Here is a 57,271-nt window from a genome sequence, read left to right as displayed (position 1 = left end):
AGCGCGTGCTCCTGCGGCACGGTGTAGTAGCCCCAGTCGACCGGCTTCTTGATCTGCGGCACCGAGTGCATCGGGCCGATCATCCCGGGCTTGGTGACGATGAACTGGGTGTCGCGCTTCCCGGCCTCGATCAACACCACCGAGGCGCCGGAGGCGGCCAGACGGGCGGCCACGGCGCACCCGGCGCTACCGGCTCCCGCCACCACGTAGTCGGCTTCGTTCACCAGCTGCTGCTTGGCCATGGATGTCCTCGCTCGGGGCACGTCGTACTGTCGGTATGTGATCGCGAGCACAATGTAACAAGTTCTAGTTTTGTCGTACAGGGGTGTCCGCGGATGCGTCGCGTTCCTGGCTCGTTGACCCACAGGAGAGGATGGGGCCGTGAAGATCCTGTCGATCCAGTCCTCGGTCGCCTACGGCCACGTCGGCAACTCCGCCGCCGTCTTCCCTCTCCAGCGCCTCGGCCACGAGGTGTGGCCGGTGTTCACCGTGCACTTCTCCAACCACACCGGGTACGGCGCGTGGCGCGGGCCGCTGCTGCCGGCGGAGGACGTGCGCGAGGTCATCACCGGGATCGAGGAGCGCGGCGTGCTCGGGCAGGTCGACGCGGTCCTGTCGGGCTACCAGGGCGGCGAGGACATCGGCGACGTGATCATCGACGCCGTCGCCCGCGTCAAGGCGGCCAACCCGCGCGCGACGTACACCTGCGACCCGGTGATGGGCAACGCCAAGTCGGGCTGCTTCGTCAACCCGGCGATCCCCGTGCTGCTGCGCGAGCGGGTCGTGCCGGTGGCCGACGTGATCACGCCCAACCAGTTCGAGCTCGGCTACCTCACCAACACCGACCCGAGGACGCTCGACGACGTACTCGCCTCGGCCGACCTGGCGCGGGCGATGGGGCCCTCGACGATCCTGGTCACCAGCGTCGAGCGGGAGGGCCGGCCCGAGGGGACCATCGAGATGATGGTCGTCACCGGCGACGGGGCATGGATCGTGCGGACCCCGCTGCTGCCGATGAAGGCCAACGGCTCGGGCGACGTCACCGCCGCGCTCTTCACCGCGCACCTCGGCGAGACCGGGGACCCGGCGCTCGCGCTGGCGCGGACGGCCTCGTCGGTCTTCGACCTGCTGCAGAACACCCTGGACTCCGGCGAGCGCGAGCTGCAGCTGATCCAGTCGCAGGAGACCTTCGCGACGCCGCGGATGCAGTTCGAGGTCAGCCGGGTGCGCTGACGCCCCTCTCCCCGGCATTGAAGGGAGCCGCGTGACGGGATCGAACCGACGACCTTCCGTTTACAAGACGGATGCTCTACCAGCTGAGCTAACGCGGCGCGGCCGCCGTGGCGGCGCGGGCTCATCGTAGTCGGCGGAGGCCTACCGTCCGTCGACGGGCAGGCCGCGGGCCTGGCGGAGGAGCCGGCCCCAGACCTCCAGGTCGGCGTGCTCGCGGACATAGTCCGCGTCCTCCGCGGCGAGGGCGCGCTCCTTGTCCCGCACCTGGGCGAAGCGCGCGTGCGCCGACCGGAAGCCGGCGCCGGTCTCGGCCGTCCCCTCGAGGCCGAGCCAGTCGAGCAGCTCCGCCCACCGGCCCCCCTCCGGGTCGCCGAAGAACGACGCGTGCTCGACGACCGTCACCTGGGCGGGGTCTCGGCGCAGCGCCCGCAGCAGCTGCTGGTTCGACCGGTTCCACCGGCGTACGGCGGCCTGGGCGTCCTGGGCCACGGGCCAGTTCGGGTCGCGGGGGTTCTTGGCCCGGGCGTCCCAGGAGGCCGCGACCTCGGACACCTCCCGGACGATGGCGACGACACGCGCCCCGGGCACGGCCTCCAGCAGCGCCTGGACGCGGGTGTGGGTCTGCTTGTCGCCCACGTAGCGCGCGTGGTCGAACTTGGCGGCCATCTCGTCGTAGTGCGCCCGCCAGGTCGCCCCCGCCTGCGGCGTCAGGTTGGTCAGGCCGTCGTCGAAGTCGAAGAACCGCTCGCGCGAGAACAGCGCCGGGCTCATCTCGTGGATCCGGTCGCGCCTCCCGAGCAGCTTGAAGCGCTCGATGCCCAGCACGATGCTCGGGTGAGCGGACAGCAGGCTTCCGAGGGCGGTGGTGCCGGAGCGGCCCAGCCCGAGCAGGAACAGCGGCTCAGCTGTGGTCACAGGCGTCCCTTCGTCGTCATGCGGCCGCGCTCGCGGCGCAGCCAGCCTAGTGCGCCTCCGGCCCGGTCGGCCGCAGCCACCGAACGCAGGGTCTAGTGTGCTGAACCATGGCCCTGCGCATCGTGGCCGGGCGCCCGGACCCGGCGCTGCTGAGACTCCCCTGGTCCACTCCGCTCGAGGAGTGGACCGACGACTACGTCGTCCCGCTGCCCCGCGGCCTCTCCCGGCACGTCGTACGCATCATCCGGCTCGGCTCCAGCACCTATGCCCTCAAGGAGACCGTGGAGCCGATCGCCTTCAAGGAGTACCGGCTGCTGCGCGACCTGCAGCACCTGGAGCTCCCCGCGGTCGCGCCGCGCGGCGTCGTCACGGGCCGCGTCGACGAGAACGGCGAGGAGCTGCCGGCGGTCCTGATCACCGACCACCTGCGCTTCTCGCTGCCCTACCGCAGCCTCTTCGCCCACGGCACGACCGCCGACAGCCTGCCCTCGCTGGTCGACGCCCTCGTGGTGCTGCTGGTCCGGCTGCACCTGACCGACTTCTACTGGGGCGACGTGTCGCTGTCCAACGTGCTCTTCCGTCGCGACGCCGGCGCGTTCGCGGCCTACCTCGTCGATGCGGAGACCGGCGAGCTGCGCACCAGTCTGTCGGACCAGATGCGGGCCTACGACGTGACCGTGGGCTGCGAGAACGTCTTCGCCGAGCTCCTCGACCTGCAGGCCAGCCAGGCCGTCGACGAGGTCGAGCCGCACGAGATCATCGAGCGCATCGAGCGGCGCTACCAGGAGCTGTGGACCGAGCTCACCAGCGCCGAGGAGTTCACCGCCCACGAGATGTGGCGCATCGAGCAGCGCATCGAGCGCCTCAACGACCTCGGCTTCGACGTGGACGAGCTCGACATCGTCACCGACTGGGACGGCGACAAGGTGGTCATCCAGCCCAAGGTCGTCGAGCTGGGCCACCACCGCCGGGAGCTGCAGTCCCTCACCGGTCTCGACGTCCAGGACAACCAGGCCCGCCGACTGCTCAACGACATCGCCGCCTTCACCGCCTACCACGACCTCGGCGGCGAGGACCGCGCCCTGGTGGCCAACCGCTGGCTGACCAAGGTCTACGAGCCGATCACCCGGATGGTCCCGCCGCAGGCGCGCGGCAAGCTCGAGCCGGCCGAGGTCTTCCACGAGATCCTCGTGCACCGCTGGTATCTCTCCGAGCAGGCCGGCCACGAGATCGACATCTTCGAGACCGCCCGCGACTACATCGCCCGCTATCTCACCCAGCGCCCCGATGAGGACCTCACCACCCCGCCGGAGGACTGAGGGCGGGGGCCCCAGGAGCCTCCCGTTTCACGAGTTAACTCGTGAAACGGGCACTTCCCACGTGAAGGTTCACGTGGGAAGTGCCCGTTTCATGTGGTCAGTACGCCGCGTGTGCCGGCGCGCCCGAGTCCTTCGGGGAGCGCGCCGCCGACCCCAGGACCGACCTCAGGGCCGGCAGACCCGGCACTCGGTCAGGTGGCCGTTGTCCTCGCCGACCGGCTTCAGGTCGGTGCGGTGCGCGACCAGCGAGCAGTCCCGGCGGTGCAGCGTCGTGCCGTTGCCGGCGACGACCGGCAGCGCGGAGACGTCGACGCCGTCGCCGCGGATGTCGACCGAGCGCGAGGTGACGTCGGCCAGGACGAGCAGCGTGTCGGCGAGCCGCTTGGCGGAGTCGCGCTGGTCGGCGGTGATCCGGGCCAGCCACGCACCGAAGTAGAGGAACCCGCCGCAGAACGTCAGCCCCAGGCCGAGCAGCCCGCCCGAGACGAGGTAGGACAGCTGGTCGTACTGGTACGGCGTGTGTGCCGCGCCGTACCAGCCCAGCACGATGACGACGAGCCCGAGCGGCAGCAGGATGGCGCCGGCGAAGAACAGCACGACCTGGAGGATGCGATAGCCGTTGTCGCGCAGCGGCGCCGCGCCGTTGGTCCCGCCGCGGGCGCCGGCCTTGGGCAGCAGGGAGAGCTGGGGCTCGGGTCGGACGCCGGCTCCGGAGCTGATGGGTGCAGTGGTCATGGTCATGCCTTTCGCAGGTCGGGAAGACCGGTCTCGAAGCCGTGGGTGCAGGCGCCGCCCCCACCGAGGACGATCGCGCCGATCCGGCGCAGCCAGGTGCCGGCGGCGATGGCGCCGAGGATCCCGCCGAGCGTCAGCGCCCCGGGGATCGTGGTCAGGTCGGGAAGCCCCGCCGACGTGAGCTGGGTGTCGGCCGGCAGGTCGCCGTCGGCGCCGGCGGCCGACCCCTCCGTGCCCTCGGTCCCGGGGGTGCCCGGGGTGCCGGCCGTGCCCGTCGTACCGCTGCCGGCTCCGCCGCCGGAGGCCGCGGCGCCGGTCCCGGTGCCGGCGTCCGGGGCGTCCGCTCCGGGCACATCGCCCGGGTCGACCTCGGGCATCGGGACGCCCTGGACGGTCTCGGTCTCGGTCTCGGCGTTGCCGAGGGTGAGGACCACCTTGGGCGCGAGCCCGGTGAGCAGGCTCAGCGCGTTCTTCAGCTCGCCGGCCGAGGCCGGGATCGCGTCGACCAGCGCCTGCAGCGGCAGGTCCTTGAGCAGGCCCTTGAGCACCGGGACGTCCAGGACGACCCGCAGCCCCTCCGCCTTGGCGGTGCCGCTCTCACCCTTGACGGTCTTGGTGGCCTTCGGCATCACGATGCGTACGCCGAGTGCGGCCAGCGCCTCGGCCGGGTCGTCGGGCAGGCCCGGGATGTCGGTGGGAGCGCCGGGGAACTCCAACCCCTTGTCACCGAACGCGAGCCGCTGGCCGGCGATCGTGATCGCGCCCACCTCGGAGCTGCTGCGCGCGGTCGCCTTCTTGCCGTTGCTCGTCGACTCCGAGCTGGCGACGACGCCCTCGAGGGTGATCACGCCGCCGAGCAGCGAGACCTCCCCCAGCGTCGAGCGGGCGGTGGTCCGCACCAGATCGCCGCTGGTGAGCGTGCGGCTCATCGAGCTGAGGCCCGCGACGTCGACGAGTGCGGTCAGCTCCGGAGGCAGCCCGGGGAAGGCGTTGGGGGGCGTGCCGCCCTGGTCCTTCGGCGCTGCTGCTGCGGACCCGCCCGGGAGCAGTCCCGCGATCGGCAGTCCGGCCCCGGAGAGGACCCCCGTCAGCTGGGCCAGCGGGCTCTCGGAGCCCCCGCCACCGCCGGGGAGCCCCGGAAGACCGGGCAGCCCGGGCAGACCCGGCGCCCCAGGAGTGGCCCCCTCCCCCGGCTCGACGTCACCGTCCGGGGAGAAGCCCACCCGGGCCACGGTCTCCTTGTCGCTGCTGCTGGTGCGCATGACGAGACCGGGGAACGGCTCGTCCACGTGGCTGCTCTCGCCGCCGGGGGCGGTGGAGTTCACCTGCACGGGATAGCCGTTCTCACCGAGCTGCGGTGGAAGGCCCAGCTGCTCGACGAACGTCTTGAGCCCCTCCCCCACCGGGTCACCGGGCCACAGCCAGCTGCCGCGACCCATGCTGGTCCCGCTCGAGGCCTCGATCACGCTGTAGCCCAGCATCAGCTCGAGCTGAGGCGTGGCCGGGATCGGGATCATCGGCTCATAGATCTCGATCCGGATCGGGGTGGCCCAGGCCTGGGTGCTGTAGCCGGAGAACGCCGGGGCCTTGCCCTTGTCCCCGGTGCTGACTCCCGCCGCCTGGGCTCCCCCGAGGGGGAGGGACGCCGCGAGCAGGCCGGTGGCGAGGAGGAACGGAGCCGTTCTGGCGAGCGTGCGCCCGCCACGGGCGAGGCGGGCTGACTGGGGGCGCTTCATGCGGCTCCTCCGAGGATGACGTCGGACATGGTTTCGAGGATCTCGGCGGGCTCGCCGGAGGCCACCACACGACCACCCGACATCACCGCCGCATAGTCGGAGACGCGCAGGGCGGTCCGAGCGAACTGCTCGATGCACAGGATCGAGACACCACCGGCGGCGATCTCCGCGACGGTGTCGTAGAGCTCCTCCACGATCAACGGGGCGAGCCCCATCGAGAGCTCGTCGAGCAGCAGCAGCGCCGGGTCGCTGGCCAGGGCCCGCGACATGGCGAGCATCTGCTGCTCGCCGCCCGACATCGTGCCGGCGAGCTGGTGGCGGCGCTGGTGCAGCTTGGGGAAGTAGGAGTAGGCGGTGTCGAGGACGGCGGACGACGACACCCCGGCGTACGACATCAGCACGAGGTTCTCCTCGACCGTCAGGTTCGGGAAGACCGAGCGCCCCTCCGGGACCGTGCACAGGCCGAGCCGGGCCAGGTCCTCCGGCTGCACGTCGCGCACGTGGACGCCGCCAAGGTGGACGTCGCCGCTGGTGGGCGCCTTCTGGCCGCTGATCACCTTGAGCAGCGTGCTCTTGCCGGCACCGTTGGGACCGAGCAGCGCCATCACGGCCCCCTTGGGGACCTTCAGGTCGACGCCGCGCAGCACCTCGATCCGACCGTACGACGCGTGGATGTCCACGACGTCGAGGATGGGGACGCTCATGCCACTCCTCCTCCGACGCGGACCGCCGGCAGCTCCTGGGTCAGCTCGGACGCGCTGAGCTCGTCGAGGTCCGCGCGGTGCTGGCCCGCGACGTCCTCGTCGGACCCCTCGTCGGACCCCTCGTCGGACCCCTCGTCGGCATAGCCGAGGTAGGCCTCCTGGACCCGCTTGTCGCTCCGGATCAGTGCGGGCGGCCCGGAGGCGATGATCGAGCCGAAGTCGAGCACGTGGATGTCGTCGCACACCGACATCACCAGGTCCATGTCGTGCTCGACCATCAGGATCGCGCGGCCCTCGTCGGCGAGGTCGCGCAGCAGCTCGCCGAACGCGTCGGTCTCGGTCTCGTCGAGCCCCGACGACGGCTCGTCGAGGAGCAGCAGCTTGGGCTCGGAGGCCAGGCACCGGGCCAGCTCGAGGAGCCGGGCGGTGCCGGTGGGGATCGAGTCGGCCCGCTCCGCGGCGTACGACGCGATGCCGACGCGCTCGAGCAGTGCGTCGATGTCGACCGACGACGGCCGGATCAGGCCGAGCAGGCCGCGGTGGATGTCGAAGGCGACGCGCACGTTCTCCCGCACCGAGAGCGACCCGAAGGCCTCCAGACGCTGGAAGGTGCGCGCCATCCCCCGCTTGGCGCGACGGTGCACCGGAGCTCCGGTCACGTCGCGCCCGTCGAAGCGGACCCGACCGCGGGTCGGCTTCTGCAGGCCGGTGATCACGTTGAAGCAGGTGGTCTTGCCGGCGCCGTTGGGGCCGATCAGACCGGTGATGCGGCCGGGGTCGACGCTGAACCGCGCCTCGTTGACCGCGGTCACCCCACCGAACTGGACGACGACGTCCTCAACCTCGAGTAGCGGCATGCGCGGGCACCTCCTCGGTGAGCTTGGTGAACCTGTCTTGGACGGGCAGGTCGAAGGAGCCGTCGCTGGGTGGCGGAGCCCCGGTGCCGCCGGGGAGGTCGCTGCCGGCGTCGTCGCCGTCCGCGACGACGGCGCTCCCCGAACCCCGGAGGCCCGAGCCCCGGGGGCCCGAGCCCCGAGCACCCGGGACCAGCAGCCCGGCCAGCGGCTCCGGGAGCCGTCCGGCGAGCAGCCGGCCGAGCTTGAAGGCGAGGTTGGCCAGGCCGTTGGGATCGCGACCCAGCGCGACGGCACCGAAGCCGATGACGGCGAAGGCGAGGCCGGCGTACTGCGGGTGGTCGCTCTGGATCACCGGCAGCAGCATCAGGAAGATGCCCCCCACACCCGCTCCGGTGATCGAGGTGACGCCGCAGACCACCGCGAGCAACAGCAGCGGCAGGCTGGCCAGCAACTGGAAGTCGGTGGCGCCGATGGTGCCGCGCAGTCCCGCGAAGAGCGCGCCGGCGAGACCGGCCATGCCGGCCGACATCGCGAACAGCGCCACCCGGAACCAGCGCAGGTCCAGTCCGAGCGTGCCGCAGGCCGCCGGACTGTCGCGCATCGCGATGAGGACCCGCCCCAGCACTCCGCGGCGCAGCTGGAGCAGGACCATCCCCATCAGCAGGAACGCGGTAACCATCACCAGCACATAGCTGCTGGCCCGGGTGATCTCGATCCCGAGCACCGACATCCGCGCCGCTTGGAGCGTGCCGTTGAAGCCGAAGGCGAACGAGGCCTGGAAGACCAGCTTGTCCATCAGGACGCCGAAGGCCAGGGTGCTCAGCGCCAGGTAGAGCCCGGTCAGGCGCAGCACCGGCAGCGCCACGAGGGCGCCCACTCCGGCCGCGATCAGGGCGGCGAGGAAGAGGCCGTAGAGGTTGGGCTCGTCGAGCTTGGCGTAGGCCAGCGCGCCCACCCCGGCGAAGGTGAACTGAGCCAGCGAGACGTGCCCGCCATAGCCGGTGATCAGCACCAGCGACAGCATCACCATCGCGTAGGTCGCCGCCGTGCCGACCAGCAGCAGGTTGGCCCCCGACATGGGGAAGGTGATCGCGGCGGCCAGGAGGAAGACGACGAGGGCCCAGGCTCCGGACCGGGTCGCGGAGGGCACGGCGGCAGAGACGACGCCCTTGACCTGGCCGATGCGCAGCTGGGCCTGGGGCATCGCGATGATCACGGCGAAGAGGAAGAGCGCGGGCACCACCGAGCGGAGGCCGGCCAGGTCGCCCTCGCTGGGCAGGTAGGCCACGGCGTACGACTGCAGGATGCCCAGCCCCATCGCCCCCGCGAAGGTCAGCGGCAGGCTCTTGAGCTTGCCGAGCATCGCGGCGGCGTAGGCGTTGATGACCAGCAGCGTCAGCTCGTAGTACTCCAGGCCCACGAAGGGGCTCAGCAGGATGCCCGCGAGCGCGGCCAGCGAGATCCCGATCGCCCACGACAGGGCCGCCACGCGGTCCGGCTTCCCGCCGTACAGGCGCAGCAGCTCGGGGTTGTCGACCGAGGCCCGCATCGCGAAGCCGATCCGGGTGCGGGTGAGCAGCACGTAGAGCGCGAGCGCCACGATCGCGGAGACGACGATCGTGATCAGCTGGTGTGCCAGGACGTAGGCGCCGCCGATCTGGATGCCGCTGTCGGGCAGGAACATCGGGACCATCCGCGGCTCCGGCGGCCAGATCTGCTGGGCCACGCCGATCAGCCCGACGAAGAGGCCGACGGTGACCACGAGCGACACGCTGACCGGCGCGTCACCCAGGCCGCGGGCGACGAAGCGCTGGATGCCGAAGCCGATCAGCGGGGCGACCACGAAGAGCACCAGCACGAGCGAGAGCCACACCGGCAGACCCTGGCGCTGGCTGAAGTCCCAGAAGGTGAAGGCCAGGACCATGCCGAAGGCGCCGTGGGCGATGTTGAAGACGCGGGTGGTGGTGTAGGTGAGGACGAGCCCGCTGGCCGCGATGGCGTAGGCGGCGCCCGTGAAGAGGCCCAGGATCGTGAAGGACAGCAGCGAGCTCACCGGTTCACCCCCCGATGCCGGAGTTGCTCAGCGGCCCGCACAGGAAGTCGCCCGAGGAGACCTGGCTCCACTTGCCACCCTTGAGCTCGATGAACTTGGTGCACTCGGCCGTCATCTTGGCGCCGACGTCCATCGGCGCGTGCAGGCCGTTGCCGGTCCAGTCCTTGATCTTGGCGAGCTCGGCGACGAGGCTCTGCCGGGTGAGCTTGCCGCCCAGGGCGATCGAGCGCTCGACGAAGAGACGGGCGGCCGACCAGGCGTAGAGGCCGTAGAAGTTGGGCACCGCGCCGGGCTTCACCTGCTGCAGCCAGGAGCGGTAGAGCGCCATCTCCTTGATCGAGGTGTCCTCGAACATCTGGTTGTTCATGTAGACCAACGTGCCGTCGCCGTCGCCGCCGGCCTGCTCGACGTATCGCGCGTCGTACCCGGTGGCGTCGAGGAGGAAGACCTTCGGCGAGAACCCCTGCTGCTTCATCGCCTGCTTGAGGCGTACGGCGTTCTGGTAGTTGCCCATGTACTGCACGACCTCGACGCCCTTGTCCTTCATCTGCTGGACGTAGGGGGCGTAGTTGAACTCGGCGACGTCGATGCCCTGCTCGTAGACGACGTCCCAGCCGTTCATCTCGTAGCCCTTGGCGAAGCTCTTCGCGTTGATCGGCGCGGCGCCGGCGTTGATCCACAGCATCGCGGCCTTCTTGCTCGCGTCGCCGTACTTGGTGTTGATGTACTTCGGGATCGCCGCCGGGATCATGTTCGGGGCCACCGACTGGGCCGAGAAGCAGGTGCTGCAGGCCCGGCGCTCGGGGTTGACCGAGGTGGAGCGCATGTCCGGCAGCCCGCAGCCCTCGGCGACCTTGGCACCGCCCGAGTCGAAGGCCGACATCGAGCCGACCGCGGCGAAGGCCGACTCGCAGGCCTTGGTGTAGGCCTGCTGGTCGGCGCCGGCGTCGGCGCGGCTGTCGAGGAGCGTGACGTCGATCTTGCGACCGCAGACGTCGCCGGTGGAGTTGAAGAACGCCGCGTAGGCGCGGGTGGCCTCCTGGGCCGACTCGAAGATGCCGGGGACCGGGCCGGAGATGTCGGCGATGTTGGCCACGGTGATCTTGCTGTCCGTGATCCCCGTCGTGTTCTTGAAGCCGTCGCAGCTGCCGGCCTTGGTGCCGCCGTCGGCGGCGTTCTCGCCGCTCGCGGGAGCCGCCTCGCCGGGGGCTCCCCCGCCCGAGTCGCCGCCGGCGCCGCCGCCCGTCGTACCGGACGTGCCGTCGGTGCCCGCGGTGCCGCCGGTCCCGTCGGTGCCCGTCCCGGTCCCGTCGGTGCCCGTCCCCGTGCCGGCGACCGCACCGCCCTCGACGCCGGCGCCGGTGCCGGCGCCCATCGAGACCACCTGGTCGGGATCGAGCGTCGAGCCGCACGCGGCGAGGACGATGCACAGCGCCCCGCCGACGACCGCCGTGGCGAGGCTTCTGTTCGGGCCGAGAGGCCTGTGGCCGCTGGGGCCGCTTCGTCGAGATGTCCGCACGAGTCCTGCTCTCCGCCCCCGACAGGGCTGTTTCTGCAACATGTTCCAGTTCGTCAACGAGGCACTGGGACGAAGGTCACACGAGCGGAGCGCATCTTTTTCCGGCGGTCGGTCCTACGCCGCAGCCCCCATGTAACGCGGGGTTACGACAACTGCCACAGCGGTATTTCGCTGTGGCAGAGGACATAACCCCGCGTTACATGGGGGTGGGGCCGCGCGAGATGGCGGCGCGGGGCGGACGGGTGCGGGCCGTCAGCGGGCGGGCGCGGCCTCGACGGCGGGCTCGGTGAAGGTGAGCTCGACGAAGTCGGCGACGTCGAAGCGGCCGTTGGTCTGCAGCAGGACGGCCTGGATGCCGACGGGGCGGCCGTCGCGGTAGGTGATCAGGCTGACCTCCGCGGGGCGGCGGGGCTTGCTGCCGACGGCGATGGCGTACGCCGCCCCGCCGGTGGTTCCGTTGGTGTAGGTGTAGCCGCGCTCCCCCTCGGGGCCGAGCACGAGCTCGGGGCCGGAGCGCACGTGGGTGTGTCCCCCGATGACCAGGTCGGCGCAGCCCGCGTCGAGCACGTCGCTGGCGAGGTTGGCGTCGTGGACGAGGACCGTGGCGACCCGCTCCTCGGCGGCGCACACCTCCTCGGTGAGCTTCTCCTCCACCTCGGCGAAGGTCAGCCCGGTCTCGTCGCGCCAGGCGCCGAGCCCGCTGGAGCGGGGGTCCGGCACGCCGATCAGGGGCGAGCCGCCGGGCCCCTCGACGACCTCGCCGCCGAGCATGTTCCAGCCCCGTTCGGCCAGGTAGTCGCCGACGAAGTCGCCGGAGTCGTGGTTGCCGGTGACCCCGAAGCGGTCGAGGTCGTCGAACGCCTCGTCGAGGGAGTCCAGGCTGAACGCCTCCCAGGGCTTGCCGGTGGAGGTGTCGTCACCGGCGTCGAGGATCACGGTGGCCCCGGCGTTGTCGGCGATCGCCCGCGCCACCGGGTCCATGCCGATGTTGTCGTGGCGGTCGGTGACCAGGATCGCCACCGTCTCGTCCTCGGCCGGCTCGCGCAGCTCGAGGGTCTCGGCCGTCTCGGCCGCCTCCGCATAGAACGACTTGGACTTGTCGAACGTCGACACCGCGCTCTCGAGGAGGCGTCGGGTCTGCTGGGTCGTCACGTCGGCGCGGATCTGTACGTCGGTGGCCTCGGGGGGCAGCGGTACGGCCTCCCCCAGGAACTCCTGCAGCCCGACCCACCGGGCGTCGGACTCGAAGGTCTCGTCGTGCTTCTCCCACGGCTGCCAGCTCAAGGTGAGCGCCACCAGCGACCCGGCGACCACGGCCACCCCGGTCGGGGTCGCCGCCCGGCGCAGCAGGCCGCGGCGCCGGTCGGCGCCCAGCAGCAGCCACAGGCCCACCGGCAGCGCGCCCATCGCGGCCCCGCGCAGCAGTGCGAGCTCGGCCATGTCGACGAGGGTGTCCTCGACCTTCGCGATCTGGCCCTCGGGCTGGCTGGCGATGAACGCGTAGCGACTGATCAGCTCACCGGTCGACTCCGACTGCGTCTTGCCGAGCGTCACGTCGACCCCGATCGGGGCCCCCGAGGGGATCCGGGCGTCCGGCAGGACCGGCCCGGTGCGCAGCACCACGAACGACTCGCGGGTGGGCCGCACCACCGACTCGTGACCGGCGACCACGGTCGTCCGGCTGCTGTTGACGAAGATCAGCCAGGCGGCCCCCAGGGAGCAGACCAGCCAGATGCCGAGAAGGACCGCGGCGCGAAGCCAGCGGCCCTTCATCGTTGCCCGTACCCGGATCAGGCGCGCGCCTGCGCGATGGCGTAGAGGGTGACCGACGCGGCCACACCGGCGTTCAGGGACTCGAGCTCGCGGGCCATCGGGATCGACACCAGCTGGTCGCAGGTCTCGGCGACCAGGCGCCCCAGGCCCTTGCCCTCCGAGCCCACCACGACCACGAGCGGGCCGTCGGCCAGGGCCAGGTCGGGCAGCGACACGTCGCCGTCGGCGGCCAGGCCGATCACCATGCAGCCCGCGTCCTGGTAGGCCTTGAGCTGGCGCACCAGGTTGACGGTCTGCGCGACCGGGACGCGGGCGGCGGCACCCGCGGAGGTCTTCCACGCCGCGGCGGTCATCCCGGCGGCACGCCGCTCGGGGATCAGCACGCCGTGCGCGCCGAAGCCGGCGGCGGAGCGGATGACCGCGCCGAGGTTGCGGGGGTCGGTGACCGAGTCCAGCGCCACGATGAGCGGCTTCTCGCCGAGCTCGGTGGCGCGGTCGAGGAGGTCGTCGGGGTGCGCATACTCGTACGACGGGAGCCGGGCGGCGAGGCCCTGGTGGACCGCCCCCTTCGTGATCCGGTCGAGCTCGCCGCGCGGCACCTCGAGCAGGCTGAGGCCCATCTCGGCGGCCAGGGCGAACGCCTCACGCAGTCGGCCGTCGCGCTCGGCGCCCTCGGCGACGTACACCGCCGTCACCGGGATCTGGGCGCGCAGCACCTCGACCACGGAGTTGCGTCCGGCGACCCACTCGGCCTCGCTGGAGCCGGTCACGCGGCGCTTGGGCGCACGCGGGCCGGTGCGGTCCGCGCGCTTCGCGTCGCGATAGGCCTGGTGGTAGGGCCGGTCCTTCGCCTTCGGCGTCGGGCCCTTGCCCTCGAGGCCGCGCTTGACGCGACCGCCCGAGCCGGCGGTGGGGTTGCCCTTGCCGGTCTTCTTGATCGCGCCCTTGCGCTGGGAGTTGCCTGCCATCAGAGGTTCCACTTCGGTCCGGAGGGGGTGTCCTCGATCTCGATGCCGGCGGCCTTGATCCGGTCCCGGATCGCGTCCGCGGCGGCGAAGTCCTTCGCCGCCCGAGCCGCGGCACGCTGCTCGAGGAGGCCGGCGACGAGGACGTCGACGGCGTGGGTGAGCTTGTCTTCTGTGTCGCCGCCTGCGGCGTTGCCCCAGGCGGGGTCGGTCGGGTCGAGGCCGAGCACGTCGAGCATCGCGCGCACCTGTCCGAGGGCGGTCGCGAGCTCCGGCGAGGCGCCGGCGGTGACCAGCTTGTTGCCGTCGCGGACGGTGTCGTGCAGGACCGCCGTCGCGGCCGGCGTACCGAGGTCGTCGTCCATGGCGGCGACGAACGCGTCGGGGAGCTCGGCCGGTCCGGGTGCGATCGACGCAGCCTCGACCAGCCCCGCGGCCCGCTCGACGAAGCCCTCGATGCGACGGAAGCCGACGGCCGCCTCCTCCAGCGCCTCGAAGCTGAACTCGACGTGGCTGCGGTAGTGCGCGGCGACGAGGTAGTAGCGCAGCTCGACGCCGCGGAAGCGCTCGAGCACCGCCGGGATCGTCAGCGAGTTGCCGAGCGACTTGCTCATCTTCTCGCCGGCGGTGGTGATCCAGGCGTTGTGCATCCAGTACGTCGCGAACGGGTGCCCGGCGGCGCGCGACTGGGCCTGCTCGTTCTCGTGGTGGGGGAAGCGCAGGTCGGTGCCGCCGCCGTGGATGTCGAAGGCGGTGCCGAGGTACTTACCGGCCATCGCCGAGCACTCGATGTGCCAGCCGGGACGCCCCCGGCCCCACGGGCTGGGCCACGACGCGGTGGCGGGCTCGGACTCCTTGCGCGACTTCCACAGGGCGAAGTCGCGCGGGTCGCGCTTGCCCCTCGGGTCCGCGTCCTCCGCGGCCTCCATGTCGTCGATGCCCTGGCGCGTCAGCTCGCCGTACGACGGCCAGGAGCGGACGTCGAAGTAGACGTCGCCGGAGCCGTCGTCGGCGACGTAGGCGTGGTTGCGCTCGATCAGGGAGGAGATCAGCTCGACCATCTCGGGCACGTGGCCGGTGGCGGCCGGCTCGTAGGTCGGCGGCGCGACGTTGAGGGCGGCGTAGGCGGCGCTCAGCTCGCGGTGCATGTCGTAGGCGAGGTTGTACCAGGGGCGGCCCTGCTCGGCGGCCTTCGCCAGGATCTTGTCGTCGATGTCGGTGATGTTGCGGATGAACGTGACGTCGTAGCCGCGCACGCGCAGCCAGCGCTGCAGCACGTCGAAGTTGACGCCCGAGCGGACGTGCCCGACGTGCGGCGCGGACTGCACGGTGAGGCCGCAGACATAGAGGCTGACCTTCCCCTCCTGGAGGGGCACGAAGTCGTGGACAGCGCGGGTCGCGGAGTCGAAGAGCCTGAACGTCACCCGGCCAAGTCTAGGGGTGCGGGCTAGTCGTGCCTGCATCGTCGGAAACCGTGACGCAAGGGACAGCAGTGACCTGAGGAGGTTATCGTCCAACGGTGTCTGTCACCCTCGGTTCTCGCTCCCGCTCCCGTGTCCGCTCCCTCGCGACGGGGCTCGCCGTCGCGGCGCTCGCTCCGATGGCGCTGCTGGCTCCCATCCCGGTCGCAGCGTCGAGCACGGCGTCGTCGGGTCCGGAGGCGACGACCCAGCGCGTCGCACGCACCTCCACCTCCCAGGTCGCCTACCGCGAGTGGTCGACCGACGCCCAGCTCGCCCAGGGCCGCCACCGCGGCGTCAAGGTGAGCGACGGCCGGCTCGTCCTCGACGCGGCGACCACCCGCACCCGCACCCGCGACGGGCGCACCTACCGCGCCGGCGTGTGGCTCTCGCCGTGGACGCGTCCCGGCTTCGGGCTCACCGAGATGGTGGCGTCCTGGAAGGCCACCACCCCCAAGGACTCCTGGATCCAGGTCGAGGCCCGCGGGCGTACGGCGAGCGGGGCCCGGGCGTCCTGGGACACCCTCGCCCGGTGGAACTCCGGGGACCGGTTCCTGCGCCGCGACACCGTGAGCGGCCAGACCGACGACAACGCCAAGGTCAACGTCGACACCTGGCAGGTGACCGCGCCCGAGGGCCTGTCCTCGTGGCAGCTGCGCGTCACGCTGATGCGCCGCGACGGCGCGCGCTCACCCCTCCCGTCGGTCGACACCGTCGGCGCGATGGTCTCCCGGCTCGGGGACCTCTCGCGCGCGGCCACCTCGGCACCCGGGGTCGCGCGCGGGATCACGCTCCCCGTGCCGAGCTACTCCCAGATGGTCCACCGCGGCCACTCCCCCCAGTGGGGCAGCGGCGGCCAGGCCTGGTGCTCGCCGACCTCGACGTCGATGGTGCTCGGCTACTACCGCAAGCTGCCGCCGGCCAAGACCTACCGCTGGGTGGGCAGCGGTCACGTGCACCCGTTCGTGGACCAGGCCGCGCGCCAGACCTACGACTACGCCTACCGCGGCACCGGCAACTGGCCGTTCAACACCGCCTACGCCGCGACCTACACCGGGGCCGCGTTCGTGACCCGGCTGCGCGACCTGTCGGAGGCCGAGCGCTTCATCGCCGCCGGCATCCCCGTCGTGATCTCGGTGTCGTTCTCGTCCGGCCAGCTCACCGGCGCGCCCATCTCCGGGACCAACGGGCACCTACTGGTCGTCGTCGGGTTCACCGAGTCCGGCGACGTCGTGGTCAACGACCCGGCCGCCCCCAACGCCGCCGGTGTGCGACGTACCTATGACCGGGCTCAGGTCGAGCGGGTCTGGCTGGGCGGCTCCAAGGGGCTCGCCTACGTCATCCGTGACGCCGCGCACCCGCTGCCGGCCCGCCCGGCGGGCGTCAACCGCAACTGGTGACGGCCCCGCCGCTTCCTCGGACGCCCCCTCAGACGCCGTAGCCGCCGTCGACGTCCAGCTTCTGCCCGGACACGAACGCCGCGCGATCGGAGGCCAGGAAGCAGACCGCCTCGGCGACGTCGACGGCGTTGCCGAAGCGCCCCAGCGGGATGTTCCTGCGCGTCACCGCCAGGTCCTGCTCGGTGAGCTCGCCGGAGCCGATCAGCCGGGCGGCCATCCCGTCGGTGAGCATGCCGGGGCCGACGGCGTTGACCCGCACGCCGTACCGGCCCTCCTCCACGGCGAGGGCGCGGACCAGCGCCTCCACGGCTCCCTTGGGTACGGCGGAGAGCCCGTCGCGCACGGGGAACCGGGTCGTCGCGGCGGTCGTCACCGCGACGATCGAGCCCTCGGCCGCCCGCAGCGGGGCCAGCGCAGGGTGGACCACGTTGAAGAAGCCGGCGGCGTCGGCGTCGAGCTGGGTGGCGAACTGGGCGGGGTCCACGGTGGAGAGATGGCGCATGGGCACGTGCGGTCCGGCCGCGTGCACCAGCGTGTGGATGCCGCCGTGCCGCTCGACGACCTCGGCGACGACCCGGGCCGCCTCGTCGGCGCAGGAGACGTCGAGCTGGTGGGCCGAGGCACGCACGCCCCACTCCCGGGCCGAGGCGGCGACCTGAGCACCGGCCTCGGCCCGCGCGTTGTATGTCAGCGCGACGTCGGATCCGCGACGGGCGAGCATTCGCGCGACCGCCAGCCCGATGCCGCCGCTGCCACCCACCACGAGGGCGCAGCCGGCGCGGTCGGCGAAGTCGAGGGAGTCGGACATCAGGCCTCCTGAGCGGTGAAGTCGATCGAGTGCCAGCCGGTCGCCCCGTCTGGCTGGGCTTCGGTCTCGACCCCAGTCTGCACGTTGCCGTCCTTGTCTATGCCCCGCACCACGGCGACGTGGTCGCCGGCGGGGACGTCGAAGGAGATCGCCCACTGCACCCAGGTGTCGTCGTTGGGGGCCGGCGCCACCTGGGCGTGGAACCATTCGCTGCCGTCGATGGTGACCTCGACCGCCGCGATGCCGCTGCGCGGCGCCCAGGCGACTCCCCCGAGGCGGACCAGCCCGGCCGGCAGCTCGTCGCCGTTGCCGGGGACGTCGATGCGCGAGGCGATCTTGACCGGCGCCTCGGCGGCCCAGCCCCGGCTCGGCCAGTAGGTCTCCATGTCGTCGAAGCGGGTCACCTCGATGTCGACCACCCACTTGCACGCGGACACGTGGCCGTAGAGACCGGGTACGACGCTGCGCGCCGGCGACCCGTGCTCGACGGGGAGCGGCTCGCCGTTCATCGCCACCGCGAGCATCGCCGCGTCGACGCCGCGGATCGCGGAGAGCGGGGTCTGGCAGGTCCAGCCGTCCTGCGAGGTCTGGACGACGGCGTCGGCCTCGGGGAGCAGGCCCGCCTCGGCCAGCAGGACGTGCAGGGGGATGCCGCTCCACCAGGCGTTGCCGACCAGGTCGCCGCCGACCTCGTTGGTGACGCAGGCCAGCGTCACCCAGGCCTCGGTCATCGGCCGGGCGAGCAGCCGCTCGTAGGTCAGCACGACCTCGCGCTCGACCAGCCCGTGGATGCGCAGCCGCCACTGGTCGGGGTCGATCGAGGGCGGCACCAGCGCCGTCTGGACCGTGAAGAAGTCCTCGTTGCGGGTGCGCCACGGCGTGACGCCGGGAAGGCCGACCCGGACGTCGGGGGGCAGCTGCGGCTTGGAGACCCCCGCGATGCGCAGCAGCTTGCGCTTGCGCTCGACGAGCTGACGCCCCCTGCCCCAGGTGCCGGCGGAGACGCTCAGCACGGTCGACGCCACGGTGACGGCGCCCGCGCGGACGAGGAACCCGCGCCGGTGGTGCTCGGCCCGCAGCAGGCTGCGCGCCTGCTCGGGCGTCGTCTCCGCATCGGGGGCCGTCCCCGCGTCGGGCGGGGTCTCCGCGTCGGACGTCGTCTCCGCGTCGGGCGGGGCCGCCGGCGAGGCCGGGTCGATGCCCGCGCTGCGCAACGCGCGGGCCCAGCGACGCAGGGGGCCGGTGAGCACGAGCTGCAGGAGCAGCCAGGTGACGAGGGCGACGAGGACGGGGAGCTGGTGATACCAGCTGGTGCCCGGCAGGGCGATGACGGCGAGCGCACCCAGGCCGGCCAACGGCACGTGGACGAGCGCGGCCAGCCACCAGTGCCGCGAGGCCAGCCGGCCGGCGTACCCGAAGACCGCGCCGAGCACGAGCGCGACCACCAGCACGATCACCGGGGTGCGCAGCGTGCCGATCAGGGCGTCGAAGCGCCCGTCGAGCTGGGGCGGGGACAGGAAGGAGAGGGCGTCGCCCGCGGCGCCCAGAGGGGACTCGACGCTCAGCTGTCGGGCGGCCGCATAACTCGTCGCCAGACCGGCCAGCCCGGCGACGATGCCGCTGGCGGCCCACAAGCGGCGAGGGGTGCGCACCCGGTGATTCTCGCTCAGGCATGATCGGTGTGTGAACGACACCCCTCGCCTGCCGCGCGTCGGACTCGGCACCGACGTCCACCGCCTGGTCGACGGGGTCGCGATGCACCTCGGCGGCCTGGCCTGGCCCGACGAGCCGCAGGGCCTCGAGGGTCACTCCGACGCGGACGTCGCGGCCCACGCGGCCTGCGATGCCTTGCTGTCGGCAGCGGGACTGGGCGACCTCGGCAGCAACTTCGGTACGGCGGAGCCCGAGTGGGCCGGCGCCCCCGGAGCCACCCTGCTCGCCGAGACCGCCCGTCGGGTGCGTGCGGCCGGCTTCGAGATCGGCAACGTCGCCGTCCAGGTGATCGGCAACCGCCCCCGCATCGGCGCCCGCCGGGCCGAGGCCGAGCGGGCCCTGTCCGCGGCGGCCGGCGCCCCGGTCACGCTGTCGGCCACCACCACCGACGGCCTGGGCCTCACCGGTCGCGGCGAGGGCGTAGCCGCCGTCGCCACGGCCCTCGTCGTCTGATCACGCGGCGCCGACGTTCGAGTCGTGTGCCCGAGCACGCGCCCGGACGCGCCGCGAGGCACACGACCCCACCAGCAAGGCGCGCGCTCGCACCCGGGACCTGGGATCTGGACGTGGGCCTGGAGTCTGGGGGCCACGGCCGGCCGGGCCCGAGCCCGGCCGGCCGTCGATCAGCGGCCCTCGATCAGCGGCGCACGCGCGTCGTGCGCACCACCTGCACCGGCGTGTACGCCGCGTCGCTCGGCGTGAGCCGGACGGTCACCTCGGCCTGCCCCGGCCGGGAGCCGGGGGCGCGGACCTTGAGGACGACCCGCCCCGCCGCCGTCAGCTCGACGCGGTGGACGCGCTGCGTGCCGCCACGGGCGACGACGACCTTGACCGTGCCGGGCTGTGCGGCCCGTACGACGACGGTCCCCGGCCGCCCGACGCGCAGGGCGACCCTGGCGACCCGGAGCCCGGCCCGCTGGACGGCCACGCCCGCCACCTCGGCGGTGACGCTGTCGCTGGAGCCGAGGTGGGAGGCGTCACCGACGTACTCGACGTCGATCACGGTGCTTCCCGCGCGGAGCCCGCCGTCGGTCGCCCGCGGCAGGGTGAAGCTGCTGCGGCCCCGGGCGTCGAGCACCGACTCGCCGACGACGTCACCGGCCACGGAGTAGACGAGGCTGCCGGTCGGGATCTCGTCGCCCGCCAGCGCCACCACGGCCCCGGCGACGGTCGAGCCCGACGCCGTGACTGCCAGCCGGGTCGCCGCGCGGTTCTCCCCCGCGCAGACGTCGCCGGAGGAGGTCGGCTCCTCGGCGAGATCCAGGACGATGCCGTCCACGACCACGGCGTCGTCCTCACGGACCGTCAACCGTGCGTTGTGGTCGGCGGTGACGGCACCCGCCACGACCGAGGCGTTCACGATGTAGCTGGTAGTGGCCGCGGCCGCGGGGTTGCGGTTGCCGTTGACCGGGACCGGCAGGGCGACGCATGTGCGCCCGGCAGGGATCGTGAACTGGCGGGCCACCGGGGTCGCCGACGTGGCTCGCGCGAAGTTCAGCACCTCGAACCAGCCGGTGACATCGGTGCTGGCGGGCGCGGAGAGCTTGATCGCCAGCTCGGTGGTCCCGGGCCCGTCGCCCTCGTCGATGTAGCTATCGCCGACCGTGAGCTTGGGCAGTGCGCGGGCCGACGTCGTCGTACCCGCCTGTGACGCACTGAACGCGAGGTCCGCCAGGTAGGCGCCACCGCTGGCACCGATACCGCCGAGTCGCACCTGCCGCAGGTCGGCGAGATCCACGCCGACGAGGTCCGCGAGCGGCACCCGCACACCGCGCAGGATGACCTTGTTGAGGTAGGGCCCGGTGCCGGGCAGGGCCCGGACGGCCGTGCTGTACGTCGAGGCGGTGACCGTCGCGGTCCGGTTGGCGCCGTCGACGACCGTGATCTCGAGGTCGGCGTCCGCCGCGACCGAGGTGTCGGGCGTCATCCGGAAGGTGAGCGCGTCGAGACCGGTGGTGTCGCGCGCCGAGCGCGGGACGTCGACGACCAGCTGGCTGCCGGCCTCGGTCCAGGAGTAGCGGCGCACGGCCGCACCGGGCGTCGCCGGCGCGAAGCGCATCTCGGCCCAGTGCGGGATGCTGGCCACGTTGGCCCCCGGCAGCCCACACTCCGCCGTCGTGCTGCAGGTCGCGGACGTCGCCGCGCCGGTGGTGCGCACGGCGGTGCTCGGGGCGCCGAGCACCGAGATCGTCCGGGTCCCCGACGCGGGCAGCTGCGCGGTGGCGACCAGCTCGGTGTCACCCAGGGTCTCGGTGGTGCCGCCGGTGCCGTCGAAGAGTGTCAGGAACTGCTCGTCGTCGCCCAGCGTCAGCCGGAACCACCCGGCCATCAAGGCGATGCCGGCGTCGCGCTGCTCCTGGTCGCTGAGCCGGATGTTGGTCTCGGCCGCCGTGCCGCAGACGGGATCGGTCTGCGAACGGTCCAGGATCGCCCAGTCGTCGGAGACGGCGAGGTCGTACTGTCCCGGGGTCCAGACGGTGTTGAAGAAGTTGTGGTTGGCCCCCATCAGCAGCACAGCGGAGCGCAGCGCCTCGTCGGACGAGGCCGCCATCGAGTCGTCGATGATGTGCTGGCCCTGCAGGTCCTCGACGTCGCCGTCGCAGTAGGGCAGGACGGCGAGCGTGTTGACCTGCGGCAGCGTGATCCGGTTGTAGTCGACCGGTGCCAGCGGGAGCACCGAGCGGATCCCGAACGGCTCGCCCTCCGCCTGGTTGAGCTCGGCCGCCCGGACGACGCCCTCACCACCGCGCGAGTGGCCCATGATCCCGACGTTGCTCAGGTCGAGCCGGCCCTTCAGCGCCGCGAGCGCCTCCGGAGCGTCGGTGGCCGTGCCCGCGTCGACCTTCGCCAGGTAGCGCAGGTGGTCCATCACCAGGTGGCCGCGAGCTGCTGACCCGTAGTCGTCGGAGAGCTGGTTGTCGTTGGAGTTGATGGCGTTGGCGCTGACCGACACGACGACGTAGCCGTGCGAGGCGAGGTTCTCCGCAAGGTAGCCATAGCCCTCGAAGCTCGGGATCTCGGTCTGCGCGTCGGTGCAGGGGTAGCGGTTCGGGTTGCTGGGTCGGCCCGAGCACGAGGTGTGCCGGCCGTGCAGCAGCACCACGACGGGCCGCGCACCCGACGCGCCCCGGGGCTCGTAGACCGCCGCGCGGAACTCGCCCTTGATGCCGCCGATCTCCTTGAGGTCGATCGCCTGGGTGCCGAAGTCGTAGTCGGCGCGCCCCACGGCGTACTCCCCCACGACGGCCGGGTCGTCCTCAATGGCCTCCAGGGACTCCTCGAGCGAGGTCCCCTCGGCGGTGTACGCCGCGCTGGTGCCGCCCGCGGTGTCGAAGCGGTAGTCGACTCGCGCGGTCTCGACGACGCCCGGGTCGGCAGTGACCACCGAGAGGCTCAGCCCGTCGGCGGACTCGGTCGCCGCCCCCACGGCCTCCCCGTCGGCGTACAGCACCGGCGCGGAGGCCCGCACCGGCAGCGGCTGGTCGAGGTCGAGGGTCAGCCGGTAGCCACCCGAGAGCTGCTCCACGCTCCACTCCCGCCCCTCGGCGAGCAGCGTCTCGCCCCCGCTCTCGGCGGCGGCCGCGCTCTGCGGGGCGACCAGGGTCAAGCCGGCGGCCAACATCCCCACGGCCAGCGCGGAGACTCGCATCCTTGCCACGATTGATCGTCTGTTCACTGTGCTCCCTCTTCGTCGGATCCCCCGATGCGGGCGCCGCTGCGCTCGCGGTGCCGTGACACCGAGGAGAGCGAATCAGGAACCTGACACCCAGCGACACCGCGACGCGCGGCGGTGATCAGCACCTAACGCAGACTTATCCCGATGGAAACAATTGGCCTACGCAAGCACTCGCCGAGGCCAAGCCCCGCCCCCAGCAGTCCTCAGGCGGCGGGCGCCAACGCCGCGTCCATCAGCCCCAGCGCGCGTCGTACGACGAGCTCGACGACGCGCTCGTGCGGCCCGATCACGTCAGCCACCACCGCGGCCCCGGCCGAGCGCGCCTGCGCCGTCGCCTTGTCGGCGAAGAACCCGCCGGCCAGCAGGTAGGGCGAGACAGCGTCTCCGGGACGCACGACCTCCTCCGGTCGGGGGGCCGGGCCCGCCATCGCCGCGAGCACGACCTCGCCTCCCCAGGCCAGCTCGAGGAGGGACCGGGCCGCCGCCAGGTCGGGCGCGGCCGCGGGGTCGCGGGAGCCGGCCGCGACCATGACCACCCGGCTCCCCGGATCGGCGCCGGCATCGAGCAGCCGGGCGCACTGCGCCGCGGCGAGCAGCGGGTCGGGCCCCAGCGCCGGGGCGATCTCGACCGGCGCCGCCGAGGTGCGCACCGCCGCGGGCAGGTCGTGGCGCAGGTGGAAGCCGGTCGACAGCAGCAGGGGTACGACGAGCGCCGGCTCGTCGTTGTCGAGCATCACCTCGTCGAGCGTCGGCGCGCAGAGCTCGACGTAGGACACGATCGCCGGCATCCGCAGCGCGGAGGCGGCGGCGACGGTGAGCCGGCGGGCGACCTCGTTGCCGGGCGCGTGCCGGGTCCCGTGGGCGACGGTGACGAGTCGGGTCATGGGCACACCAATCTGTAGCCGCGCTTGACGACGGTCTGGACGAGTCGGGTGCCGAGCGCCGCGCGCAGCCGGGCCACGGCCATCTCCACGGCGTGCTCGGAGCCGGCCGTGCCCGAGGGCAGCGCGGCGAGCAGGTCGCGGCGCGAGACGACGTGGCCGGGGTTGACCGCCAGCGCCTGCAGGACCGCGAGCGGCGCCGGCGACAGGTGGGTCTCGACGCCGTCGAGGAGCACGACGTCGCCGTGCAGCAGCAGCTGGTGGCCGGCCACGTCGAGGGCGGTGCCGGCTCGGCGCGAGGGCAGCTCGGTCTCGATCTGCTTCACCATCGCGCCCAGCCGGGAGCGCTCGGGCTGGATCGTGGGCACCCCCCACAGCTCGAAGGCGGCAGCGGTCACCGGGCCGACGCAGGCGGCGACGACGTCGGCCTGGAAGGCGGCGACCACCTCGTCGCGACGGCCGGTCACGCCGGCGGCGTCCATCAGCGCGGCCACGGCGGGCGCGGAGGTGAAGGTGACCGCGTCGAGCTTGCACTCGGCGATCAGGTCGATCAGCCGGAACAGCGGGGCCGGGTCGTCGGCGCCGGCGACGCGGTAGACGCTGACCACGGTCACGTCTGCGCCCTGGCGGCGCAGCGCGTGCGCGACCATCGACAGCGACTGCCCGTGCTCCTGCACGACGATCCGCATCCCGCCGAGGCCACGCCCCCGCAGGTGGGCGAGCACGTCCTCGAAGCGCTCGGAGGCCGGCGCCCACAGCTCGCGCAGCCCCTGCCGACGCAGCGCCCCGACGCTCTTGGGGCCCCGGGCCAGGATCTGCGAGCCGCGGATCGCGGCGAGCAGGTCTTCGAGGATCCCCCACCGCTCGGCCGCCTCGAACCAGGTCCGCATGCCGATGCCGGTGGTGGCCAGGAACATGTCGACCGGCCGGGCCAGGACGTCGTCGGTCGCGGCCCGCAGCTCCGCGTCGTCGACGCGGTTGGGGTTCGACGACAGCGCGGGACCCCAGTCGACGCGCGCCCCCCGGCGCTCGAGCAGCGCGATCTGCTCCTCGACCTTGCGCGCGGCCGTCACGCCGATCCGGAACCCCGACAGCGGGCCCTCCACCTCGACCGCAGCGTCGGGATCCACGACGTCCATCACCGCATCCTCCGGCATCCGCGTCACGCGACCGAGGCGTCCTTGCGCTGACCCACCAGCACCATCCCGTCCACGACCTTCGCGTCGTACGCCGGGACCGAGACGTGGGCGTCGTCGAGGCACTGGCCCGAGCGCAGGTCGAAGGCGTGCTTGTGCATGGGCGAGGCGACGAACGGCACGTCGCCGCGCGTCCCGACGATGCCCCGGGCGAGCACCGAGGCCTTGGCGAACGGGTCGTGGTTGCCGAGGGCATAGATCTGGTCGTCATGGGTGCGGAAGATGGCCACGGCCTGGCCGTGGACGAGCGCGGTCACCCCGCGCTCGACCTCCAGCTCGGCCACGCGACAGACGGGCTGCCACTCCTCGAGGGTCTTGGGACTCATGGGGCTCCTACCGGGATCGTGCTTCCGAGATTCACCGGCTCGTCCATGTCGGCGGGCCGGATCTGACCGCGCTCGGTGGTGAACGCGATGCTGGGGTCGGGAGTGCCGGGCGCGTTGACGAAGGAGACGAAGCGCGCACGCTTCTCCGGGTCGTCGAGGGTCGCCTTCCACTCGTCGAAGTAGCCGCCCACGTGCCGCTCCATCGCGGCCTCGAGCTCGGCGCCCAGGCCGAGGGCGTCGTCCACGACGACCTCGCGGACCCGGTCGAGGCCCCCGTCGAGGCTCGCCACCCAGGCGGCGGTGCGCTGGAGGCGGTCGGCGGTGCGGATGTAGTACATGAGGAAGCGGTCGAGGTAGCGGACCAGCGTCTCGGTGTCGAGGTCGCCGGCCAGCAGCTGGGCGTGGGCGGGGTTGGCGCCGCCGTTGCCGCCGACGTAGAGGTTCCAGCCCTTCTCCGTCGCGATCACGCCGAAGTCTTTGCCGCGGGCCTCCGCGCACTCGCGGGCGCAGCCGCTGACCCCTCCCTTGAGCTTGTGCGGGGAGCGCAGGCCGCGGTAGCGCAGCTCCAGGTCGATCGCCAGCTGGGTCGAGTCCTGCACGCCGTAGCGGCACCAGGTCGACCCGACGCACGACTTCACCGTGCGCAGCGACTTGCCGTAGGCGTGGCCCGACTCCATCCCCGCGTCGACGAGCCGCTGCCAGATCGCGGGCAGCTGCTCCATCCGGGCGCCGAAGAGGTCGATGCGCTGGCCGCCGGTGATCTTCGTGTAGAGCCCGAAGTCGCGGGCCACCTCGCCGATCACGATCAGCTTGTCGGGCGTGATCTCGCCGCCGGGGATGCGCGGCACCACCGAGTAGGTGCCGTTCTTCTGGATGTTGGCGAGGTACTTGTCGTTGGTGTCCTGCAGGCCCGAGGTGTCGTCGTCGAGGACGTGACCGTTGAACTGGCTGGCCAGGATCGAGGCCACGGCCGGCTTGCACACGTCGCAGCCGCGACCGCGGCCGTGCGCCTCGACGATGTCGTCGAAGCGGCGGTAGCCGTGCACCGCGACCAGGTCGAAGAGCTCCTGGCGGGTCAGCGCGAAGTGCTCGCACAGGCTCTTGTCGACGACCTTGCCGACCGAGGCGAAGTGCTCCTCGATGACGTTCTTGACCACCGGCACGCACGAGCCGCAGGTGCTGCCGGCGCGGGTGCAGGTCTTCACGCAGGCGGCGTCGGCGCAGCCCTCGCCCTCGTGGGTCTCGCCGGAGACCGCGTCGATGATGGCGCCCTTGGTGACGTTGTTGCACGAGCAGACGACGGCCTCGTCGGTCATGCCGAGCTTCACGCCGCCCCGCGAGGCGGGCAGGATCAGCTCCTCGGGATTGGCGGGCAGCCGGATCCCGGAGGCGACCATCGGCCGCAGCACGCCGTACGCCGTCGCGTCGCCGACGAGGATGCCGCCGAGCAGGACGAAGCCGTCCTCCCCCTCCTCACCCGCCGGAGCCGGCCCGACCACGAGCTTCTTGTAGACCCCGCCGACGGCGTCGGCGAAGACCAGCTCCAGCGCGTCGGGAGTGGTGGCGAAGGCGTCGCCGAAGGAGGCGACGTCGACGCCGAGCAGCTTGAGCTTGGTGGACATGTCGGCGCCGGTGAACGAGCCGGGCCCGCCCAGCAGCGCGTCGACGACGACCTCGGCCATCGTGTAGCCGGGGGCGACCAGGCCGTACATCCGTCCGCCCGGGGCCGCGCACTCGCCGATCGCCCATACGTGCTCGTCGGAGGATCGGCACTGCTCGTCGACCAGCACGCCGCCGCGCTCGGCGAGGGCCAGACCGGCCTCGCGCGCCAGCTGGTCGCGGGGCCGGATGCCGGCGGAGAAGACGACGACCTCGGCCTCGAGGGTCTCCTCGGTGCCGGCCAGCGCCAGGCCGGAGACCCGGCCGTCGGTGCCGATCACGGACTCGGTGGCCGCCCCGGCGTGCACGTGCACGCCGAGCTTCTCGATGTGGCGCACCAGCGTGGTGCCGCCGGCCTCGTCGAGCTGGACCGGCATCAGCCGTGGCGCCATCTCGACGACGTGGGTCTCCAGGCCGAGCTGGACCAGCGCGTTGGCGGCCTCGAGCCCGAGCAGTCCGCCGCCGATGACGACGCCGCGGGTGGCGCTCAGCGACGCCTCGCGGATCGCCTCGAGGTCCTCGATCGTGCGATAGACGAAGCAGCCGTCGAGGTCGCGGCCGGGGACCGGCGGCACGAACGGCGCGGCGCCGGTCGCCAGCACCACGTCGTCGTAGCCGATCACCTGGCCGTCGGACAGCGACACCGTCCGGGCCTCCGGGTCGAGCGCGAGGACCTGGGTGTCGAGCAGCAGCCGCACCCGCGGGTCGTCGTACTCCCCGCCGGGCAGCAGGGTGAGCTCGTCGGCGCTCTCGGCGCCGAAGAAGGACGTGAGCGCCACGCGGTCGTAGGCCGGGCGCGGCTCCTCGCCCACCACGACGACGTCGTAGGTCTCGGTCAGGCCACGCTCGATGGCGGCCTGGACGAAGCGGTGACCGACCATGCCGTGTCCGATGACGACCAGCGTCCTGCGGTGTCTCATGGGGTGCGTCATGTCGATGTCCTCCTAGGGCGTACGTGGAAAAGTAGGTGTCGCGTGTCAGGGGAGATGTCTCGTCGTGTTACGGGCGTGAAAACGCCTGCGCACGGGCCGCACGGCCCGGTGGTGGGCAGGCGCCCCCGACGAGGCGCTGTACGACGTCCGCGCAGCCGCCGCAGCCGGTGGTGGCGCGGGTGCTCTCCTTCGCCTGGGCGAGGCTGGCGCAGGCCCGGACCGCCCCCGCGCTGACGCCGGCGCACGAGCAGACCTCGGCGTCGTCGTCGAGCACGACCTCGACCGGGCCTCGCTCGGGCATCAGCAGCTCGCCTGGCTCGTGCGGGCCGAGCACCGTGCGGCGCTCGTAGAGCTGGGTGAGCAGCCCGACCCGGCTGAGGTCGCCGATCAGCGCGGCCGCGACGATCACGCCGCCGGAGACCACGAGCTTGCGGTGCGACCCGACGAGCGGGTTGGTGACCTCGACGACCTCGCCGTCGGTGTGCTCGGGGTCGCCGAGGACCGCCACGTCGAGGCCGGTCGCGCGCAGCCGGGCGACGCTGTGCGTGCCTTCCCAGGTGACCTCCCGGCCCGTGAGGTGGGTGGTCAGGTGGGCGGCGAGCGTGCTCGCCTGCTCCCAGGCCGGGGAGACGAAGCCGGTGGTGCGCCCCCGGTGCTCGGCGCAGTCGCCGATCGCGTGGATCCGGTCGTCGGTGACCGACTCCAGGTGGCCACCGACCACGATGCCGCGGCGCACCATCAGCCCGGCTCCACGGGCCAGCGCCGACGAGGGCCGTCCGCCGGCCGTCAGCACGACCAGGTCGGTGTCGAGGGTGTACCCGTTGTCGAGGCGCAGCCCCTCGTCGGTGAGCCGCACCGCGCGGGCCCCGGTGTAGACCTCGGTCCCCAGCCGGCGCAGGTCGCGGCGCAGCACCGCGCCGCCGGGGGCTCCGACCTGCGAGGAGAGCAGGTGCTCGGTGCCCTCGACGACCTCGGTCGCGACGCCGCGCACGCTCATCGCCCGGGCGACCTGCAGGCCGAGCAGCCCGCCGCCGACCACGACCGCCGTCCGCGCCTGGGGCACCGCCCCGAGCAGCCGCAGGCAGTCGTCCATCGTCCGGAACGCGTGCACCTTGGGGTGCAGCCGACCGTCGGGCTGCACCAGTCCGCGGATCGGCGGCAGCGTCGGGATCGCCCCGGTCGCCAGCACCAGCCGGTCGTAGCCCAGCCGGCTCCCGTCGACCAGCACGACCTCGCGCTCCTCGCGCTCGATCCCGAGCACCCGAGTCCCCAGCCGCAGGTCGACGCCGTGCTCGTCGTACCACGCGGGGTCGCGCAGCGTCAGCGCGTCGAGCGCGTGCGTGCCCTCGAGCACCGCCGAGAGCAGGATCCGGTTGTACGGCGCGTGCGGCTCGTCGCCGACCACCGTGACGTGCCCGCCGTACCCGTTGGCCACGAGCTCCTCGACGAGGCGCACCGCCGCCATCCCGTTCCCCACGACCACCAGCCGCTCCCCGCTCATGCCGACACCTCCGCCGCGCACACCTTGAACTCGGGCATCCGGCTCGCCGGGTCCAGTGCATCGTTGGTCAGCCGGTTGGCCCCCACCCAGTGGAACGGCACGAACACCGTGTCCGGGCGGATCGTGCTGACCACCCGCGCCGGGGCCTTCATCTCCCCGCGCCGGGTGCGGACGACGACGGGCTCGCCGTCGACGGCGCCGATCCGGCCGGCGAGCAGCGGGTGCAGCTCGACGAAGGCCCCCTCGTCGGGCAGGTCGCGCACGCGGCGGGTCTGGGCGCCGGACTGGTACTGCGCGAGGACCCGACCGGTGGTGAGGTGGACGGGGTACTCCGCGCATGGCGGCTCGGCGGCGCCGCGGTGCTCGACGACGTGGAAGCGGGCCCGGCCGTCCGGGTGGGCGAAGGCGTCGAGGAACATCCGCGGGGTGCCGGGATGCGCCCCGGCCGGGTCCTGCGGGCAGGGCCAGAAAACGCCGTCCTCGGCGCGGATCCGCTCGTAGGTGATGCCCGAGTAGTCCGCCTTGCCGCCGGCCGAGGCCCGCCCCAGCTCGGCGAAGATCTCGCCCGGATCGGTGCTGAACGGCACCGGCGAGCCGAGCCGCTCGGCGAGGCCGCTGATCAGGTCGAGGTCGCTGCGCACGCCGCTGGGCGGGGTGATCGCCCGCTCGCGCAGGATCACCCGGCCTTCGAGGTTGGTCATCGTGCCGCTCTCCTCGGCCCACTGCGTCACCGGCAGCACGACGTCGGCGATCGCCGCGGTCTCCGAGAGCACGATGTCGGCCACGACCAGCAGGTCCAGCGACTCGAGTCGGCGGGTGACGTGGGTGGCGTTGGGAGCCGAGACGACGATGTTGGAGCCCAGGACGAGCAGCGCCGAGGGCCCGTCGTCGGTGCCGAGCGCGTCGAGCAGCTCGTAGGCCGAGCGTCCCTTGCCCGGCAGGCTGTCCGGCTCGACGCCCCAGACGCCGGCGACGTGCTCGCGCGCGGCGGGGTCGTCGATCATCCGGTAGCCGGGGAGCTGGTCGGCCTTCTGGCCGTGCTCGCGCCCGCCCTGGCCGTTGCCCTGCCCGGTGAGGCAGCCGTAGCCGCCGTACGGCGTGCCGGGCTGGCCCAGCGCCAGCGCGACGTTGATCCAGGCCAGGACCGTGTCGCTGCCCTGGCTGTGCTGCTCGGCCCCGCGGGCGGTGAGCACGATGACCTTGTCGGCGCCGGCGAGCAGCTCTGCGAGCGCGCGGACCTCGCCGGCGGGGATGCCGGTGACCCGCTCGACCCGCTCGGGCCACCAGGCGGCGACCGAGCGCCGTACGGCGTCGTAGCCGGTGGTGCGCGCCGCGACGTACTCCTCGTCGACGGACCCCGCGGCCACCAGCAGGTGCAGCACGCCCAGCGCGAGGGCCAGGTCGGTGCCGGGCACTGGCTGCAGGACGTGGTCGGCCCGGTCGGCGGTGGCGGTGTGCCGCGGGTCGACGACGACGACCTGGCCGCCGGCCGCGCGCAGCCGGTCGAGGTGGCGCGCGGCGGGGGGCATGGTCTCGGCGAGATTGGAGCCGACCAGCACCAGCACGTCGGTCTGCTCGAGGTCGGCGATCGGGAACGGCAGCCCCCGGTCGAGGCCGAACGCGCGGGTGCCGGCTGAGGCGGCCGACGACATGCACCACCGGCCGTTGTAGTCGATCTGGCTGGTGCCGAGCGCGACCCGGGCGAACTTGCCGAGCTGGTAAGCCTTCTCGTTGGTCAGCCCGCCGCCGCCGAAGACCGCAACCGCGTCGGCGCCTCGCTCGGCGCGGATCGCCGCCAGCCGGCCGGCGACCAGGTCGAGGGCCTCGTCCCAGGTGGCCGGGCGCAGCTCGCCGGTGCCGCCGTCCTCGACGCGGTCGCGCACCAGCGGCGTGGTGAGCCGCTCGCGGTTGCCGAAGAGGCCGGCGGCGTTCCAGCCCTTGCGGCACAGCCCGCCCTCGTTGACCGGGAACTCGCTCCATGCCGCCACCACCGGGCTGCGCCGCCCCGCCACCCGCATCCCGCACTGCAGGGAGCAGTAGGGGCAGTGGGTGCGCGTCCCGCCCTCGGTGCGCTCGGGGGTCGGGGCGCGTTCAGGAGTCGTCGCGCCCATCTCAGACCCTGGCGTGCGCGAGGCTGGGCAGGCGGGCGGTGAGCACCGACGTGCGCAGGTAGCAGAACCAGCACACCGCCCCGCACACCCCGTAGAAGAGCGTGAAGACCACGAACGCGCCCTTCGTCGCCGACATCGGGTCCTCGACCCAGGGGGCGCTGAACGCCAGCGGGATCAGGAAGCCGCCGATCGCGCCGACCGCGCCGATCACCCCGATGGCCGCGGAGGCCTGCTTGGTGGCGGCGCCCAGAGCGGCGGTGCGCTCGGGGGTGTTCGGCGTCGTGGCGCGCTCCGCCTCGTGGCGCCAGATCGCGGGGATCATCTTGTAGGTCGACCCGTTGCCGATGCCGGTTGCGGCGAAGACGACCAGGAAGAACGCCAGGAACCACGGGAACCACGACTGGTTGGCCTCGGCGATGCCGGGGTCCTGGCCCGGGTTGGGCGTGAGCTGGGTCAGCGTCCACAGCACGGCGAGGGTCCCGAGGATCATCGCGCCGAACGACGCCAGCGTGACCCGGGCGCCGCCGAGGCGGTCGGCCAGCCAGCCGCCGAAGGGCCGGGTCGCCGAGCCGACCAGCGCCCCGAGGAACGCGAAGTAGGCGAAGTAGATGCCGGTGCCGAGCGGCGCGGGATCGGGCACCCAGAAGTTCAGCTTGATCAGCAGCGGCATCGCGGCGGAGTAGCCGATGAAGGAGCCGAACGTGCCGATGTAGAGGAACGCCATGATCCAGGTCTGCGGCTTGCGCACCACCTGCAGCTGCTCGCGCGGCTTGGAGACCGCCGTGCCGAGGTTGTCCATGAAGAGGTACGCCGCGAGCGTCGCGACGACCGCGAGACCCGCGTAGACCCAGGCCGCACGCTCCAGGTGGACGCCGCCGTCGCTCGCCTTGACCATCCCGAAGATGCCGGCGCCGCCGACGATCACCGGCAGGAAGAGCTGGATCAGCGCGACCCCGAGGTTGCCGCCGGCCGCGTTGAGCCCCAGAGCCGAGCCCTTCTTGGCGGCCGGGTAGAAGAAGTTGATGTTGGCCATCGAGCTGGCGAAGTTGCCGCCGCCCAGCCCGGCGGTGGCCGCGATCAGGCAGAACGCCCAGAACGGCGTGCTCGGGTTCTGCACCGCGACCGCGAAGCCGAGGGTCGGGACGAGCAGCAGCGCCGCGCTCATCATCGTCCAGTTTCGCCCGCCGAACTTCGGCACCGCGAACGTGTAGGGCACCCGCAGCAGCGAGCCGACCAGGTTGGGCAGGGCCACCAGCAGGAACAGCTGCTGGGCGGAGAACGCGAAGCCCATCGAGACCAGGAAGGCCGAGCTGACGCTCCAGATCAGCCACACCGAGAACCCGAGGTGCTCGGCGAAGATCGACCAGATCAGGTTGCGCCGGGCGATCTGCCTGCCACCGCCCTCCCAGAACTCGGGCTCCTCGGGGCGCCAGTCGTCGATCCAGCGCCCGGTCCGGCGAGGGCCGGCGCTCACAGGGGAGGTGACGGTCACGGGGGACTCCTTCGATCGGTTTCCCCTACCTTCGGCAACCGAGGTTTCGCCGTGCCGACCGTCGGGGTCTCGCGTGCGTCAACTTGTCCTCACGGCCTCACAGCCCTCACGCCCTCACGGCCGCGCCCCGGGTTCTGGCGCCGGGTTCTGGCGCCGGGTTCTGGCGCCGGGTTCTGCGCCGTTAGCCAGCGCGGCACCACTCCCCTGACCTAGCATCGACAGACCAATAGAAAGGGCGTCGATGACCGCCTACCTCGTGGGCGCGCTCGTCGCGCTCGTCGCTGCCGCCGTCTGCGGCTGGCTCGCCCAGCAGGCCAAGGAGCGCAAGGCCAGCCTGCTGCTCACCGAGACCAGCACCACCGGTCTGCTGCGCGACCTCCTCGCCGCCGCCACCGCCGCGGCCGGCCCCGGCAGCTTCAGCGAGTACGTCGAGCTGCAGGGCACCGCGCAGGCGGGGCCCGCGGGCCTGCTGACCTCGGAGATATCCGAGACGCCCTGCGTGTGGCACCGTCACGAGATCACCCGCAAGTATCGCGAGGTCGAGCGCGACAGCGAGGGCAACCGGCGCACGGTCACCAAGACCGAGACCATCGCGCAGCACTCCAGCGAGGACGCCTTCCTGCTGCGCGACGCCGACGGCGAGATCACGATCGTCCCGTCCTGCGACGTCGAGCACCCGCGCAAGTCGGTCAGCGAGTTCCGCCAGGAGAAGGACCGCGACCGGACCGACGTCAGCTTCGGCAAGTTCTCCTTCTCGCTGCCCTCCGGCGACCGCGACACCATCGGCTACGAGTACGAGGAGTGGCTGCTCGCTCCCGGCACCCGCATCTTCGTGCAGGGCGAGGCCTACGACCGCAACGGCGACCTCGAGGTCCGCGAGCCCAAGGGCAAGCGCGACCTGGTGATCTCGACCAAGTCCGAGGAGGCGCTGATCGACGACGCCTCGGGCGAGATCAAGCTGTACGGCGCGCTGGCCGTGCTCGGCGCCGTGGCGGCGGTCGTGCTCGTGGTCCTGGCGTTCGTCCTGGGCTGACCTGTGCCACGGGGCTGACCTGTGCCGAGCGGCTGGTGGCACCCGGCTAGCATCCCCTCGTGCGCGCCGCCGTCGTCATCCTCGCCGCCGGGTCCGGCACCCGCGTCGGCGCCGACCGCAACAAGGTCCTGCTGCCGCTGCTCGACGCTCCCGTCGTCGCGTGGTCGGTGCGCCAGGCGATGAGCGTCCCCGATGTGGAGCGCGTGCTCGTGGTCGCGCGCCCGGGTGAGGAGGAGGCGCTGACCGCTGCGGTCGCGCCCCACATCGGCACCTCCGAGGTCCTCCTGGTCACCGGCGGAGACTCCCGCCACGCCTCGGAGATGCAGGCGCTGCACGCTCTGGCCCCGGAGATCGAGTCGGGCGCCATCGACGTGGTGGCCGTCCACGACGGAGCCCGACCGCTCGCCGGCCCCTCGCTCTTCGCCGCCACGCTGCGCGCCGCTCGCGACCACGGCGGCGCCCTGCCCGTCGTACCGCTGCCGACGCTCGTGCGCCGCGACGGCTCCACCGTGCCCCTCGCGGACGGGCAGGGGCTGGTCGGCGTGCAGACGCCGCAGGCCTTCCGGGCCCGCGACCTGCTCGCGGCCTACACCGCCGCGGACGCGGACGGCTTCACGGGCACCGACACCGCGAGCTGCCTGGAGCGCTTCGGCGGCGTCGACGGGGCTCCGGTGCGCATCGTCGCGGTCGACGGCAGCCCGCTGAACATCAAGATCACCTTCCCTGAGGACGTGGCGCTCGCCGAGTCCCTGGCCTGACTGCCTGGCCTGACTGCCTGGCCTGACGGCTTGGCCGGCCGTCAGCGGGCGGTGAGGGCCTCGAGGAGGCGCAGGTCGTCGGGGCCGCTGATGCGGCGCCCCTCCGGCGGGGCCTCGCGGAAGACCAGTGGGAACCGGGCACGCAACGTCGACACCAGCGCGGCGAAGTCGAGGTCGGGCATCTGGTCGAGCGCCGCGACCACGCTGGCGGGCAGCACGATCGGCGAGGCCACGGCGACGAGGTCGGCCCGATCGACGGTCTCCCCCACCTCCTGGACGGCCTCGTCGCCGCCCACGACCTTGACCGTGTCCGTGACGGGCCGGACCCCGACGACCACGCAGGACCGCGCCACCGCCAGGTCGAGGCAGCTGCGCAGGAAGTCGGCGGGGACCAGCGGGCACAGGGTGTCGTGCAGCACGAACGGCTCGCCCGACGCCTGCACCTCGCTCCACGGCGTCCCCGTGTCGAGCGCGGTGATGCCGGCGTCGCCCAGCGCCCACGCGGCGCACGCGACCAGGGACTCACCGTGGACGAGCGCGAACGGCAGCGAGCCGCGCCCCTCCTCCACCACGGCGCCGAGTGCGGTGACCGGCTCGTCGTACGCCGCGTAGTCCTGGGGCTCATAGTCCTGGGGCGCGAGCTCGGACGCGATGTCGTCGTACGGCGACGGACCGTCAGCGGGTGTGGTCATGGTGGGACCACGGTAGGGCGTGGCAGGAGAAATGACGAAGGCCCCCGGGGCACACCGCGGGGGCCTTCGTCATGCTGTTCGTCGGACGGACCGACGACCAGCACCTCACATCAGGAGGCGAGAACCTCGTCGAGGATGGCCTCGGCCTTGTCCTCGTTGGTCTTCTCGGCCAGTGCCAGCTCGGAGACGAGGATCTGGCGCGCCTTGGCCAGCATCCGCTTCTCGCCGGCCGAGAGGCCACGGTCACGCTCACGGCGCCACAGGTCGCGGACTACCTCGGCCACCTTCATCACGTCACCGCTGTGCAGCTTCTCGAGGTTGGCCTTGTAGCGCCGCGACCAGTTCGTGGGCTCCTCGACGTGCGCGGCACGAAGGACGTCGAACACGCGGTCGAGGCCCTCCTTGTCGACGACATCGCGGACCCCGACGAGGTCGAGGTTGCAGGCCGGCACTCGGACGACCAGGTCCTGCTGAGCAACGATGCGCAGTACGAGGTACTGCCGGTCCTCTCCCTTGATGGTCCGCATCTCGATGTCCTCGATGACTGCGGCCCCGTGATTCGGATAGACAACCGTTTCGCCGACGGTGAAAGTCATATGTCAGGTACCCCTTTCCAGACCACTATGTTAACACGTGATCCGGCTTACGGGGAACGCGTTTGTGCAGGTCAGGGGCCCAATCGAGGGTTGACAGATGCTGGGTCGATGTGGTGGCCAACGATTTCGGACGCTCGTCGCACGCATGCGGACACCCTGCGTGCACACCCGGAGACACGCGGAGTTACACGAATCGTCGCCGATTGCCCGGGCCCCCTGTCCAAGGCGTCGGTGTTGGTCGATACTGCACGCATGCCGCCCACCTTGCGCAGGTTGCGACGCACTGCCGCGACCCCGGATGACACGCCCCCGGAGGCCACGCGGCCCGACGAGTCGAGGCCGGACGAGTCGAGGTCGGCCCCGCCCGCCAGTGGCAAGGCTCCCGCCAGTGGCAAGACGCCCACCGGGGGTACGACGGGCAAGCGCGCGGCGGTCCTGGACAAGGACACGACCCCGACCCGGGTCCTCAAGCGACCGACCGTCGAGTCCTCGCGCCAGGCCCGGCACTTCACCGGCCTGCGCCACCCCCGACTCGCCCTCGTGCACGCCGCCCACCCGCGGCAGGCGCTGATCACGGCGCTCGGCCTCGCCGTCGCCGCGGCCCTCTCCGGCCGGCCCAGCGAGGAGGTGGGCCTGGTCCTGCTGACCGTGCTGGTCGGGCAGGTCGTCCTGGGCTGGCACAACGACATCGTCGACCGGGTCCGCGACCGGGAGAGCGACGCCCCCCTCAAGCCGGTCGCCCAGGAGCAGATCGACCCGGGCTCGGTGTGGTTCGCCATCGCCTGCGGACTGCTGGTGGTGATCCCGCTGGCCGTCGGCAACGGCGTGACGGCCGGCAGCTACTACCTGATGGCCCTGGCGATCGGGCTGGCCGCCAACATCGTGCTGCGCCGCAGCGTGCTGTCGTGGGTGCCGTGGGCGGCGTCGTTCGCGCTCTACCCGGCCTTCCTCTCCTACGGCGGATGGGGCGGGCAGACCACCGGCAGCCCGCCCGAGCCGCTCCTCGTCGTGCTCACCGCACTGCTCGGCGTCGGCGTCCACTTCCTGCGGGCGCTGCCCGGGCTGGTCAGCGACAATCGGGCCGGGATGCGCCACCTGCCACTGCGGATCGCCCTGCGCACGGGGGCGCCCAAGCTGCTGTGGCTGAGCATCGCGTGGACCGCCCTGGTCCTGGTCGCGCTCGCCTGGGCGGGCCTGACAGTGGGCCTCGCACGCTGATCCCCGGCGCGCGGCGCTAGGCTGTGCCCGCACCCCGCCTCCCGGCGCTGCCCCGGCAGGCCGACGACGACCGCGAAGGTATCGAAGACACGATGATCACCCGACGCAGCATCGCGCTGGCCACCAGCGCCCTGGCGCTCGCCGTACCGACCCTCTCCTCCTGCGGGTTCGACTACGCCACCGATCAGGTCTACACGCCCGCCCACGGCGTCAACGACCGCGACGCAGGCGTCGACGTGCTCGGCGCGGTGATCGTCGCGAGCGAGGACGGCGCCGGCACGTTCATCGCGAGCTTCTCCAACAACAGCACCGACGAGGACGCGACGGTCACGTCCTTCGCAGGCGCCGGCGACGACGCCTCGCTGACGGCCGCGGACTTCGAGCCGATCGAGCTCAAGCCCGGCGGCTTCGTCTCGCTCTCGCAGGACGGCGGCTTCAAGGTCGAGGGCGACTTCGCCCAGGGCGACTTCGTCGAGGTCGTGCTGGAGTTCAGCACCGGCGAGAAGGCCGAGATGAAGATCCCCGTGGTGCCGAACGCCGGCGACTTCGCCGACCTCGACGGCCCCGCCCCCGAGGTCAGCGAGACCCCCGAGCCCGACAGCGAGACCGAGGAGCACTGATGACCTACACCCTCATCCTCCTGCGTCATGGAGAGAGCGAGTGGAACGCCAAGAACCTCTTCACCGGATGGGTCGACGTCGACCTGACCGAGAAGGGACGCGCGGAGGCCGCCCACGGCGGTGTCCTGATGCGTGAGGCCGGGTTGCTCCCCGACGTCGTGCACACCTCCCTGCAGCGCCGGGCCATCACGACGGCGCACCTCTCCCTCGACACCGCGGACCGGCACTGGATCCCGGTGCGTCGCTCGTGGCGCCTCAACGAGCGCCACTACGGCGCCCTGCAGGGCAAGGACAAGAAGCAGACCCTCGAGCAGTACGGCGAGGAGCAGTTCATGCTCTGGCGCCGCAGCTTCGACGTCCCGCCGCCGCCGCTCGACGACGACAGCGAGTTCTCCCAGGCGCACCTGCCGCAGTACGCCGACCTCGGGGAGGAGCTGCCGCGCAGCGAGTGCCTCAAGGACGTCATCGCCCGGATGCTCCCCTACTGGGAGTCCGGCATCGTCCCCGACCTGCGCTCCGGCAAGACCGTCCTGGTCGCCGCCCACGGCAACAGCCTGCGCGCGGTCGTCAAGCACCTCGACGGCATCAGCGACGCCGACATCGCCGGGCTGAACATCCCCACCGGCATGCCGCTCGTCTACCGCCTCGACGAGGACCTCAAGCCCACCGTCCCCGGTGGCGAGTACCTCGACCCGGAGACCGCCGCCGCCGCGGCCGCCGCCGTCGCGAACCAGGGCCGCTGACGCAGGTCGCCGATCGGCTGGGGCAGGACGAGGCCCCCGCCGTTGGGGACCAAACGACGTAGAAAACCGCCGAGCCCCCGCCGTTTCTGACCAAACGGCGGGGGTTTCGTCGTACGACGCGCCGGGGCCGCCGGCATCGTCGTACACGTCGCCGATTGGTCACAGACGACAGGTGGAAGCACGGAAACCCTGCCGTTGGGGACCAAACGGCAGCGTCAACCGCCGAACCCCTGCCGTCTCTGACCGAACGGCAGGGGTTTCGTCGTACGACGCGCCGGAGCCGCGGCATCGTCGTACACGTAGCCGAATGGTCACAGACGACAGGTGGAAGCACGGAAACCCTGCCGTTGGGGACCAAACGGCAGCGTCAACCGCCGAACCCCTGCCGTCTCTGACCAAACGGCAGGGGTCTCGTACGCCGCGGCTAGGCGTCGATGGTGTGGGGGGCCTCGCCGGTGACGACGAAGACGACCCGGTTGGCGACCGACACGGCGTGGTCGGCGATGCGCTCGTAGTAGCGGCCCAGCAGGGCGATGTCCACCGCGGCCTCGACGCCGTGGGCCCAGTCGGAGGAGAGCAGCTCGCTGAAGCTGGTGCGGCGCAGCTGGTCCATCTCCTCGTCGACGACCTGCAGCTCCAGCGCGCCCTCGGCGTCGCGCTCGGAGATGATCCGGGCGATCTCCGCGATCATCGTCTCGGCGACGGCCGCCATTCGGCTGATCAGCGGGCGCAGCTCCTCGGGGACGGCGATGTTGGGCACCCGCAGCCGGGCGATCTTGGCGACGTGCACCGACAGGTCGCCCATCCGCTCGAGGTCGCCGACCATCCGCAGCGCCGCGACGATCGTGCGCAGGTCGCCGGCGACGGGCTGCTGCAGGGAGAGCAGTGAGAACGCCCGGTCCTCGACACGCTCGCGGGCGAGGTCGATCTCGATGTCGTCGCTGATCACCCCCTCGGCGAGGCCGGCGTCACCGTCCAGCAGGGCAGCGGTCGCGCGGCGTACCGCGATCCCCACCTTGGTGGCGATCCCGCTGAGATCGCCGAAGATTGAGTCGAGCTGGTCAGTGTAGGCCTCACGCATGCGGTGACCATAGGCCTCGGCGGTGACAGGCGGAAGCGTAGGAGTGAACGCAGGATGAACACTGCCGCGGCAACCCGGGAACGGCGCGGAGCCCTCTCGCGGACTGCGTAACATCGGCCCCGTGGACCCGACGACGCAGGCGTTGCTGGCCGCGCTGCTCGGGGCCGTGGTCGCCGGAAGCACGGTCCTGGCCTGGCACATCAGCGAGCGCCAGCAGCGACGGCTCCCCGAGCTCGAGGAGCCGATCGTCTCCGCCGACGTCCGCACCGTGCTGTCGGTCCTGCGCAGCAGCGCCGTGGTGGTGGACGCCGACGACGTCGTGCGCAAGGCGTCCGCGCCGGCGTACGCGCTCGGGCTGGTCCGGGGCGACCGGCTCGTCCAGGAGGACCTCGCCGACCTGGTGCGCCAGGTGCGCCGCGACGGGCAGATCCGCGACACCGAGCTGGTGATCTCCGGCGCCATCGGCGTCCCGCAGCGTCACGTCAGTGCCCGGGTCGCACCGCTCAGCTCACGGCTGGTCCTCGCGCTCGTGGAGGACCGGACCCGCGAGCACCGCATCGAGGCGGTGCGTCGCGACTTCGTCGCCAACGTCAGCCACGAGCTCAAGACCCCGGTCGGCGCGATCAAGCTGCTGGCCGAGGCCGTCGACCACGCGGCCGACGACCCGGAGGCGGTACGACGCTTCGCCGGGCGGATGGTGACCGAGGGCGACCGCCTGACCACGCTGGTCCAGCAGGTCATCGAGCTCTCCCGGCTGCAGGGCGACGACCCGCTCGAGACGCCGCAGCCGGTGCGTGTGCGCGACATCCTCGCCAGCGCCGTGGACACCAGCGCCACCGATGCCGGCTCGCGCAACATCGCCGTGGTCACCGACGCCCCCGACGACCTGATGGTGCTCGGCAGCCGCGACCAGATCACGCTGGCGGTGACCAACCTGGTCGCCAACGCCGTGACCTACTCCCCGCCCGGGTCGACGGTCGCCGTGGGCGCTCGTGGGACCGACACCGGGGTGGAGATCTCGGTCGTCGACCAGGGCATCGGCATCCCCGCGGGCGACCTGGACCGCATCTTCGAACGCTTCTACCGAGTCGACCCGGCCCGGCACCGCTCCACCGGCGGCACCGGGCTCGGCCTCTCGATCGTCAAGCACGTCGCCTCCACCCATGGTGGGGACGTTCGGGTCTGGTCGGTCGAGGGCCAGGGGTCTACGTTCAGCCTGACCCTTCCGAGAACCAGCCAGGAGGCACCACTGTGACGCGCGTACTCGTCGTCGAGGATGAGGAGAGCTACAGCGATGCGCTCTCCTACATGCTCCGCAAGGAGGGCTTCGAGGTCGCCCTCGCAGCGACCGGCCCGGACGCGCTGAGCGAGTTCGAGCGCCACGGCGCCGACATCGTGCTGCTCGACCTGATGCTGCCCGGGATCTCGGGCACCGAGGTGTGCCGACAGATCCGGGCCACCTCGCACGTGCCGGTGATCATGGTGACCGCCAAGGACGACGAGATCGACAAGGTCGTCGGGCTCGAGCTCGGCGCCGACGACTACGTCACCAAGCCCTACTCCCCCCGCGAGCTGGTCGCCCGGATCCGCGCCGTGCTGCGCCGCGGCGGCGAGCCCGACCTGGAGCCGGCCGCCCTCGAGGCGGGCCCGGTGCGGATGGACGTCGAACGGCACACGGTGACCGTCGACGGCACCGAGCAGCGCTTCCCGCTCAAGGAGTTCGAGCTGCTCGAGATGTTCCTGCGCAACCCCGGCCGGGTGCTCACCCGCGGTCAGCTCATCGACCGGGTCTGGGGCTCCGACTACGTCGGCGACACCAAGACCCTCGACGTCCACGTCAAGCGGCTGCGCGCCAAGCTCGAGCCGGAGCCGTCGGAGCCGCGCTACCTCGTCACCGTGCGCGGGCTGGGCTACAAGTTCGAGGTCTGAGGAGTACGACGCGCGCTCGCGGCGCGTCGTACGGCGGTGGCTGTGATTCGCGCAACCGCGTCCGAAAACCGCATGTCGCCGGGGTCGCCCGCCGCCTAGGCTCCCCGGCGTGACCGTCGCCAGCACCCCTCTCGACACTCCCCTCGACAGCCAGCCGGACAGCCCTGCCCCGGCCCGCCCCTGGCTCCCCATCGCGGCGGGCGCGGTCACGCTGGTCCTGTGGGCGTCGGCCTTCGTGGCCATCCGCCACCTGGGCCGCGACGTACCTCCGGGTGCCCTGTCGCTGGGCCGGCTCCTGGTCGCGGCGGTCGTCCTCGCCGCGCTGCTGGCCCGGCGCCCGCGCACCTGGCCGGTCCGGCGCGACTGGCCGCTGCTGCTGCTGTGCGGGGTCGCCTGGCTCGGGGTCTACAACCTCGCGCTCAACGAGTCCGAACGCCGCATCGACGCCGGCACGGCCGCGCTGATCGTCCAGGTCGGGCCGATCATCGTGGCTCTGCTCGCGACGGTCTTCCTCGGCGAGCAGCTGACGAAGTGGCTGGTGATCGGGATGGTCGTCGGCTTCGCCGGCGTGCTGATCATCGCCCGCGGCTCCGCCGACCACGCCAACGGAGATGCGGTGGGCGTGGCGCTCGCGGCCGTCGCGGCGGTGACCTACGGCGTGGGTGTGCTGGCCCAGAAGCCGCTGCTCTCCCGCCTGCCTCCGCTGGAGGTGACGTTCCTGGCGACGGTGATCGGGGCCGCGGTCTGCCTGCCGTGGACCGGCCAGCTGGTCGAGGTGACCCGCGAGGCGTCGGCGTCGACGCTGCTGTGGATCGTCTATCTGGGGGTCTTCCCGACGGCGATCGCGTTCACGACCTGGGCCTACGCGCTGGCCCGCACCGACGCCGGCAAGATGGCGCTGACGACCTTCCTGGTCCCGCTGCTCGCCACGCTGATGGCATGGGTCGCCCTCGACGAGGTCCCCCCGGCCCTGGCGTTCCTGGGAGGCGCCCTGTGCATCGGCGGCGTCCTCCTCACCCGCCGCAAGCCTAAGCCCACCCCCACCCCGCCGACCCGTCACTGACTCGACCATTTCCGCGGCGTGTCGCGGAGGCAGTGACGGGTCGCGCTCAGGGAGCGGTGTCTGCGTCCGGGGTCGCGTCGGCTCCCGGGGCGGGCGTCTCCCCCGCCTCGAGCCAGCCGCGGAAGGCCTCGAGGTTGCGGGTCGACTCGCCACGCAGGTTGCGCCACTCCCACTCCTTGCGGATGGAGGAGGCGAAGCCGAGCTCGAGGATCGTGTTGAACGAGTCGTCGGCATAGGAGAGCACCGACCCGATCAGCCGGTCGAGCTCGTCGGGGGTGATCGCGGCGAGCGGGAGCCGGGCGTCGAGGTAGATGTCCCCGAGGCGGTCCACGGCGAAGGCGACGGCGTAGAGCCGCAGATTGCGCTCGAGCAGCCAGCGGAACACCGCCTCGTGGTTCTCGTCGGGGTTGCGGCACACGAAGGCGTGCACGCCCAGCGCGTGGGGGCCGACGTCGAGGCGCAGCGGGATCTGCAGCTTCTTCTCCCCCGGCAGGGTCAGCGAGAAGACGCCCTCGGAGAGCTCCTCGTGCTCGATCTCGTTGGCGCTCAGGTAGTCGCGGACGAGCGCGATCTGCTCGACCTGCCCGGCGGTCTGCGGTGCCTTCACGAGGCGATCTCCTGCTTCATCTGGGCGCGGGCGAGGTCATAGACCCCGAGCGTGCGCTCGGCGGTGGCCTCCCAGGCGAACATGGCGGCCTGGCGTACGGCGCCCGCGCACAGGCGGGCGTGCAGGTCCTCGTCCTCGATCACCCGGCGCAGCGCGGCGGCCCAGTCCCGCGGCTCGTGCCCCTCAACGAGCAGGCCGCTGTGCCCGTCGCGGACGACGGTGGTGAGCCCGCCCACGGCAGCGGCGACCACCGGCGTGCCGGTGGCCTGGGCCTCGGCGGCGACCAGCCCGAACGACTCGTTGTAGGACGGTACGGCGACCAGCGTCGCGGCCGCGCACCACCGGGCCAGCTCGTCCTGCGCCACGGGCGGGACGAAGCGCACCACGTCGGTCAGGCCGAGCTCGTCGGCCAGCTGGGCCAGCGACTCGGGGTGCTCGAGCCCGCTGCCGGAGGGCCCCCCGACGACGGGTACGACGAGCCGCGATCGCAGCTGCGGCGACTGCTTGATGAGCACCGCCACCGCGCGCAGCAGCACGTCGGGGGCCTTGAGCGGCTGGATCCGGCCGGCGAAGAGCAGCACGTGCGCGTCGCGGGGCAGGCCCAGTCCGTCGCGGGCGGTGGCGCGATCGACCGGGCGGAAGACGTCGAGGTCGACCCCGGGGTGGACGACCTCCACGCGGGCGGGCTCCGCGTCGTACAGGTTGATCAGCTGCTTGGCCTCGATGTCGGTGTTGGCGATCAGCATGTCGGCAGCCTCGACCACCTGCTCCTCGCCGATCACCCGCGCGGCGGGCTCGGGGGTGTCGCCCTCGGCAAGCGCCTCGTTCTTGACCTTGGCCATCGTGTGCATGGTGTGCACGAGCGGCACGCCCCAGCGGTCGCGGGCCAACGCGCCGACCTGCCCGGAGAGCCAGTAGTGGGAGTGGACCGCGTCGTAGTGGCCCAGCGGCTGGGCGGCCTCGGCACGGAGCACCTCGCGGGCGAACACGCACAGCTGGCCGGGCAGCTCCCCCTTGCCCAGGCCCTCGAAGGGACCCGCGTGGATGTGGCGCACGAGGATGCCCTCGTCGACCTCCACCAGCGGCTCGAGGCGCGACGAGGTGGCTCGGGTGAAGATGTCGACCGCGATCCCCCGCTGGGCGAGACGACGGGAGAGCTCGAGCACATAGACGTTCATCCCACCCGCGTCACCGATCCCGGGCTGGTCCAGCGGGGAGGTGTGCAGGCTGATCATGGCCACCCGGGAGATGCCACCGGGGACGGGTCTGGGGAGGGACAGCTCGCTGCCCCCGCGCCCTCGCGCAAGCTCCACGTGATCCCTTCCATCGCTCCGGTCGCCGCATCCGGGAGGCTGACTCCCGGAGGTTGAACCACGAAGGATTCTCCGGGATTCCCCAAACCGGCGTCCGTCGACCCCGGCCCCGAGAGGGCGTCTGCTCGGACCGGTACCCCGTGACCGCCGGGTCAGCGCGCGTGGCTGCCGCGGGTGGCGCGGGTGCCGCGCGTGGCCCTGGTGGCGCGGCGGGCAGGGGGCGTGCGACCGGCCGACTCCTCGGCGGGGGCCGCGGCCCGGAGCCGCCAGAGGCCGACACCCGCGAACGTGGCGCCCGCGACCGCGTCGACGGCGTGGTCGGCCGCGAGCGGGTGGAGGACCTCGAGCACCGACCAGACCAGCAGCGCGAAGCTCACCGCCACGACCGCCTGCAGCCAGAGGGGCGCCCGGCGCACCATCGCGACCCCGGCGCCGGCCAGGGCCACGCCCAGCAGGACCAGGCCGACCCAGTAGAGCCCGTCCGGCAGCCCCGTGACGGGGTCTCCTGCCATGAGCAGGACGGAGCGGGCGATCCAGGCCAGCCCGCCGAGGATCCCGGTGATGGCGACGGTGCTGCTCAGACTCATGGCCGAAGACTCCCAAACACCGCCCTCGCGCACAACGGGCGTCCAATCGGTGGGTGTCGCCACGGGCTCGTCGCGGCAGTGACACACTGTTCCCCGTGCAGACCATCGGACTCATCGGCGGCATGAGCTGGGAGAGCAGCGCCGTCTACTACCGCGACCTGAATCTCGGCGTGGACAAGCGGCTCGGCGGCTACTCGTCCGCCAAGAGCGTGCTGTCCTCCGTGGACTTCGCCGAGGTGACCGCCCTCCAGGAGGCCGGACGCTGGGACGAGCTCGCCGAGGTGGTGGCCGAGGCCGCCCGCGGCGTGGAGCGTGCCGGCGCGGACTTCCTCATGCTGTGCACCACGACCTTCCACCGCGTCGCCGACCAGGTCGAGGCCGCGGTGGACATCCCGCTGCTCCACCTCGGTGACGTCGTCGCCGAGGCGTGCAAGCGCGAGGAGCTGACCTCGGTCGGCTTCATCGGCACGTCGTTCTCGATGTCGGACCCCTTCTTCACCGACCGGATCGCCTCCCATGGCCTGCAGGTCGTCGTCCCGGACCCTGAGCGGCACGCGGCCATCAACCGGATCATCTATGACGAGCTCGTCCACGGCCGCGTCCTGGACAGCTCGCGCCGCGAGATCGTGCAGGTGGTCGACGAGCTCTGGGACAAGGGCGCCGGCGGTGTCGTCCTGGGCTGCACCGAGCTCGAGCTGCTGGTCAAGCAGGCCGACGTCGAGCTCCCGCTCTTCGCGCCGACGGCCGTCCACGTCGCCGCCGCCCTCGACCGCGCCCTGGCCTGAGCCGGCCGGCCGCTGCTCGCCGTACGGCGGATGGCGGGACCTGGCGGAACCTGCTGCCGTTTGGTCCCCAACGGCATGAAGAACGGGTAAAGGCCTGCAGTCTCTGCCCAATCGGCACCCTTCCTCCCGACCGGACAGAAGAACGTCGTCGTTGGGGACCAAACGGCAACGAAAACCGGCCAGCACCCGCAATCTCCGCCCAATCGACGCGTACGACGCACCCCGGCCCGCGCACGCCGGCCCAGCCACCCCGGCGCCGGCCACCCCTGCGGCGGCCACCCACCCAGCTACTGCCCCGGCTCCTCAGGCAGCGCCAGCGCCGCCAGCCGCCGCAGCTCGGCGGTGAGCTGCTGCTCGGGGACGGCGACGGAGCGCTCGTCGACGACGAAGCGATAGACGTAGGCATCCGGCGCCGGTCGACTCTGCCCCAGCGCGGTCAGGTCGACGCGCGCGATCAGCTCGCGCGCCTCCGCGACGCGTGGGTCGTCGCCGTCCAGGTCGAGCCTGCCCGTGGTCGTGCGGCCGACGAAGCCGCCGGAGCGGCGCACCTCGAGCATGTGTGCCACCAACGGCCCAGAACCAGACGCAGAGGCTGACCCGGCCAGAGCCGACCGACCGGCCGCGGGCTCCACCCCCACCTGCTCCCACGCGGACGCCACCGCGTCGGCGTGCGGACCCGCCACCTCGATCGTCGCCGCGGCGAAGCCGGCGAAGTCGGTGCGCGCTTCGATCCGCCCGGACGTGAGCGCGTCGTACCAGATCCGACCGGCGCCCTCCGCTGACGTGCCACCGATCGCCACGGCCGACAGTTGGAAGGCGCGGTTGGGGATGCCGGAGTTGAGGTGCACGCCTCCGTTGTCGTCGTCGGTCACCACGTAGTCGTCGAGGTGCCCGACCTGGGGGTCGCGACCCAGCACCGGATCGTCGTACGCCGTGCCCGGCGCGGCCAGGTCGCGCAGCGCCCGGGCCTTGACCCCCGGCAGGAAGAGGCCCTCGCCGACCAGCCAGTCGCCCTCGGCCGCCTGCTGGCCGAGCAGCCGCTGCTTGAGGCAGGCGGCGAAGGCGTCGCAGAGCGACTCGTTGAGCGCCCCCGGCTGATCCTCGTAGACGAGGTCGGCGGTGTGCTGGACGACGGCGTGCCCGAACTCGTGGGCGAGCACGTCGACCGGCTTGGTGAACCGGTCGAAGACCCGGCCGTCGCCGTCGCCGAAGACCAGCTGCGACCCGTCCCAGAAGGCGTTGGCATAGTCGCGGCCGTAGTGCACGGTGAGGCTCACCGGGGCGCCGCGCCCGTCATGGGAGTCCCGCCCCCACACCTCCGCGAACAGGGCCAGCGCCGCCGTGATCCCCGCTGCGGCCTCGTCGACCGCCTCGTCCCCGGTGGCGTCCTCGCCGGCCGCGCGCACCGGCATCCCCGGCAGCGCGGTGCCGCCCGCGGCCGTGTGCACCGTCCAGGCCGGGGACCTGTCGCCCGGGCCGAGCGTCTCCGGCAGCCCCCCGCGCCCCGTCTGACGCCCCGTCCGACGTCCCGCTCGCAGCTGCTCGTCGAGCGTCAGCGTGGTCCGACAGGGATCGGGTACGGCGAGCGCCGACGTCTCGCCCGCACGGCTCGCGGCGATGTGCTCCAGGAGGTAGGACGGCACGAACTGGCAGCTCATGTCCTCACCTTCGACGACACCACCGACACCCGCAAGAACCCTCGAGGAGCCGGTCGCCGGCGACGTCCCTCGAGGCGCCGGACGTGCGAGGTTTCGGAGCCTGCGCTGGTCCGCGACTAGACTGCGACCGGCCCCGCTGGGCCCTCCACCGAAGCCCTACAGAACGGCGCCGCTCACCTTATGTCTGGAACCACCGCCCGCACCGACCTCAGGAACGTCGCCATCGTCGCGCACGTCGACCACGGCAAGACCACCCTGGTGGACGCGATGCTGCGTCAGGCCGGCGCCTTCTCGGCGCACCAGGCAGAGAGCGTCGCCGAGCGGGTCATGGACTCCGGCGACCTCGAGCGCGAGAAGGGCATCACGATCCTCGCGAAGAACACCGCGGTGCACTACGCGGGGCCCGCCGGCGGCGGGAAGCCGATGGTCATCAACATCATCGACACCCCCGGCCACGCCGACTTCGGTGGCGAGGTGGAGCGCGGTCTGTCGATGGTCGACGGCATCGTGCTGCTCGTCGACGCCTCCGAGGGCCCGCTGCCGCAGACCCGCTTCGTGCTGCGCAAGGCGCTCAACGCCGACATGCCCGTGATCCTGGTCGTCAACAAGACCGACCGCAGCGATGCCCGCATCGCCGAGGTCGTCGACGAGACCTACGAGCTGTTCATGGACCTGCTCGACGAGAGCCACAGCCAGGACGCCCTCGACTTCCCCGTGGTCTACGCCTCGGGCCGTGCGGGTGTCGCCGGGACGGACCAGCCCGCGAACGGCGAGCTCCCCGACTCCCCCGACCTGGAGCCGCTGTTCAAGACGATCCTCGAGACGATCCCGGCGCCGACCTACACCGAGGGCGCGCCGCTGCAGGCGCACGTCACCAACCTCGACTCCTCGCCGTTCCTCGGCCGGCTCGCGCTGGTCCGCGTCCACGAGGGCACCCTGAAGAAGGGCCAGAACGTCGCGTGGATGAAGCGCGACGGATCGGTCAAGACCGTCAAGATCACCGAGCTCCTCGTCACCGAGGGTCTCGAGCGCCAGCCCGGCGAGTCGGCCGGTCCCGGCGACATCGTCGCCATCGCGGGCATCCCCGACATCACCATCGGCGAGACCCTCGCCGACCCGGAGAACCCGGTCGCGCTGCCGCTCATCCACGTCGACGAGCCGGCCATCTCGATGACCATCGGCACCAACACCTCGCCGCTCGTCGGCCGGGTCAAGGGCTCCAAGGTCACCGCCCGCCTGGTCAAGGACCGACTGGACGCCGAGCTGATCGGCAACGTGTCGCTGCGGATCCTCCCCACCGAGCGTCCCGACGCCTGGGAGGTCCAGGGCCGTGGCGAGCTCGCGCTGGCCATCCTGGTCGAGCAGATGCGCCGCGAAGGCTTCGAGCTCACCGTGGGCAAGCCGCAGGTGGTCACCAAGGAGGTCGACGGGAAGCTCCACGAGCCCGTCGAGCGCCTGACCATCGACGCCCCGGAGGAGTACCTCGGCGTCATCACCGAGCTGCTCGCCGCCCGCAAGGGCCGGATGGAGCAGATGACCAACCACGGCACCGGCTGGGTGCGGATGGAGTTCCTGGTCCCCGCACGTGGCCTGATCGGCTTCCGCACCGAGTTCCTCACCGACACCCGCGGCACCGGCATCGCCCACCACATCTCCGAGGGCTACGAGCCGTGGGCCGGCGAGATCCGCTCGCGCAACAACGGCTCCCTCGTCGCCGACCGCAAGGGCGCCGCCACGGCGTACGCGATGACCAACCTGCAGGAGCGCGGCGTGATGTTCGTCGAGCCCACCACGGAGGTCTACGAGGGCATGATCGTCGGCGAGAACTCCCGCGCCGACGACATGGACGTCAACATCACCAAGGAGAAGCAGCAGACCAACATCCGGTCCGCCACCTCCGACAACTTCGAGAAGCTGATCCCGCCGCGCAAGCTCTCGCTCGAGCAGTGCCTGGAGTTCTGCCGCGACGACGAGTGCGTCGAGGTCACCCCGGAGATGATCCGCATCCGCAAGGTCGTCCTGGACGCCAACGAGCGCGCGAAGACCGCCTCGCGGGCCCGCAAGGCCAACAAGTAACCAGCTCCACCGAGGCCTCCTGAGCCGAGGGCCGCACCGGACATCACCGGAGCGGCCCTCGGCTCGCCGCATTTCCCGCCCACCCACTCGGGCTGGGGAGGCGCTCGACGCCACGGGCTCGAGGTGCAGGTACGGCGCGACGAGGCTCGCGCTGCTCACCGAGCCAGCCGTCCCCGGCCGAGGCCTTCACGACGTACGCCGCGAGCCCGGGCGCCCGGGCGCAGGGTGCTGCCCGCAGAGACAGCACGAGCCGTCGGCTCGTCCGGAGATCCGGATCAGCCAGCGGCTCGCACTGTCCCTGAGGAGGTTGGGTCTGGGGGGTGGGCTCAGCCCGACAGGCGCGCTCCCGAAGCGGTGTCGAAGACGTGCAGGCCGGTGGGGTCGATGACCAGCCGCACCGGTGCGCCCTTCTGCAGCTGGGGACGTCCCGAGAGGCGGACGACGGCCTGCGCCGGGGTGTTCTCGGGCGTGTGCTCATTGTCGACCATGGCGTAGAGGTACGCGTCCGCACCGAGCTCCTCGACCACCGTCACGGTGACCGGGAGGCCCGGCTCCTCCAGGCTGCCCAGGCGCCAGGCGTCAGGGCGTACGCCGAGGGTCACGTCGCCGGTGGCACGGGAGGCGACGTCGCGGTCGAGGGGGATCTCGTAGCCGCCGATCCAGGCGTGGCCGTCCGCGACCTTGGCGGGGATCAGGTTCATCGCCGGCGAGCCGATGAAGCCCGCCACGAAGAGGTTGACCGGCCGGTCGTAGAGGCCCAGCGGGGTGTCGACCTGCTGGAGCAGCCCGTCCTTCATCACCGCGACGCGGTCCCCCATCGTCATCGCCTCGACCTGGTCGTGGGTGACGTAGACGGTCGTGATGCCGAGGCGCTGCTGCAGGGCGGCGATCTGGGTGCGCGTGGAGACGCGGAGCTTGGCGTCGAGGTTGGACAGCGGCTCGTCCATGCAGAATACCTGCGGCTGACGCACGATCGCACGCCCCATCGCCACCCGCTGCCGCTGGCCGCCCGAGAGCGCCTTGGGCTTGCGGTGGAGATAGTCGGCGAGGTCGAGCAGCTCGGCGGCCTCGGCCACGCGCTTGGCGCGCTCCTCCTTGCCGATCTTGGCCACCTTGAGAGCGAAGCCCATGTTCTCGGCCACGGTCATGTGGGGATAGAGCGCGTAGTTCTGGAACACCATCGCGATGTCGCGGTCCTTGGGCGCCTCGGTCGTGACGTCACGGTCGCCGATGAGGATCCGGCCGGCGTTGACCTCCTCCAGCCCGGCGAGCATCCGCAGCGAGGTCGACTTGCCACATCCGGAGGGTCCGACGAGGACCATGAACTCTCCGTCCTCGATCTCGAGGCACAGGTCGTCGACCGCCGGCCGGTCGGTGCCGGGGTAGCGGCGCTGTGCGTGCTCAAAGGTCACGGTGGCCATGGGGATCCCTTCGGTGCGGAGTCCGTCGCCTGACGTCGCGGGCCGGACATACCTGGTCCTGGCCAAGGTACGACGCCCAATGCGCCACGTCTAGTGGGAGCGCTCCCATCAGGACCAAAGTCCCAATGTCCGGTCATTGACGGTGGTCTCTTGACACCGATTGTGACGGCTGTCATGGTGACAAACGGCGATCAATGGAAGCGCTCCCACACTTCCGTCACTTGACCGCCCGCAACGTCGCCCACCCGGGCGGACGGCACGTGACGGCAGGAGAGCACGGTGTACACGAGGAAGACCGGGCGAGCACGACTCGCCCTCGGAGTGATGATGACGCTGACGTTGGGCGCGACCACCGCAGCCTGCGGCGGCGACAACGACCCGACGGAGTCCGCAGAGCAGAAGAAGCTCTCCAAGGGCGAGACCGTCACCATCACCACCTTCGGCGAGTTCGGCTACGACGCCCTCATCGAGGAGTGGAACAAGGAGAACCCCGACATCCAGGTCGAGCAGACCAAGGTGTCCAAGTGGGACGACTGGAAGGCCGAGGTCACCACCAGCCTGCAGGCCGGTGGCCAGGGACTCCCCGACGTCGTCGCTCTCGAGGGTGACTACATGCCCGCCGTCGTGGCCGCTCCCGACGTCTGGGTCGACCTGGCGCAGGACGAGGTCGAGGGTCGCTGGCTGGAGTTCAAGGAGGCGGGGGCCACCACGGCCGACGACCAACTCCTCGGCTACGCCACCGACGCCGGTCCCGAGGCGATCTGCTACCGCAAGGACCTCTTCGAGGCGGCCGGGCTCCCCAGCGACCGCGAGGAGGTGGCGGCTCGGATGGGCACCTGGGAGGACTACTTCGCCCTCGGCGAGGAGTTCAAGAAGGGTTCCGACGCCCACTTCTACGACGCCAGCGGCTCGATCGCCCAGGCGATGCTGAACCAGGTCGAGTTCCCCTTCGAGACCGCCGACAACGAGGTGGACATCTCGGGTGACGAGCTCGCGAAGATCTACGCCGACGTCACCGCGCACAAGGACCTGGGCAGCAAAGCCGTCCAGTGGAGCCCGGACTGGACCTCCGCGTTCAAGAAGCCCGGCATCGCGACCATCGCCTGCCCCGGCTGGATGCGCGCCAACATCAAGACCAACACCGGTGACCCGGCTCCCGCCGGCGTCGTCTGGGACATCGCCGACGCCTTCCCCGGCGGCGGCGGCAACTGGGGCGGCTCCTACCTGTCGATCCCCAAGGTCTCGACCCACCAGGCCGAGGCCAAGGAATTCATCACCTGGATCACCGCTCCCGACCAGCAGGCGAAGGTCTTCCAGGTGACCGGCAACTTCCCGTCGCAGGTCGAGGCCCTCGAGGACGAGAGCGTCCTCAACGCCACCGACGAGTACTTCAACAACGCCCCGGCCGGCGAGATCTTCTCCAACCGCGCCGCGGCGATCACGGTCATCCCGCACCACGGCCCGCTGTACTCGGACATCCTCCAGAAGTTCCAGGACGCCATCAACCGCGTCGACCAGGGCACCGACCCTGACAAGTCCTGGAAGAGCTTCGAGCAGGACGTCGCCTCGCTCCAGTGATCCACTAGCTCGGCCCGCCGGGCCGCTCGGAACTCTCCACGGGCGGCCCGGCACCCCCCCGAACGATCCGAAAGACCCGGACGACCCGCACGCTGATGTGAAATCCCAGGACCCCAGGAAGGGCGCCGATGCTCACCGACGAACGATCAGGCCCCGGCGCCGACACCACCGAGTCCGCCCGTACGGCGACCGCGATCCAAGCGCCGGACCGAGCCCGTCTGCGCCGCCAGCGCCGATCGCGCTTCGACCTCAAGGTCTCGCCCTACCTCTACATCTCGCCGTTCTTCATCCTCTTCGCCATCGTCGGGCTGTTCCCGCTGCTCTACACCGGCTACCTGTCGGTGCACGACTGGGACAAGCTCTACCGCCAGCGCGGCGAGTTCAGCGGCCTCGAGAACTTCGAGTTCGTCCTCGGCGACCCGATCTTCCAGAAGGCGCTGGTCAACACCTTCAGCATCTTCTTGATGTCGTCGGTGCCCCAGGTCATCCTCGCGGTCACGATCGCGGCGCTGCTCGACAACCGACTGCGCGCCGCCACCTTCTGGCGGATGAGCGTGCTGCTGCCGTTCGTCGTCGCGCCGGCCGCCGCCGCCCTGATCTTCGGCAGCCTCTTCGCCGACCAGTCGGGCCTGATCAACGCCGCGCTCCGCGAGATCGGCCTCGAGCCCATCCGTTGGCACGTCGACCGGCTGTGGAGCCACTTCGCGATCTCGAGCATGGTCAACTGGCGCTGGACCGGCTACAACACCCTGATCTTTCTGGCGGCCATGCAGGCCGTGCCCCGGGACCTCTACGAGTCCGCCGCCCTCGACGGCGCGGGCCGGGTGCGCCAGTTCTGGTCGGTCACGCTGCCGATGATCCGTCCGACGATGGTCTTCGTCATCGTCACCAGCACCATCGGCGGCCTGCAGATCTTCACCGAGCCCCGCCTCTTCGACGACTCCATGAGCCGCGAGGGCGGTGCCGACCACCAGTACATGACCCTGGCGCTCTACATCTACGACCGCGGCATCGTCGACGGCTTCTACGGCCGTGCCTCGGCGGCGGCCTGGGTGCTCTTCCTGATCATCGTCGGGATCGCCCTGCTCAACTTCGCTCTGACCCGCTACTTCACCAGGAAGTCCGCATGAGCTCGCGCAAGCTGGTTGACCGCCCCGGGTGGGTCGTCTACGGCCTCCTCGCCGCCTTCGTCATCGGTTCGGCCCTGCCGCTCTACTGGTCCTTCGTGATCGGCTCGCACACCAAGGCCGAGGCGATGGAGATGCCCCCGCCCCTCATCCCGGGCGGCCACTTCCTGGACAACGCCGGGCGCGTGTTCGACACCATCGAGTTCTGGCAGGCCCTGGTCAACAGCATGATCGTGTCGACCGCCTGCGCGGTGTCGGTCGTGTTCTTCTCGACGCTCGCCGGCTACAGCTTCGCCAAGCTGAAGTTCCGCGGCTCCAACACGCTGATGGGCTTCGTCATCCTGACGATGGCGGTCCCGACCCAGCTGGCGATCGTGCCGCTGTTCATCATCGTCACCGACTACGGGCTCTACGACACGCTGACCGCAGTCGCCCTGCCCACCCTCGTCACGGCGTTCGGCGTGTTCTTCATGCGCCAGTACCTCCTCGACGCGATCCCCGACGAGCTGATCGAGGCGGCGCGCGTCGACGGCGCCTCGATGCTGCGCACCTTCTGGACCGTGGCCGTCCCCGCCGCCCGACCGGCGATGGCGATCCTGTTCCTCTTCACCTTCATGACGGTGTGGACCGACTACATGTGGCCGCTCGTCGCGTTGAAGGACAACCAGACCCTCCAGGTCGCGCTGGACGAGCTGGCCATCACCGGCCAGGGCCAGACGACCGACTATGCACTCGTCCTCGCCGGCACCGGGCTCGCCACGATCCCGCTGCTGATCTTGTTCATCCTCTCCGGCCGCCAGCTGGTCGCCGGCATCATGCAAGGAGCCGTGAAGGGATGACCTCCCCTCTCACCACCCCCATCACCAGCCCCACCACCGACCCCGCCGGCCGACTGGTCTTCCCGCCCGACTTCCTCTGGGGCGCCGCGACCGCGGCGTACCAGATCGAGGGCGCCGCTGCCGAGGACGGCCGCACGCCGTCGATCTGGGACACCTTCGCCCGCGTCCCCGGCGCCGTGCTCAACGGCGACACCGGCGACGTGGCCTGCGACCACTACCACCGCGTCCCCAAGGACGTCGCGCTGATGCGCTCGCTGAACCTCAACGCCTACCGGTTCTCCACCGCGTGGCCGCGGGTCCGCCCCGACGCCGGCGCCCCCAACCAGGCCGGCATCGACTTCTACGCCCGCCTCGTCGACGAGCTGCTCGACAACGGCATCACCCCCTGGATCACGCTCTACCACTGGGACCTGCCGCAGGTGCTGGAGGAGGCCGGCGGCTGGACCAACCGCGACACCGCCTACCGCTTCGCGGAGTATGCCCTGACGCTGTACGACGCACTCGGCGACCGCGTCCCCTACTGGACCACGATGAACGAGCCGTGGTGCTCGGCGTTCCTCGGCTACACCGGCGGTCAGCACGCCCCCGGCCGCCAGGAGAACGTGGCGGGGGTCGTCGCCGCCCACCACCTGATGCTCGGGCACGGGCTCGTCGTCGACGAGCTGCGCCGGCGCAGCACCACCTCGAAGCTCGGGATCACGCTCAACCTGACCGTGGCCGAGCCCTTCGACCCGGCCGAGCCCGCGGACGTCGACGCGGCCCGCCGCGTGGACGGGTTCTTCAACCGGGTCTTCCTCGAGCCGATCTTCCACGGCCGCTACGCCGACGACCTGGCCGGCGACACCGACGGCATGACCTTCGACGGCAAGCAGTGGCAGGACTTCGTCCAGGACGGGGACCTCGCGCTGATCAGCGCCCCGCTCGACGTCCTGGGCGTGAACTACTACCACGGTGACGGCGCCAGCGGACGCCCCGTCGAGGACGAGGCGCAGGTGCTCGGCTCCCGCATCGAGCACGCGCCGCGACCGGTCACCACACCCTTCCCGGGCTGCGACGACGTCAGCTTCCTGCGGCGCGGGCTGCCGGTGACGGGGATGGACTGGGAGGTGCAGCCCGAGGGGCTGACCCGCCTGCTGGTCCGGCTGCGCGACGACTACGCCGTGCCGACGATCCACATCACCGAGAACGGCGCGGCGTACGACGACGAGGTCGGCCCGGACGGGATCGTCGACGACCAGGATCGGCTCGCGTTCATCGACGCGCACCTGCGCGCCACCCACGACGCCATCGAGCAGGGCGTCGACGTGAACGGCTACTTCGCGTGGTCGCTGATGGACAACTACGAGTGGGCCTACGGCTACGAGCAGCGCTTCGGGATCGTGCACGTGGACTACGACACCCAGGTGCGGACGCCCAAGGCGAGCGCACGCTGGTATGCCGAGGCCGCCCGCGCCGGGAGCCTGCCCGGGACATCCACCGCGAACGCGGACTGAGGCCAGTACCGTGACGTCGATGAACGGGACCGGGCGCCACCACGTCGTGTCCACCTCTCCGACCCTGGACGAGGTGGCGCGCGTCGCTGGCGTGTCCCGGGCGACGGCGTCACGGGCGGTCAACGGCGGGGATCGGGTCAGCCCCCGGGCACAGAGCGCGGTCGAGGCGGCGGTGCGGACGCTGGGCTACGTCCCCAACCGGGCCGCGCGCAGCCTCGTCACGCGACGTACCGACTCGGTGGCGATCGTCGTGCCCGAGCCGGACGACCGTGTCTTCTCCGACCCGTTCTTCGCCGCGACCCTGCGGGGGGTCACCCACGTGCTCGCCGAGCGCGACCTGCAGCTGCTGCTGCTGCTCGCCCGGGCCGGCGCGGAGAAGGAGCGCACCCTGCGCTACCTCAGCAACCGGCACGTCGACGGCGCGATCGTGGTCTCCCACCACCGTGACGACGGGCTCGCCGACCACCTCGCCGCCATCAACCTGCCGTGCGTCTTCGGAGGTCGGCCCTGGACCGGCGGCGACAAGGTCGCCTACGTCGACGTCGACAACCTCGCGGGCGAGCGGGAGGCGACCGAGGTGCTCATCGCCCGCGGCTGCCGCCGGATCGCCACCATCGCCGGGCCGGCCGACATGACCGCCTCGCAGGACCGCCTCCAGGGCTGGTGCATGGCGATGCGGGCGGCCGGACTGCCCGACGACGCGATCGAGCACGGCGACTTCACCGAGGCCGGCGGGGAGCGGGCGGCGCGCGCGCTGCTCAACTCCCACCCCGACCTCGACGGGATCGTCGCCGCCTCCGACCTGATGGCCCAGGGGGCCCTCAAGGTGCTCGCCGAGCACGGGCGGCGGGTGCCGGACGACGTGGCGGTGATCGGGTACGACGATCTCGGCGTCGCCGAGCGGACCACCCCCCCGCTGACCACGATGCGCAACCCGATCCAGGAGATGGCCGAGCGCGCCACCCGGCTGCTGCTCGAGCAGATCGACGGCGACCGGGCCGGCCGGCCGATGCGGGTCGTCATCCAGCCGCAGCTGGTGCGGCGCGAGAGCAGCTGAGCCGCTCACCGCTGGGGTTTCAAGAGTTTCTGG

At 71.9% G+C, this 57,271-nt stretch carries 48 protein-coding genes and 1 tRNA gene (1 of these 49 running past the window's edge); 19 read left to right on the top strand and 30 right to left on the bottom strand.

The window, feature by feature from the left end:
• Positions 1–242, bottom strand: the 5' portion of a protein-coding gene (locus ACYU7L_RS19460; protein ID WP_460800224.1) for a GMC family oxidoreductase. 1,381 nt of this gene lie to the left of the window's left edge; only the first 242 of its 1,623 coding nucleotides appear in the window; it begins with the start codon at positions 240–242; its stop codon lies off the left edge, out of view.
• 139 nt (positions 243–381) lie between these two features.
• Here ACYU7L_RS19460 and pdxY point away from each other — a divergent pair, with 139 nt between their 5' ends.
• Positions 382–1,233 carry a pyridoxal kinase PdxY gene (gene pdxY, locus ACYU7L_RS19455; protein WP_460800223.1) on the top strand — a complete coding sequence of 284 codons (852 nt, stop codon included), beginning with the start codon at positions 382–384 and terminating at the stop codon, positions 1,231–1,233.
• 25 nt (positions 1,234–1,258) lie between these two features.
• On the opposite strand, the gene ACYU7L_RS19450 is transcribed toward pdxY, so the two are convergent.
• Together ACYU7L_RS19450 and ACYU7L_RS19445 are read right to left on the bottom strand one after the other, a co-directional pair.
• Positions 1,259–1,331, bottom strand: a tRNA-Thr gene (locus ACYU7L_RS19450).
• 43 nt (positions 1,332–1,374) lie between these two features.
• On the bottom strand, positions 1,375–2,148 hold the full coding sequence (locus ACYU7L_RS19445; protein WP_460800222.1) for a sulfotransferase family protein: 774 nt from the start codon (positions 2,146–2,148) through the stop codon (positions 1,375–1,377).
• Between the two features lie 107 nt (positions 2,149–2,255).
• Here ACYU7L_RS19445 and ACYU7L_RS19440 point away from each other — a divergent pair, with 107 nt between their 5' ends.
• Positions 2,256–3,467, top strand: coding sequence for a DUF4032 domain-containing protein (locus ACYU7L_RS19440; RefSeq protein WP_460800221.1), 1,212 nt, complete (start codon positions 2,256–2,258; stop codon positions 3,465–3,467).
• A gap of 165 nt (positions 3,468–3,632) precedes the next feature.
• On the opposite strand, the gene ACYU7L_RS19435 is transcribed toward ACYU7L_RS19440, so the two are convergent.
• The 9 genes from ACYU7L_RS19435 to cysS form a co-directional block, all read right to left on the bottom strand.
• Complete coding sequence (locus tag ACYU7L_RS19435) at positions 3,633–4,202, bottom strand: hypothetical protein (protein ID WP_460800220.1); 570 nt, start codon at positions 4,200–4,202, stop codon at positions 3,633–3,635.
• Between the two features lie 2 nt (positions 4,203–4,204).
• Positions 4,205–5,938 carry a choice-of-anchor P family protein gene (locus ACYU7L_RS19430; protein ID WP_460800219.1) on the bottom strand — a complete coding sequence of 578 codons (1,734 nt, stop codon included), beginning with the start codon at positions 5,936–5,938 and terminating at the stop codon, positions 4,205–4,207.
• The gene (locus ACYU7L_RS19425; protein ID WP_460800218.1) at positions 5,935–6,642 is read right to left on the bottom strand and encodes an ABC transporter ATP-binding protein; all 708 of its coding nucleotides are present in this window, start codon (positions 6,640–6,642) and stop codon (positions 5,935–5,937) included. The genes ACYU7L_RS19430 and ACYU7L_RS19425 overlap by 4 nt, the downstream gene beginning before the upstream one ends.
• Positions 6,639–7,499: an ABC transporter ATP-binding protein gene (locus ACYU7L_RS19420; RefSeq protein ID WP_460800217.1), complete on the bottom strand. Its 861-nt coding sequence runs from the start codon at positions 7,497–7,499 to the stop codon at positions 6,639–6,641. The genes ACYU7L_RS19425 and ACYU7L_RS19420 overlap by 4 nt, the downstream gene beginning before the upstream one ends.
• Positions 7,480–9,552 carry an ABC transporter permease gene (locus ACYU7L_RS19415; protein WP_460800216.1) on the bottom strand — a complete coding sequence of 691 codons (2,073 nt, stop codon included), beginning with the start codon at positions 9,550–9,552 and terminating at the stop codon, positions 7,480–7,482. Before ACYU7L_RS19415 ends, ACYU7L_RS19420 begins: the two co-directional genes overlap by 20 nt.
• Positions 9,553–9,556: 4 nt before the next feature.
• Complete coding sequence (locus ACYU7L_RS19410) at positions 9,557–10,927, bottom strand: ABC transporter substrate-binding protein (RefSeq protein WP_460800215.1); 1,371 nt, start codon at positions 10,925–10,927, stop codon at positions 9,557–9,559.
• Positions 10,928–11,323: 396 nt separating this feature from the next.
• Positions 11,324–12,844 carry a metallophosphoesterase gene (locus ACYU7L_RS19405; RefSeq protein ID WP_460800214.1) on the bottom strand — a complete coding sequence of 507 codons (1,521 nt, stop codon included), beginning with the start codon at positions 12,842–12,844 and terminating at the stop codon, positions 11,324–11,326.
• Positions 12,845–12,861: 17 nt separating this feature from the next.
• Positions 12,862–13,812, bottom strand: coding sequence for a 23S rRNA (guanosine(2251)-2'-O)-methyltransferase RlmB (rlmB, locus tag ACYU7L_RS19400; protein ID WP_460800213.1), 951 nt, complete (start codon positions 13,810–13,812; stop codon positions 12,862–12,864).
• Entirely contained in the window at positions 13,812–15,233 is a 1,422-nt protein-coding gene (gene cysS / locus ACYU7L_RS19395) for a cysteine--tRNA ligase (protein WP_460800212.1), read from the bottom strand. Before cysS ends, rlmB begins: the two co-directional genes overlap by 1 nt.
• A gap of 95 nt (positions 15,234–15,328) precedes the next feature.
• Between cysS and ACYU7L_RS19390 the strand changes: the two genes are divergently transcribed.
• The gene (locus ACYU7L_RS19390; protein ID WP_460800211.1) at positions 15,329–16,669 is read left to right on the top strand and encodes a C39 family peptidase; all 1,341 of its coding nucleotides are present in this window, start codon (positions 15,329–15,331) and stop codon (positions 16,667–16,669) included.
• 28 nt (positions 16,670–16,697) lie between these two features.
• Here ACYU7L_RS19390 and ACYU7L_RS19385 read toward each other — a convergent pair whose 3' ends face one another.
• Both ACYU7L_RS19385 and ACYU7L_RS19380 read right to left on the bottom strand, forming a co-directional pair.
• Positions 16,698–17,477: an SDR family NAD(P)-dependent oxidoreductase gene (locus ACYU7L_RS19385; protein WP_460800210.1), complete on the bottom strand. Its 780-nt coding sequence runs from the start codon at positions 17,475–17,477 to the stop codon at positions 16,698–16,700.
• The gene (locus ACYU7L_RS19380; RefSeq protein WP_460800209.1) at positions 17,477–19,129 is read right to left on the bottom strand and encodes a molybdopterin-dependent oxidoreductase; all 1,653 of its coding nucleotides are present in this window, start codon (positions 19,127–19,129) and stop codon (positions 17,477–17,479) included. The genes ACYU7L_RS19385 and ACYU7L_RS19380 overlap by 1 nt, the downstream gene beginning before the upstream one ends.
• 31 nt (positions 19,130–19,160) lie before the next feature.
• Here ACYU7L_RS19380 and ispF point away from each other — a divergent pair, with 31 nt between their 5' ends.
• Positions 19,161–19,643, top strand: a complete 483-nt coding sequence (gene ispF / locus ACYU7L_RS19375) for a 2-C-methyl-D-erythritol 2,4-cyclodiphosphate synthase (RefSeq protein WP_460800208.1) — start codon at positions 19,161–19,163, stop codon at positions 19,641–19,643.
• 184 nt (positions 19,644–19,827) lie between these two features.
• Here ispF and ACYU7L_RS19370 read toward each other — a convergent pair whose 3' ends face one another.
• The 8 genes from ACYU7L_RS19370 to ACYU7L_RS19335 all read right to left on the bottom strand — a co-directional run bounded on the left by ACYU7L_RS19370 (position 19,828) and on the right by ACYU7L_RS19335 (position 32,964).
• Positions 19,828–22,839 carry a poly(ethylene terephthalate) hydrolase family protein gene (locus ACYU7L_RS19370; RefSeq protein WP_460801715.1) on the bottom strand — a complete coding sequence of 1,004 codons (3,012 nt, stop codon included), beginning with the start codon at positions 22,837–22,839 and terminating at the stop codon, positions 19,828–19,830.
• Positions 22,840–23,069: 230 nt separating this feature from the next.
• On the bottom strand, positions 23,070–23,750 hold the full coding sequence (locus tag ACYU7L_RS19365; RefSeq protein WP_460800207.1) for a sirohydrochlorin chelatase: 681 nt from the start codon (positions 23,748–23,750) through the stop codon (positions 23,070–23,072).
• A complete protein-coding gene (locus tag ACYU7L_RS19360) occupies positions 23,747–24,886 on the bottom strand; it encodes a uroporphyrinogen-III synthase (protein WP_460800205.1) in 1,140 nt (379 codons plus the stop codon). Before ACYU7L_RS19360 ends, ACYU7L_RS19365 begins: the two co-directional genes overlap by 4 nt.
• 23 nt (positions 24,887–24,909) lie before the next feature.
• A complete protein-coding gene (gene nirD, locus ACYU7L_RS19355) occupies positions 24,910–25,269 on the bottom strand; it encodes a nitrite reductase small subunit NirD (protein ID WP_460800202.1) in 360 nt (119 codons plus the stop codon).
• Positions 25,266–27,860, bottom strand: a complete 2,595-nt coding sequence (gene nirB / locus ACYU7L_RS19350; RefSeq protein WP_460800200.1) for a nitrite reductase large subunit NirB — start codon at positions 27,858–27,860, stop codon at positions 25,266–25,268. Before nirB ends, nirD begins: the two co-directional genes overlap by 4 nt.
• Before the next feature lie 67 nt (positions 27,861–27,927).
• Positions 27,928–29,361, bottom strand: a complete 1,434-nt coding sequence (locus ACYU7L_RS19345) for an FAD-dependent oxidoreductase (protein ID WP_460800197.1) — start codon at positions 29,359–29,361, stop codon at positions 27,928–27,930.
• Entirely contained in the window at positions 29,358–31,472 is a 2,115-nt protein-coding gene (locus tag ACYU7L_RS19340; protein ID WP_460800194.1) for a molybdopterin oxidoreductase family protein, read from the bottom strand. Before ACYU7L_RS19340 ends, ACYU7L_RS19345 begins: the two co-directional genes overlap by 4 nt.
• Position 31,473: 1 nt before the next feature.
• Positions 31,474–32,964, bottom strand: a complete 1,491-nt coding sequence (locus ACYU7L_RS19335; RefSeq protein WP_460800192.1) for an MFS transporter — start codon at positions 32,962–32,964, stop codon at positions 31,474–31,476.
• Between the two features lie 241 nt (positions 32,965–33,205).
• Here ACYU7L_RS19335 and ACYU7L_RS19330 point away from each other — a divergent pair, with 241 nt between their 5' ends.
• Positions 33,206–33,997 carry a GIDE domain-containing protein gene (locus tag ACYU7L_RS19330; RefSeq protein WP_460800190.1) on the top strand — a complete coding sequence of 264 codons (792 nt, stop codon included), beginning with the start codon at positions 33,206–33,208 and terminating at the stop codon, positions 33,995–33,997.
• Positions 33,998–34,056: 59 nt separating this feature from the next.
• On the top strand, positions 34,057–34,755 hold the full coding sequence (locus tag ACYU7L_RS19325) for an IspD/TarI family cytidylyltransferase (RefSeq protein WP_460800187.1): 699 nt from the start codon (positions 34,057–34,059) through the stop codon (positions 34,753–34,755).
• A gap of 41 nt (positions 34,756–34,796) precedes the next feature.
• On the opposite strand, the gene ACYU7L_RS19320 is transcribed toward ACYU7L_RS19325, so the two are convergent.
• The gene (locus tag ACYU7L_RS19320) at positions 34,797–35,447 is read right to left on the bottom strand and encodes a glycosyltransferase family protein (protein WP_460800185.1); all 651 of its coding nucleotides are present in this window, start codon (positions 35,445–35,447) and stop codon (positions 34,797–34,799) included.
• Between the two features lie 110 nt (positions 35,448–35,557).
• The gene (locus ACYU7L_RS19315; RefSeq protein WP_460800183.1) at positions 35,558–36,043 is read right to left on the bottom strand and encodes a CarD family transcriptional regulator; all 486 of its coding nucleotides are present in this window, start codon (positions 36,041–36,043) and stop codon (positions 35,558–35,560) included.
• 252 nt (positions 36,044–36,295) lie between these two features.
• Here ACYU7L_RS19315 and ACYU7L_RS19310 point away from each other — a divergent pair, with 252 nt between their 5' ends.
• Genes ACYU7L_RS19310 through ACYU7L_RS19300 form a run of 3 tightly spaced genes read left to right on the top strand, consistent with a single transcriptional unit; the run spans position 36,296 to position 38,624 of the window.
• Complete coding sequence (locus ACYU7L_RS19310; protein WP_460800181.1) at positions 36,296–37,261, top strand: UbiA family prenyltransferase; 966 nt, start codon at positions 36,296–36,298, stop codon at positions 37,259–37,261.
• A gap of 23 nt (positions 37,262–37,284) precedes the next feature.
• Positions 37,285–37,881, top strand: a complete 597-nt coding sequence (locus ACYU7L_RS19305) for a hypothetical protein (RefSeq protein WP_460800179.1) — start codon at positions 37,285–37,287, stop codon at positions 37,879–37,881.
• On the top strand, positions 37,881–38,624 hold the full coding sequence (locus ACYU7L_RS19300) for a phosphoglyceromutase (RefSeq protein WP_460800177.1): 744 nt from the start codon (positions 37,881–37,883) through the stop codon (positions 38,622–38,624). The genes ACYU7L_RS19305 and ACYU7L_RS19300 overlap by 1 nt, the downstream gene beginning before the upstream one ends.
• 424 nt (positions 38,625–39,048) lie before the next feature.
• Here the strand turns inward: ACYU7L_RS19300 and phoU are convergent, their stop codons facing one another.
• Positions 39,049–39,705, bottom strand: coding sequence for a phosphate signaling complex protein PhoU (gene phoU / locus ACYU7L_RS19295; protein WP_460800174.1), 657 nt, complete (start codon positions 39,703–39,705; stop codon positions 39,049–39,051).
• 121 nt (positions 39,706–39,826) lie between these two features.
• Here phoU and ACYU7L_RS19290 point away from each other — a divergent pair, with 121 nt between their 5' ends.
• From ACYU7L_RS19290 to ACYU7L_RS19280, 3 genes are all read left to right on the top strand, one after another.
• The gene (locus ACYU7L_RS19290) at positions 39,827–40,960 is read left to right on the top strand and encodes a sensor histidine kinase (protein ID WP_460800172.1); all 1,134 of its coding nucleotides are present in this window, start codon (positions 39,827–39,829) and stop codon (positions 40,958–40,960) included.
• Positions 40,957–41,634, top strand: a complete 678-nt coding sequence (locus tag ACYU7L_RS19285; RefSeq protein WP_460800169.1) for a response regulator — start codon at positions 40,957–40,959, stop codon at positions 41,632–41,634. The genes ACYU7L_RS19290 and ACYU7L_RS19285 overlap by 4 nt, the downstream gene beginning before the upstream one ends.
• 109 nt (positions 41,635–41,743) lie before the next feature.
• A complete protein-coding gene (locus ACYU7L_RS19280) occupies positions 41,744–42,697 on the top strand; it encodes a DMT family transporter (RefSeq protein WP_460800167.1) in 954 nt (317 codons plus the stop codon).
• 46 nt (positions 42,698–42,743) lie between these two features.
• Here the strand turns inward: ACYU7L_RS19280 and ACYU7L_RS19275 are convergent, their stop codons facing one another.
• From ACYU7L_RS19275 to ACYU7L_RS19265, 3 genes are all read right to left on the bottom strand, one after another.
• Positions 42,744–43,268 (bottom strand): type III secretion system chaperone family protein, encoded by a 525-nt coding sequence (locus ACYU7L_RS19275; protein WP_460801713.1) that lies wholly within the window; start codon positions 43,266–43,268, stop codon positions 42,744–42,746.
• A gap of 32 nt (positions 43,269–43,300) precedes the next feature.
• Positions 43,301–44,539, bottom strand: coding sequence for a D-inositol-3-phosphate glycosyltransferase (mshA, locus tag ACYU7L_RS19270; protein WP_460801711.1), 1,239 nt, complete (start codon positions 44,537–44,539; stop codon positions 43,301–43,303).
• 230 nt (positions 44,540–44,769) lie between these two features.
• Positions 44,770–45,204, bottom strand: coding sequence for a hypothetical protein (locus tag ACYU7L_RS19265; protein WP_460800164.1), 435 nt, complete (start codon positions 45,202–45,204; stop codon positions 44,770–44,772).
• 95 nt (positions 45,205–45,299) lie between these two features.
• On the opposite strand from ACYU7L_RS19265, the gene ACYU7L_RS19260 reads away from it, so the two are divergent.
• Positions 45,300–45,989: an aspartate/glutamate racemase family protein gene (locus tag ACYU7L_RS19260; RefSeq protein WP_460800161.1), complete on the top strand. Its 690-nt coding sequence runs from the start codon at positions 45,300–45,302 to the stop codon at positions 45,987–45,989.
• Positions 45,990–46,276: 287 nt separating this feature from the next.
• On the opposite strand, the gene ACYU7L_RS19255 is transcribed toward ACYU7L_RS19260, so the two are convergent.
• Positions 46,277–47,647: a protealysin inhibitor emfourin gene (locus ACYU7L_RS19255; protein ID WP_460800158.1), complete on the bottom strand. Its 1,371-nt coding sequence runs from the start codon at positions 47,645–47,647 to the stop codon at positions 46,277–46,279.
• A gap of 180 nt (positions 47,648–47,827) precedes the next feature.
• Here ACYU7L_RS19255 and typA point away from each other — a divergent pair, with 180 nt between their 5' ends.
• Positions 47,828–49,723, top strand: a complete 1,896-nt coding sequence (gene typA, locus ACYU7L_RS19250) for a translational GTPase TypA (RefSeq protein ID WP_460800156.1) — start codon at positions 47,828–47,830, stop codon at positions 49,721–49,723.
• A gap of 326 nt (positions 49,724–50,049) precedes the next feature.
• Here the strand turns inward: typA and ACYU7L_RS19245 are convergent, their stop codons facing one another.
• The gene (locus ACYU7L_RS19245) at positions 50,050–51,144 is read right to left on the bottom strand and encodes an ABC transporter ATP-binding protein (protein ID WP_460800155.1); all 1,095 of its coding nucleotides are present in this window, start codon (positions 51,142–51,144) and stop codon (positions 50,050–50,052) included.
• Between the two features lie 279 nt (positions 51,145–51,423).
• Here ACYU7L_RS19245 and ACYU7L_RS19240 point away from each other — a divergent pair, with 279 nt between their 5' ends.
• The 5 genes from ACYU7L_RS19240 to ACYU7L_RS19220 all read left to right on the top strand — a co-directional run bounded on the left by ACYU7L_RS19240 (position 51,424) and on the right by ACYU7L_RS19220 (position 57,238).
• Positions 51,424–52,722, top strand: coding sequence for an ABC transporter substrate-binding protein (locus ACYU7L_RS19240; protein WP_460800150.1), 1,299 nt, complete (start codon positions 51,424–51,426; stop codon positions 52,720–52,722).
• A gap of 128 nt (positions 52,723–52,850) precedes the next feature.
• Entirely contained in the window at positions 52,851–53,852 is a 1,002-nt protein-coding gene (locus ACYU7L_RS19235) for a carbohydrate ABC transporter permease (RefSeq protein WP_460800148.1), read from the top strand.
• Positions 53,849–54,688, top strand: a complete 840-nt coding sequence (locus tag ACYU7L_RS19230) for a carbohydrate ABC transporter permease (protein WP_460800146.1) — start codon at positions 53,849–53,851, stop codon at positions 54,686–54,688. The genes ACYU7L_RS19235 and ACYU7L_RS19230 overlap by 4 nt, the downstream gene beginning before the upstream one ends.
• On the top strand, positions 54,685–56,181 hold the full coding sequence (locus ACYU7L_RS19225) for a glycoside hydrolase family 1 protein (protein WP_460800142.1): 1,497 nt from the start codon (positions 54,685–54,687) through the stop codon (positions 56,179–56,181). The genes ACYU7L_RS19230 and ACYU7L_RS19225 overlap by 4 nt, the downstream gene beginning before the upstream one ends.
• Before the next feature lie 19 nt (positions 56,182–56,200).
• The gene (locus ACYU7L_RS19220) at positions 56,201–57,238 is read left to right on the top strand and encodes a LacI family DNA-binding transcriptional regulator (RefSeq protein WP_460800140.1); all 1,038 of its coding nucleotides are present in this window, start codon (positions 56,201–56,203) and stop codon (positions 57,236–57,238) included.
• The last annotated feature ends 33 nt before the right edge of the window (positions 57,239–57,271 follow it).

This window comes from Nocardioides pacificus, from assembly GCF_054775955.1.
Note: the sequence above shows the minus strand (reverse complement) of the source record. Positions and strands in the feature narration are given on the sequence as shown.

Excerpts from the sequence above, each read along its gene's own strand:
- ACYU7L_RS19435 (WP_460800220.1), bottom strand. The coding sequence starts at position 4,202 with ATGACCACTGCACCCATCAGCTCCGGAGCCGGCGTCCGACCCGAGCCC.
- ACYU7L_RS19235 (WP_460800148.1), top strand. The coding sequence starts at position 52,851 with ATGCTCACCGACGAACGATCAGGCCCCGGCGCCGACACCACCGAGTCC.
- nirB (WP_460800200.1), bottom strand. The coding sequence starts at position 27,860 with ATGACGCACCCCATGAGACACCGCAGGACGCTGGTCGTCATCGGACAC.
- ACYU7L_RS19265 (WP_460800164.1), bottom strand. The coding sequence starts at position 45,204 with ATGAGTCTGAGCAGCACCGTCGCCATCACCGGGATCCTCGGCGGGCTG.
- ACYU7L_RS19430 (WP_460800219.1), bottom strand. The coding sequence starts at position 5,938 with ATGAAGCGCCCCCAGTCAGCCCGCCTCGCCCGTGGCGGGCGCACGCTC.
- ACYU7L_RS19220 (WP_460800140.1), top strand. The coding sequence starts at position 56,201 with ATGAACGGGACCGGGCGCCACCACGTCGTGTCCACCTCTCCGACCCTG.
- ACYU7L_RS19385 (WP_460800210.1), bottom strand. The coding sequence starts at position 17,477 with ATGTCCGACTCCCTCGACTTCGCCGACCGCGCCGGCTGCGCCCTCGTG.
- ACYU7L_RS19310 (WP_460800181.1), top strand. The coding sequence starts at position 36,296 with ATGCCGCCCACCTTGCGCAGGTTGCGACGCACTGCCGCGACCCCGGAT.
- ACYU7L_RS19405 (WP_460800214.1), bottom strand. The coding sequence starts at position 12,844 with ATGAAGGGCCGCTGGCTTCGCGCCGCGGTCCTTCTCGGCATCTGGCTG.
- ACYU7L_RS19440 (WP_460800221.1), top strand. The coding sequence starts at position 2,256 with ATGGCCCTGCGCATCGTGGCCGGGCGCCCGGACCCGGCGCTGCTGAGA.
- ACYU7L_RS19230 (WP_460800146.1), top strand. The coding sequence starts at position 53,849 with ATGAGCTCGCGCAAGCTGGTTGACCGCCCCGGGTGGGTCGTCTACGGC.
- ACYU7L_RS19330 (WP_460800190.1), top strand. The coding sequence starts at position 33,206 with ATGACCGCCTACCTCGTGGGCGCGCTCGTCGCGCTCGTCGCTGCCGCC.
- ACYU7L_RS19425 (WP_460800218.1), bottom strand. The coding sequence starts at position 6,642 with ATGAGCGTCCCCATCCTCGACGTCGTGGACATCCACGCGTCGTACGGT.
- typA (WP_460800156.1), top strand. The coding sequence starts at position 47,828 with ATGTCTGGAACCACCGCCCGCACCGACCTCAGGAACGTCGCCATCGTC.
- ACYU7L_RS19255 (WP_460800158.1), bottom strand. The coding sequence starts at position 47,647 with ATGAGCTGCCAGTTCGTGCCGTCCTACCTCCTGGAGCACATCGCCGCG.
- ACYU7L_RS19320 (WP_460800185.1), bottom strand. The coding sequence starts at position 35,447 with ATGACCACACCCGCTGACGGTCCGTCGCCGTACGACGACATCGCGTCC.
- ACYU7L_RS19365 (WP_460800207.1), bottom strand. The coding sequence starts at position 23,750 with ATGACCCGACTCGTCACCGTCGCCCACGGGACCCGGCACGCGCCCGGC.
- ACYU7L_RS19340 (WP_460800194.1), bottom strand. The coding sequence starts at position 31,472 with ATGGGCGCGACGACTCCTGAACGCGCCCCGACCCCCGAGCGCACCGAG.
- ACYU7L_RS19420 (WP_460800217.1), bottom strand. The coding sequence starts at position 7,499 with ATGCCGCTACTCGAGGTTGAGGACGTCGTCGTCCAGTTCGGTGGGGTG.
- nirD (WP_460800202.1), bottom strand. The coding sequence starts at position 25,269 with ATGAGTCCCAAGACCCTCGAGGAGTGGCAGCCCGTCTGTCGCGTGGCC.
- ACYU7L_RS19225 (WP_460800142.1), top strand. The coding sequence starts at position 54,685 with ATGACCTCCCCTCTCACCACCCCCATCACCAGCCCCACCACCGACCCC.
- ACYU7L_RS19360 (WP_460800205.1), bottom strand. The coding sequence starts at position 24,886 with ATGGACGTCGTGGATCCCGACGCTGCGGTCGAGGTGGAGGGCCCGCTG.
- mshA (WP_460801711.1), bottom strand. The coding sequence starts at position 44,539 with ATGATCAGCCTGCACACCTCCCCGCTGGACCAGCCCGGGATCGGTGAC.
- ACYU7L_RS19315 (WP_460800183.1), bottom strand. The coding sequence starts at position 36,043 with ATGACTTTCACCGTCGGCGAAACGGTTGTCTATCCGAATCACGGGGCC.
- ACYU7L_RS19245 (WP_460800155.1), bottom strand. The coding sequence starts at position 51,144 with ATGGCCACCGTGACCTTTGAGCACGCACAGCGCCGCTACCCCGGCACC.
- ACYU7L_RS19345 (WP_460800197.1), bottom strand. The coding sequence starts at position 29,361 with ATGAGCGGGGAGCGGCTGGTGGTCGTGGGGAACGGGATGGCGGCGGTG.
- rlmB (WP_460800213.1), bottom strand. The coding sequence starts at position 13,812 with ATGGCAGGCAACTCCCAGCGCAAGGGCGCGATCAAGAAGACCGGCAAG.
- ACYU7L_RS19410 (WP_460800215.1), bottom strand. The coding sequence starts at position 10,927 with ATGGGCGCCGGCACCGGCGCCGGCGTCGAGGGCGGTGCGGTCGCCGGC.
- phoU (WP_460800174.1), bottom strand. The coding sequence starts at position 39,705 with ATGCGTGAGGCCTACACTGACCAGCTCGACTCAATCTTCGGCGATCTC.
- ACYU7L_RS19370 (WP_460801715.1), bottom strand. The coding sequence starts at position 22,839 with ATGCGAGTCTCCGCGCTGGCCGTGGGGATGTTGGCCGCCGGCTTGACC.
- ACYU7L_RS19300 (WP_460800177.1), top strand. The coding sequence starts at position 37,881 with ATGACCTACACCCTCATCCTCCTGCGTCATGGAGAGAGCGAGTGGAAC.